General features: G+C 60.9%; 49 protein-coding genes and 1 pseudogene (1 of these 50 running past the window's edge). 22 read left to right on the top strand and 28 right to left on the bottom strand.

Annotated elements, in window-relative coordinates; all coding sequences use genetic code 11:
• The 3 genes from JTJ32_RS12760 to JTJ32_RS12750 form a co-directional block, all read left to right on the top strand.
• Positions 1-1523, top strand: the final stretch of a protein-coding gene (locus JTJ32_RS12760) for a sensor domain-containing protein (protein WP_210042258.1). It extends 2314 nt beyond the left edge of the window; the window shows 1523 of its 3837 coding nt (coding positions 2315-3837); its start codon lies beyond the left edge, outside the window; its stop codon occupies positions 1521-1523.
• 116 nt (positions 1524-1639) lie between these two features.
• On the top strand, positions 1640-2893 hold the full coding sequence (gene glyA, locus JTJ32_RS12755) for a serine hydroxymethyltransferase (protein WP_099226420.1): 1254 nt from the start codon (positions 1640-1642) through the stop codon (positions 2891-2893).
• A gap of 111 nt (positions 2894-3004) precedes the next feature.
• Complete coding sequence (locus JTJ32_RS12750; protein WP_210042256.1) at positions 3005-3574, top strand: YdcF family protein; 570 nt, start codon at positions 3005-3007, stop codon at positions 3572-3574.
• 27 nt (positions 3575-3601) lie between these two features.
• Here JTJ32_RS12750 and yjiA read toward each other — a convergent pair whose 3' ends face one another.
• From yjiA to JTJ32_RS12735, 3 genes are all read right to left on the bottom strand, one after another.
• The gene (gene yjiA, locus JTJ32_RS12745) at positions 3602-4579 is read right to left on the bottom strand and encodes a GTPase (RefSeq protein ID WP_210042254.1); all 978 of its coding nucleotides are present in this window, start codon (positions 4577-4579) and stop codon (positions 3602-3604) included.
• A gap of 95 nt (positions 4580-4674) precedes the next feature.
• Positions 4675-4872, bottom strand: a complete 198-nt coding sequence (locus JTJ32_RS12740) for a YbdD/YjiX family protein (RefSeq protein ID WP_004884022.1) — start codon at positions 4870-4872, stop codon at positions 4675-4677.
• Between the two features lie 27 nt (positions 4873-4899).
• Entirely contained in the window at positions 4900-6975 is a 2076-nt protein-coding gene (locus JTJ32_RS12735; protein ID WP_099226423.1) for a carbon starvation CstA family protein, read from the bottom strand.
• A gap of 282 nt (positions 6976-7257) precedes the next feature.
• Between JTJ32_RS12735 and JTJ32_RS12730 the strand changes: the two genes are divergently transcribed.
• Positions 7258-7626, top strand: coding sequence for a PilZ domain-containing protein (locus JTJ32_RS12730; protein ID WP_184321361.1), 369 nt, complete (start codon positions 7258-7260; stop codon positions 7624-7626).
• Positions 7627-7632: 6 nt separating this feature from the next.
• Here the strand turns inward: JTJ32_RS12730 and radA are convergent, their stop codons facing one another.
• Positions 7633-9000 (bottom strand): DNA repair protein RadA, encoded by a 1368-nt coding sequence (radA, locus tag JTJ32_RS12725; protein WP_073168752.1) that lies wholly within the window; start codon positions 8998-9000, stop codon positions 7633-7635.
• 191 nt (positions 9001-9191) lie between these two features.
• Between radA and mscL the strand changes: the two genes are divergently transcribed.
• Positions 9192-9638, top strand: a complete 447-nt coding sequence (gene mscL / locus JTJ32_RS12720; RefSeq protein ID WP_184321364.1) for a large-conductance mechanosensitive channel protein MscL — start codon at positions 9192-9194, stop codon at positions 9636-9638.
• 217 nt (positions 9639-9855) lie between these two features.
• On the opposite strand, the gene JTJ32_RS12715 is transcribed toward mscL, so the two are convergent.
• Positions 9856-10632 carry a ferredoxin--NADP reductase gene (locus tag JTJ32_RS12715; RefSeq protein WP_099226426.1) on the bottom strand — a complete coding sequence of 259 codons (777 nt, stop codon included), beginning with the start codon at positions 10630-10632 and terminating at the stop codon, positions 9856-9858.
• A gap of 341 nt (positions 10633-10973) precedes the next feature.
• Between JTJ32_RS12715 and JTJ32_RS12710 the strand changes: the two genes are divergently transcribed.
• Positions 10974-11207, top strand: coding sequence for a helix-turn-helix domain-containing protein (locus JTJ32_RS12710; RefSeq protein ID WP_099226496.1), 234 nt, complete (start codon positions 10974-10976; stop codon positions 11205-11207).
• A gap of 131 nt (positions 11208-11338) precedes the next feature.
• On the top strand, positions 11339-12463 hold the full coding sequence (locus JTJ32_RS12705) for a methyltransferase (protein ID WP_099226427.1): 1125 nt from the start codon (positions 11339-11341) through the stop codon (positions 12461-12463).
• Positions 12464-12557: 94 nt separating this feature from the next.
• Here JTJ32_RS12705 and JTJ32_RS12700 read toward each other — a convergent pair whose 3' ends face one another.
• From JTJ32_RS12700 to JTJ32_RS12675, 6 genes are all read right to left on the bottom strand, one after another.
• Entirely contained in the window at positions 12558-12725 is a 168-nt protein-coding gene (locus JTJ32_RS12700; RefSeq protein ID WP_073168748.1) for a DUF2474 domain-containing protein, read from the bottom strand.
• A 21-nt stretch (positions 12726-12746) separates the two neighbouring features.
• Entirely contained in the window at positions 12747-13754 is a 1008-nt protein-coding gene (cydB, locus tag JTJ32_RS12695) for a cytochrome d ubiquinol oxidase subunit II (protein WP_099226428.1), read from the bottom strand.
• Positions 13755-13757: 3 nt separating this feature from the next.
• Entirely contained in the window at positions 13758-15197 is a 1440-nt protein-coding gene (locus tag JTJ32_RS12690) for a cytochrome ubiquinol oxidase subunit I (RefSeq protein WP_099226429.1), read from the bottom strand.
• 381 nt (positions 15198-15578) lie between these two features.
• The gene (locus tag JTJ32_RS12685; RefSeq protein ID WP_210042252.1) at positions 15579-17780 is read right to left on the bottom strand and encodes a xanthine dehydrogenase family protein molybdopterin-binding subunit; all 2202 of its coding nucleotides are present in this window, start codon (positions 17778-17780) and stop codon (positions 15579-15581) included.
• On the bottom strand, positions 17777-18766 hold the full coding sequence (locus tag JTJ32_RS12680; RefSeq protein WP_184321377.1) for an FAD binding domain-containing protein: 990 nt from the start codon (positions 18764-18766) through the stop codon (positions 17777-17779). Before JTJ32_RS12680 ends, JTJ32_RS12685 begins: the two co-directional genes overlap by 4 nt.
• Positions 18763-19305: a (2Fe-2S)-binding protein gene (locus JTJ32_RS12675; protein ID WP_099226432.1), complete on the bottom strand. Its 543-nt coding sequence runs from the start codon at positions 19303-19305 to the stop codon at positions 18763-18765. The genes JTJ32_RS12680 and JTJ32_RS12675 overlap by 4 nt, the downstream gene beginning before the upstream one ends.
• Before the next feature lie 276 nt (positions 19306-19581).
• Between JTJ32_RS12675 and JTJ32_RS12670 the strand changes: the two genes are divergently transcribed.
• The 5 genes from JTJ32_RS12670 to JTJ32_RS12650 all read left to right on the top strand — a co-directional run bounded on the left by JTJ32_RS12670 (position 19582) and on the right by JTJ32_RS12650 (position 25653).
• On the top strand, positions 19582-20877 hold the full coding sequence (locus tag JTJ32_RS12670) for an NCS2 family permease (RefSeq protein ID WP_099226433.1): 1296 nt from the start codon (positions 19582-19584) through the stop codon (positions 20875-20877).
• On the top strand, positions 20874-21959 hold the full coding sequence (trmA, locus tag JTJ32_RS12665; protein ID WP_210042250.1) for a tRNA (uridine(54)-C5)-methyltransferase TrmA: 1086 nt from the start codon (positions 20874-20876) through the stop codon (positions 21957-21959). Before JTJ32_RS12670 ends, trmA begins: the two co-directional genes overlap by 4 nt.
• Positions 21960-22292: 333 nt before the next feature.
• Positions 22293-23579: an MFS transporter gene (locus tag JTJ32_RS12660; protein ID WP_210042247.1), complete on the top strand. Its 1287-nt coding sequence runs from the start codon at positions 22293-22295 to the stop codon at positions 23577-23579.
• Between the two features lie 192 nt (positions 23580-23771).
• Positions 23772-24659: a KPN_02809 family neutral zinc metallopeptidase gene (gene ypfJ, locus JTJ32_RS12655; RefSeq protein WP_184321385.1), complete on the top strand. Its 888-nt coding sequence runs from the start codon at positions 23772-23774 to the stop codon at positions 24657-24659.
• Positions 24660-24663: 4 nt separating this feature from the next.
• On the top strand, positions 24664-25653 hold the full coding sequence (locus JTJ32_RS12650) for an alpha/beta hydrolase (RefSeq protein ID WP_210042245.1): 990 nt from the start codon (positions 24664-24666) through the stop codon (positions 25651-25653).
• 179 nt (positions 25654-25832) lie between these two features.
• Here the strand turns inward: JTJ32_RS12650 and JTJ32_RS12645 are convergent, their stop codons facing one another.
• The 3 genes from JTJ32_RS12645 to JTJ32_RS12635 form a co-directional block, all read right to left on the bottom strand.
• Complete coding sequence (locus JTJ32_RS12645) at positions 25833-26423, bottom strand: HAD family hydrolase (protein ID WP_180274226.1); 591 nt, start codon at positions 26421-26423, stop codon at positions 25833-25835.
• Positions 26420-27289: an acyl-CoA thioesterase II gene (gene tesB / locus JTJ32_RS12640; protein WP_099226438.1), complete on the bottom strand. Its 870-nt coding sequence runs from the start codon at positions 27287-27289 to the stop codon at positions 26420-26422. Before tesB ends, JTJ32_RS12645 begins: the two co-directional genes overlap by 4 nt.
• A gap of 123 nt (positions 27290-27412) precedes the next feature.
• Positions 27413-27982 (bottom strand): GNAT family N-acetyltransferase, encoded by a 570-nt coding sequence (locus JTJ32_RS12635; RefSeq protein ID WP_099226439.1) that lies wholly within the window; start codon positions 27980-27982, stop codon positions 27413-27415.
• 118 nt (positions 27983-28100) lie between these two features.
• Between JTJ32_RS12635 and JTJ32_RS12630 the strand changes: the two genes are divergently transcribed.
• Positions 28101-29018 (top strand): histone deacetylase family protein, encoded by a 918-nt coding sequence (locus JTJ32_RS12630; protein ID WP_210042243.1) that lies wholly within the window; start codon positions 28101-28103, stop codon positions 29016-29018.
• A 63-nt stretch (positions 29019-29081) separates the two neighbouring features.
• Positions 29082-30323, top strand: a complete 1242-nt coding sequence (locus JTJ32_RS12625) for a TIGR03862 family flavoprotein (protein ID WP_210042495.1) — start codon at positions 29082-29084, stop codon at positions 30321-30323.
• Positions 30324-30371: 48 nt separating this feature from the next.
• Here the strand turns inward: JTJ32_RS12625 and JTJ32_RS12620 are convergent, their stop codons facing one another.
• Together JTJ32_RS12620 and JTJ32_RS12615 are read right to left on the bottom strand one after the other, a co-directional pair.
• Positions 30372-31268, bottom strand: coding sequence for a LysR substrate-binding domain-containing protein (locus JTJ32_RS12620; protein WP_210042242.1), 897 nt, complete (start codon positions 31266-31268; stop codon positions 30372-30374).
• A gap of 41 nt (positions 31269-31309) precedes the next feature.
• A complete protein-coding gene (locus JTJ32_RS12615; RefSeq protein WP_210042240.1) occupies positions 31310-31891 on the bottom strand; it encodes an NADPH:quinone oxidoreductase MdaB in 582 nt (193 codons plus the stop codon).
• A gap of 190 nt (positions 31892-32081) precedes the next feature.
• On the opposite strand from JTJ32_RS12615, the gene JTJ32_RS12610 reads away from it, so the two are divergent.
• Positions 32082-32417, top strand: a complete 336-nt coding sequence (locus tag JTJ32_RS12610) for a putative quinol monooxygenase (protein ID WP_099226443.1) — start codon at positions 32082-32084, stop codon at positions 32415-32417.
• On the opposite strand, the gene JTJ32_RS12605 is transcribed toward JTJ32_RS12610, so the two are convergent.
• On the bottom strand, positions 32371-33135 hold the full coding sequence (locus tag JTJ32_RS12605) for a sulfite exporter TauE/SafE family protein (protein ID WP_210042238.1): 765 nt from the start codon (positions 33133-33135) through the stop codon (positions 32371-32373). The two genes, JTJ32_RS12610 and JTJ32_RS12605, sit on opposite strands and share 47 nt — an antisense overlap.
• 99 nt (positions 33136-33234) lie before the next feature.
• On the opposite strand from JTJ32_RS12605, the gene JTJ32_RS12600 reads away from it, so the two are divergent.
• Positions 33235-34122, top strand: a complete 888-nt coding sequence (locus JTJ32_RS12600; RefSeq protein WP_210042237.1) for a LysR substrate-binding domain-containing protein — start codon at positions 33235-33237, stop codon at positions 34120-34122.
• A 40-nt stretch (positions 34123-34162) separates the two neighbouring features.
• Here the strand turns inward: JTJ32_RS12600 and mnmH are convergent, their stop codons facing one another.
• Positions 34163-35269: a tRNA 2-selenouridine(34) synthase MnmH gene (mnmH, locus tag JTJ32_RS12595; protein WP_210042236.1), complete on the bottom strand. Its 1107-nt coding sequence runs from the start codon at positions 35267-35269 to the stop codon at positions 34163-34165.
• Complete coding sequence (gene selD / locus JTJ32_RS12590; RefSeq protein ID WP_184321412.1) at positions 35269-36303, bottom strand: selenide, water dikinase SelD; 1035 nt, start codon at positions 36301-36303, stop codon at positions 35269-35271. Before selD ends, mnmH begins: the two co-directional genes overlap by 1 nt.
• A gap of 235 nt (positions 36304-36538) precedes the next feature.
• On the opposite strand from selD, the gene JTJ32_RS12585 reads away from it, so the two are divergent.
• From JTJ32_RS12585 to phnE, 4 genes are read left to right on the top strand one after another with little or no spacing between them, the layout of a single operon-like run.
• Positions 36539-37390 carry a putative selenate ABC transporter substrate-binding protein gene (locus JTJ32_RS12585; RefSeq protein ID WP_043305147.1) on the top strand — a complete coding sequence of 284 codons (852 nt, stop codon included), beginning with the start codon at positions 36539-36541 and terminating at the stop codon, positions 37388-37390.
• On the top strand, positions 37387-38187 hold the full coding sequence (locus tag JTJ32_RS12580) for a phosphonate ABC transporter ATP-binding protein (protein ID WP_210042235.1): 801 nt from the start codon (positions 37387-37389) through the stop codon (positions 38185-38187). Before JTJ32_RS12585 ends, JTJ32_RS12580 begins: the two co-directional genes overlap by 4 nt.
• Positions 38181-39008: a PhnE/PtxC family ABC transporter permease gene (locus JTJ32_RS12575; protein ID WP_210042234.1), complete on the top strand. Its 828-nt coding sequence runs from the start codon at positions 38181-38183 to the stop codon at positions 39006-39008. The genes JTJ32_RS12580 and JTJ32_RS12575 overlap by 7 nt, the downstream gene beginning before the upstream one ends.
• Positions 39005-39772 (top strand): phosphonate ABC transporter, permease protein PhnE, encoded by a 768-nt coding sequence (gene phnE / locus JTJ32_RS12570; protein ID WP_210042233.1) that lies wholly within the window; start codon positions 39005-39007, stop codon positions 39770-39772. Before JTJ32_RS12575 ends, phnE begins: the two co-directional genes overlap by 4 nt.
• A 99-nt stretch (positions 39773-39871) precedes the next feature.
• Here phnE and ggt read toward each other — a convergent pair whose 3' ends face one another.
• Entirely contained in the window at positions 39872-41599 is a 1728-nt protein-coding gene (ggt, locus tag JTJ32_RS12565; protein ID WP_210042232.1) for a gamma-glutamyltransferase, read from the bottom strand.
• Between the two features lie 260 nt (positions 41600-41859).
• On the opposite strand from ggt, the pseudogene JTJ32_RS12560 reads away from it, so the two are divergent.
• A pseudogene (locus JTJ32_RS12560) lies at positions 41860-41997 on the top strand (response regulator); the annotation flags it as partial.
• A gap of 100 nt (positions 41998-42097) precedes the next feature.
• Here the strand turns inward: JTJ32_RS12560 and mmsB are convergent.
• Both mmsB and JTJ32_RS12550 read right to left on the bottom strand, forming a co-directional pair.
• Entirely contained in the window at positions 42098-42985 is an 888-nt protein-coding gene (gene mmsB, locus JTJ32_RS12555; RefSeq protein WP_210042231.1) for a 3-hydroxyisobutyrate dehydrogenase, read from the bottom strand.
• A 30-nt stretch (positions 42986-43015) separates the two neighbouring features.
• Entirely contained in the window at positions 43016-44542 is a 1527-nt protein-coding gene (locus JTJ32_RS12550) for a CoA-acylating methylmalonate-semialdehyde dehydrogenase (protein WP_184321435.1), read from the bottom strand.
• Between the two features lie 159 nt (positions 44543-44701).
• Between JTJ32_RS12550 and JTJ32_RS12545 the strand changes: the two genes are divergently transcribed.
• Positions 44702-45697 (top strand): LysR family transcriptional regulator, encoded by a 996-nt coding sequence (locus JTJ32_RS12545; RefSeq protein WP_210042229.1) that lies wholly within the window; start codon positions 44702-44704, stop codon positions 45695-45697.
• A gap of 34 nt (positions 45698-45731) precedes the next feature.
• Here the strand turns inward: JTJ32_RS12545 and JTJ32_RS12540 are convergent, their stop codons facing one another.
• The 6 genes from JTJ32_RS12540 to recC form a co-directional block, all read right to left on the bottom strand.
• Positions 45732-46079 carry a VOC family protein gene (locus JTJ32_RS12540; protein WP_328823972.1) on the bottom strand — a complete coding sequence of 116 codons (348 nt, stop codon included), beginning with the start codon at positions 46077-46079 and terminating at the stop codon, positions 45732-45734.
• A gap of 40 nt (positions 46080-46119) precedes the next feature.
• A complete protein-coding gene (locus tag JTJ32_RS12535; RefSeq protein ID WP_210042227.1) occupies positions 46120-47133 on the bottom strand; it encodes an isopenicillin N synthase family dioxygenase in 1014 nt (337 codons plus the stop codon).
• A 226-nt stretch (positions 47134-47359) separates the two neighbouring features.
• Entirely contained in the window at positions 47360-47998 is a 639-nt protein-coding gene (locus JTJ32_RS12530; protein WP_210042225.1) for a cysteine hydrolase family protein, read from the bottom strand.
• Between the two features lie 152 nt (positions 47999-48150).
• Complete coding sequence (gene recD, locus JTJ32_RS12525; protein ID WP_210042224.1) at positions 48151-50244, bottom strand: exodeoxyribonuclease V subunit alpha; 2094 nt, start codon at positions 50242-50244, stop codon at positions 48151-48153.
• Positions 50241-53933, bottom strand: a complete 3693-nt coding sequence (gene recB, locus JTJ32_RS12520) for an exodeoxyribonuclease V subunit beta (protein WP_210042223.1) — start codon at positions 53931-53933, stop codon at positions 50241-50243. Before recB ends, recD begins: the two co-directional genes overlap by 4 nt.
• Positions 53930-57406, bottom strand: coding sequence for an exodeoxyribonuclease V subunit gamma (recC, locus tag JTJ32_RS12515; protein WP_210042222.1), 3477 nt, complete (start codon positions 57404-57406; stop codon positions 53930-53932). The genes recB and recC overlap by 4 nt, the downstream gene beginning before the upstream one ends.
• Between the last annotated feature and the right edge of the window lie 265 nt (positions 57407-57671).

Below are 57671 nucleotides of genomic sequence, written 5' to 3'. Positions count from 1 at the left end.
AGGAAGCGCACCTGCGCTACGTCCTCAGGCAGCTCAACCATAGCGGTACCTGGGAAGGCGAGGTCAGGCTCAAGCGGCGCAACGGCGAGCATTATCCGGCATGGGTCGGCATCACTGCGGTGGTGGACGATGAAGGCGATCTGGCAAGCTACGTGTGCTTCTTCAGCGATATCAGCGAACGCAAGGCCAGCGAAGAACGCATCCATCGCCTGGCCTACTACGATGCCCTGACGCACCTGCCCAACCGCACGCTGTTCCAGGACCGTCTGCATTCGGCCCTCCAGCAGGCCGAGCGGCAACAGGCATGGGTCGTGCTGATGTTCCTTGATCTGGACCGTTTCAAACCGATCAACGATTCCCTGGGCCATGCAGCAGGTGACCGCATGCTCAAGGAAATGGCCACGCGCCTGCTGGCTTGCGTCACAGACGACGACACGGTGGCGCGCATGGGCGGTGATGAATTCACTCTGCTGCTGCAGCCGGGCCCGACGCGGGAAAGCGCGTTGAACCGTGCCATTCACGTTGCCGAGAAAATTCTCAACAGCCTGGTGACGCCTTTCGTGCTGGAAGGCCGCGAGTTCTTCGTGACCGCCAGTATCGGCATCGCCTTGAGTCCGCAGGATGGCGATGAGCTGAGCCAGTTGATGAAGAACGCCGACACGGCGATGTACCACGCCAAGGAGCGCGGCAAGAACAACTTCCAGTTCTATCAGGCGGACATGAACGCCACGGCGCTGGAACGTCTGGAGCTGGAAAGCGACCTGCGTCACGCCCTGGAGCAACAGGAATTCACGTTGTATTACCAACCGCAATTCAGCGGCGATGGCAAACGCCTGACCGGGGCCGAGGCCCTGTTGCGCTGGCGTCATCCACGCCGTGGCCTGGTGCCGCCCAACGACTTCATTCCGGTGCTCGAAGAGCTCGGTCTGGTGGTCGAAGTCGGCGACTGGGTGCTGACCGAAGCCTGCAGCCAGCTGAAGAAATGGCATCAGGCAAAGGTCCGCGTGCCGAAAGTGTCCGTGAACATCTCGGCCCGGCAGTTCTCGGATGGCCAGCTCGGCAAGCGTATCGCCAGCATTCTGCACACCATCGGTTTGCCTCCGGCGTGCCTGGAACTGGAACTGACCGAGAGCATCCTGATGCGCGAGGTCAACGAAGCCATGCAGATACTCGACGGCCTGAAAAATCTGGGGCTGAGCATTGCCGTGGATGACTTCGGCACGGGGTACTCGTCGCTGAACTACCTCAAGCAGTTCCCGATCGATGTCCTGAAGATCGACCGCACCTTCGTCGACGGTCTGCCCTCAGGCGAACAGGACGCTCAGATCGCCCGGGCAATCATCGCCATGGCCCACAGCCTTAACCTGGCGGTGATCGCCGAGGGCGTGGAAACCCAGGAGCAGCTGGACTTCCTGCGTGAACACGGCTGCGACGAGGTGCAAGGCTACCTCTTCGGCCGCCCGATGCCCGCCAGCCAGTTCGAGGCGCAGTTCAGCAATGATGCGTTGTTCATGCTGGATTGATGGGCGTGTCGCTGATGCGCCCCATTCATCCGGCACATGACTGCCTTTCATATGCCAGATAAAACCCGATGGGTTAGAATGCCCCCCTTTTCCGCCATGCCCCCTTGAGGACTGCCATGTTCAGCCGTGATTTGACTCTCGCGAAGTACGACGCCGATCTGTTTGCCGCCATGGAGCAAGAAGCTCTGCGTCAGGAAGAACACATCGAGCTGATTGCCTCGGAAAACTACACCAGTCCGGCCGTCATGGAAGCTCAGGGCTCGGTCCTGACCAACAAGTACGCTGAAGGCTACCCAGGCAAGCGTTACTACGGCGGCTGCGAATACGTCGACGTTATCGAACAACTGGCCATCGACCGTGCCAAGGAACTGTTCGGCGCCGATTACGCCAACGTTCAGCCACACGCCGGTTCGCAAGCCAACTCCGCTGTCTACCTGGCGCTGCTGCAGGGCGGCGACACCATTCTGGGCATGAGCCTGGCCCACGGTGGTCACCTGACCCACGGCGCCAGCGTTTCGTCCTCCGGCAAGCTGTACAACGCTGTGCAGTACGGCATCGACGCCAACGGCATGATCGACTACGACGAAGTCGAGCGTCTGGCCGTTGAGCACAAGCCGAAAATGATCGTGGCCGGTTTCTCTGCCTATTCGCAGATTCTGGATTTCCCGCGCTTCCGCGCCATCGCCGACAAGGTCGGTGCGTACCTGTTCGTCGACATGGCCCACGTGGCCGGTCTGGTCGCCGCTGGCGTCTACCCGAACCCGGTGCCGTTCGCTGACGTCGTGACCACCACCACCCACAAGACCCTGCGCGGTCCACGTGGCGGCCTGATCCTGGCTCGCGCCAACGCCGACATCGAGAAGAAGCTGAACTCGGCCGTATTCCCGGGCGCGCAAGGCGGCCCGCTGGAGCACGTCATCGCAGCAAAGGCCGTGTGCTTCAAGGAAGCGCTGCAGCCTGAGTTCAAGGCTTACCAGCAGCAAGTGGTCAAGAACGCCAAGGCCATGGCCGGTGTGTTCATCGAGCGCGGTTTCGATGTGGTTTCCGGCGGTACTGAAAACCACCTGTTCCTGCTGTCGCTGATCAAGCAGGACATCTCCGGTAAAGATGCCGACGCCGCCCTGGGCCGCGCCTTCATCACCGTCAACAAGAACTCCGTACCGAACGACCCACGCTCCCCGTTCGTCACCTCAGGCCTGCGTTTCGGCACCCCGGCTGTGACCACGCGCGGCTTCAAGGAAGCAGAGTGCAAGGAACTGGCTGGCTGGATCTGCGACATCCTGGCGGACCTGAACAACGAAGCCGTGATCGACGCCGTTCGCGAGAAGGTCAAGGCCATCTGCGCAAAACTGCCAGTCTATGGCGCTTGATCCGTATCGCCTGAAGCAGTAACTCAAAGCCCCGGACTCGCAAGAGCCGGGGCTTTTTTGTGACACCGCTGCAGAGAGCAGAGAGCCCTCCGACCGATCGGGAGACGATCCATGAAGCTGTTGCGCACCCTTGCGATAAGCCTGCCGATGCTGTTCATGCTGGTTGCGGGCGCTATCGTGACAGAGGGCTTGTCCGACACCGCCAAAACCAGCGACGTTGCCATTGTACTCGGCTCTCAAGTGCTTCCGGACGGGGTGCCGTCAGAGCGCCTGAAAGCCAGGCTCGACAGGGCTGAAGCGCTTTATCGGCAGGGACTGGTCAGCCACATCATCGTCAGTGGCGGCACGGGCAAGGAAGGCTTCAGCGAAGCGGCCGTCATGGCGGACTATCTTGTTGAACATGGCAGGATTGCGCGTGACGCGATTCTACTGGACGAGCAGGGCAACACCACACGAGACACCGCCATCAACAGCGCCGGGATCATGAACAGCCAAGGCTTCACCAGCGCAGTCGTGGTCACCCAGTACTTTCACATCACCCGCAGCCAGTACGCCCTGAAGCAGGCCGGTGTGACCCAGGTCACGACTGCACACGCGCGTTATTTCGAGTGGCGCGACCTGTACTCCATCGCCCGGGAAGTGGTGGCGCTGCCTGCCTACTGGTGGACGGCCAGGACCTGATCGGACCAGGCAGCCCGCAGCGCCATCTCACCCAACCATCGCCTCGAACCCGGCCCGAATCTTCTCTTCCGGCAACTCGTCGGCGATGAACACGATCACGCTCTCGCGCGATTCGCCTTCGGCCCATTCAGTGTCCCAATCGAAGCCATACAGTTTGAGTACGCCCTGAAACACCATGCGCCGGTCTTCGCCCGCGATGTTGAGCACGCCCTTGTAACGCAGCAGTTGCTTGCCGTGGTCTTCCAGCAGCTCGTTCATGAACTCGCTGAGGCGATCCAGATCGAGTGGTTTGTCGCTGCGCAGCACAAGACTGGTGATGCGGTCGCCAGAGTTGCCAACCGGCGCCAGCGGACGCAGAACCATGCCACCGCCCAGATCGGCATTGAGGTTGAAGCCCCGCACGTCGAGCAGTTCGGCCAGATCGATCTTGCCGTGCTCGACGATACGGATCGGCGCACGGCGGTTGATACGGGTCAGGCGTGCACTCAGGGCCTCGAAGGCCGCGTCATCCACCAGATCACGCTTGCTCACCAACAGACGGTCGGCGAAGCCGATCTGCGCCTGAGCGATGGTCTGGGTCAGGTGCGTATCGGCATGAGCGGCATCGACCAGGGTGATGATGCCGTCAAGGATGTAGCGCTCGCGCAGTTCTTCGTCGATGAAAAAAGTCTGGGCAACCGGTGCGGGATCGGCCAGACCGGTGCACTCGATCACCAACCGGTCGAAAGCGATTTCGCCACTGTCCAGCCGCTCGAGCAGCAGGTACAACGCTTTGGTGAGGTCGGTGTGGATGGTGCAGCAGACGCAGCCGTTGGACAGAGTCATGACTTGTACAGGATCGGTGCCCAGCAACTGGCTGTCGATGCCGGCATCGCTGAACTCGTTCTCGATCACCGCGATTTTCAGGCCGTGTTCGGCCTTGAGCAGGTGGCGCAGCAGCGTGGTCTTGCCTGCGCCCAGAAAGCCGGTCAGGACGGTAACAGGGATAGGTTGCAACTCGCTCATAAGGCTCCAGACAGGTGCAATTGGGCTGAAATGAAAACGCGCCACAGGTAGCAGCCTGTGGCGCGTCGGGTCAAACGATAACGCAGATCAGAGGATCAGCAGCACTTCGGGCCGCCCTTGCCGCCGTAACGCGCCTCTTGCCGCTCCCGAAAGAACTGCTCGTAGGTCATCATCGGCTTGTCCGGGTGTGTGGTCTGCATGTGCTCGACGTAGGTGTCGTAGTCCGGCATGCCCACCATCAGGCGCGCGGCCTGACCGAGGTATTTCCCGAGGCGACTCAGGTCATTGAACATGGGCATATCCTCTGTGGGTGAACATCATCACACCTGCGACGCTGGCGGCATGGCCTGGAACGGAGATTCCTTGTCGGTGCGCTCCTTCTTGCCCCAGGCCGCGATACCGACTTTCAGGGCATAGAACAGGATGCTGAACACGACGAACAGGAACAGTATGGTCAGGCCCGCGTTGGTGTACGCGTTGAAGATCACATGCTGCATCTGGTCCATGGTCTTGGCCGGGGCCAGAATCTGTCCGGCGTCCGCCGCTGCGCTGTACTTCTTGGCCAGCGCCAGGAAGCCGACCGCCGGGTTGGAGTCGAACAGTTTGATCAGGCCAGCCGTCACGGTGCAGATCAACAGCCAGGTGGCAGGCAGCATGGTCACCCAGACATAGCGCTGACGCTTCATTTTGATCAGCACAACGCTTGCGAGCATCAGGGCGATACCGGCCAGCATCTGGTTGGAGATACCGAACAGCGGCCACAGGGTGTTGATGCCGCCCAGCGGATCGATAACGCCCTGATACAGCAAGTAACCCCACAGCGCCACGCAACCACCGGTACCGATGGCGTTGGCGGTCCAGGACTCGGTGCGTTTCAGAGCTGGAACGAAGCTGCCCAGCAGGTCCTGCAGCATGAAACGACCGGCACGGGTACCGGCATCCACTGCGGTCAGGATGAACAGCGCCTCAAACAGGATCGCGAAGTGATACCAGAACGCCATGGTGTTTTCACCCGGCAGCACCTGGTGCAGGATCTGCGCGATACCGACCGCCAGGGTCGGCGCACCACCGGCACGGGCCAGAACAGTGTTCTCGCCGATATCCTTGGCCACCGCCGTCAGTTGCTCAGGTGTGATCGTGAAGCCCCAACTGGTCACGGTCTGTGCGACTGTGACCACGTCGCTGCCGACCACGGCAGCGGGGCTGTTCATGGCGAAGTACACGCCTGGCTCGATCACCGAAGCGGCAACCATCGCCATGATGGCCACGAAGGATTCCATCAGCATGCCGCCGTAACCGATGTAACGGGCATTCTTCTCGTTATCCAGCAGCTTGGGCGTGGTGCCCGACGAAATCAGCGCGTGGAAGCCGGACACCGCACCGCAGGCGATGGTGATGAACAGGAACGGGAACAGTGCGCCTTTCCAGACCGGGCCTGTGCCGTTGGTGAACTGGGTCAGAGCCGGCATTTTCAGCTCGGGCGCGAGGATCAGAATGCCGATAGCCAGCGCCACGATGGTGCCGATTTTCAGGAAGGTCGACAGGTAGTCACGCGGGGCCAGCAGCAGCCAGACCGGCAGCATGGCCGCCACGAAACCGTAACCCACCAGCATCCAGGTGATCTGCACGCCGGTGAAGGTAAACGCAGGACCCCAGGTCGGGTCGGCTGCAACCGCGCCGCCGATCCAGATCGAGGCCAGCAGCAGAATCACGCCGATGATGGAGATTTCACCAATGCGGCCCGGGCGGATGTAGCGCATGTAGACGCCCATGAACATAGCGATAGGGATGGTCGCCATAACGGTAAACATGCCCCACGGGCTCTCGGCCAGGGCCTTGACCACGATCAGCGCAAGCACCGCGAGGATGATGATCATGATCAGGAAGCAGCCGAACAAGGCGATGGTGCCGGGAATGCGGCCCATTTCCTCTCGAACCATGTCGCCCAGCGAGCGACCGTTACGGCGCGTGGAGAGGAACAGAATCATGAAGTCCTGCACCGCACCAGCCAGCACCACACCGGCAATCAGCCACAGCGTACCGGGCAGATACCCCATCTGCGCCGCCAGCACCGGACCGACCAGCGGACCTGCGCCCGCGATGGCCGCAAAGTGGTGACCGAAAAGAATGTGTTTGTTGGTCGGCACATAGTCCAGACCGTCGTTGTTGACCACGGCAGGCGTTGCGCGCAGCGGGTCGAGTTGCATGACGTGATTGGCGATGAAAAGACTGTAGTAACGATAAGCAACCAGATAGATGGCAACCGCTGCAACCACTATCCACAAGGCGTTGATCGCCTCACCGCGGCGCAAGGCCACGACCCCCAGAGCACATGCTCCAACAATTGCGACGATGAGCCAGGGAACATGGCGCATCAGACTATTATTATTTTTCATTTTTTTATTCCAGCAGAGTTGACTAGAAGGCAAGCAATGCGAGTTTAGCGCTGTCACAGCGAAAGGCCACCCCCCACGATGGTCTAGACCGGAATTTGATCAATTAAGGCAGATACCCGGCATAGAGCGCCGCAGGCGGGCTTGTCAGGAGGTAGGCAAGAAATCTGCGGTCGCCATCTGTCCGGTAACCTCTTTCCGGTCTATCGTGCATGAACAGTCTTATTGAACAGCCAAACGTCTTGCCTCTGGCCCATGCAATACCGCAACAAGAGAGCTCTTTCGATGACCGACTCACACGCAGATCGCCGACGCTTCAAACGCATTGCTTTCGATGCGAAGACAGACCTGACGCAAGGCGACAAACGCTGGAAAGTGCAGTTGGTCGACCTGTCGCTCAAAGGCCTGCTGGTCGAACGGCCCGAGCCCTGGACGGGCGACCCGGCACAGGACTTTCTGGTGGATATCCACCTGAGCCCGGACGTCTACGTGAAGATGGATGTGCATCTGACCCACGACAACAACCGGCAGCTGGGCTTCGTCTGCCGGCACATCGGTCTGCAGTCGATCAGCCACTTGAAGCGGCTGATCGAACTGAACCTGGGCGATGAGGAAGAACTGGATCGCGAACTGGCGGCGCTGATCGAGCTCTAGCGCGCGTTACTCGAACAACGCGTCGAGTGCCTGTTCCAGACGGGTCACGGCAATGATCTGAAAGCCTGGAGGTGCTTCTTTCGGCGCGTTGGCCTTGGGCACAATGGCCCGTTTGAAGCCGTGCTTGAAGGCTTCCTTGAGACGCTCCTGCCCGCTCGGCACCGGCCTGACCTCACCTGACAGTCCCACTTCACCGAAAACCAGCAGGTCATGCGGCAGCGGCCGGTTGCGCAGACTGGACATGACCGCTGCCATCAAGGCCAGGTCGGACGCAGTTTCCAGCACCTTCACACCGCCGACCACGTTGAGAAACACGTCTTGGTCGTGGGTAGGAATGCCGCCATGGCGGTGCAGGACCGCCAGCAGCATCGCCAGCCGGTTCTGGTCCAGACCCAGCGTCACGCGACGCGGGTTGGACATGTGGCTGTCGTCCACCAGGGCCTGGACTTCCACCAGCATGGGGCGAGTGCCTTCCCACGTAGCCATGACCACACTGCCCGGCACTTCTTCCTGCGCGCGGGTGAGGAAGATCGCCGACGGGTTGGAGACCTCTTTCAGGCCCTTGTCGGTCATGCCGAAAACGCCCAGTTCGTTCACTGCGCCAAAGCGATTCTTCACGGCCCGCAGCAGACGCAGGCGTCCATCGGACTCCCCTTCGAAGTACAGGACGGTATCGACCATGTGCTCCAGCACGCGCGGCCCTGCCAGCGCGCCTTCCTTGGTCACGTGGCCGACCAGAAAGATCGCCGTGCCGCTCTGCTTGGCATAGCGCACCAGCAGCGCGGCGCTTTCGCGTACCTGAGCCACACCGCCGGGGGCCGATTGCAGTTGTTCGGTGAAGATGGTCTGGATGGAGTCGATCACCATCACCTTGGGCTGCTCGACGCGCGCCGTGGCGATGATGGACTCGATGCAGGTCTCGGTCATTACCCGCAGCTTGTCCTGCGGAAGGCCCAGACGGCGGGCACGCATGGCGACCTGCTGCTGGGATTCCTCGCCGGTGACGTACAGCGCGGGCATGCGCTGGGCGATGTTGCACAGGGTCTGCAGCAGAATGGTGGACTTGCCGATGCCAGGGTCGCCGCCGATCAGCACCACGGAGCCGTCCACCAGACCGCCGCCCAGCACGCGGTCCAGCTCGGCAGAGTTGGTCGAGAAACGCGGAATCTCTTCGACACTGACTTCGGCCAGCGTCTTGATCTGCGCCTGCGCGCCGGTCCAGCCCGCACGGCCACTGGGTGGCGCCGCAGCACCACTTTCAATCATCGTTTCGACAAGCGTGTTCCAGGCACCGCAATCGCTGCACTGGCCCGCCCATTTGGGAAACGTCGCGCCGCACTCGGTGCAACCGTACAAGCGTTTGGCCTTGGCCATGACAACCCCAGTCGTAAAAACACACATGATAACGCAGGTTGAAGTACCGATTGGGCGGTAGGCGCCCCATCGCGATCAAGACGGGTAAAACTTCCAGGGCTCAGCCCGGTCGATTGAACGTGCATCGGGCGGCACCTGCGTGAGTGGATTACACTCATTCGGGTCAATTTATCTGTAACAAGGAATTACTCATGAGCGTACTAAGCGAGTTCAAGGCCTTCGCGGTCAAAGGTAACGTGGTCGACATGGCCGTCGGTATCATCATTGGCGCGGCATTCGGCAAGATCGTTTCGTCGTTCGTCGGCGATGTCATCATGCCGCCGCTGGGTCTGTTGATCGGTGGCGTGGACTTCAGTGATCTGGCCGTTACCCTGCGAGCTGCCGACGGGGCCACTCCTGCCGTGCTGCTGGCCTATGGCAAGTTCATTCAGACCGTCATTGACTTCATCATCGTGGCATTCGCCATTTTCATGGGCGTGAAAGCCATCAACCGCCTGAAGCGTGAAGAAGCAAAGGCCCCGACCCTGCCGCCAACACCCAGCAAGGAAGAAATCCTGCTGGGCGAGATTCGCGACCTGCTCAAAGAGCAGAACAAGCCTGCAACGCCAATCACCGTGGACCCTGCCCGTCCGTTGTGAGCGTGACGCGTCTGCGATCAGCGACAAACCGGGTTGATGGTCCTCACGTTCCAGTATGGGTAACGCCTCTGGGGACGCTCCGCGTTCGCTTCTGACGTGACGCAGCGCGTGTCACGTGAGGCATGCCCACGCGGAGCGATGGGCACGATCAGTGTCAGGGCAGGCGTGTGTGCAAGGTCGAGCGCCCTGCACGGGGTAGATGGGTCGGACTTTTTCCCTACCAATACGTCTCCACCGCCACCTGCCCCGGCTTGCGTGACAGGCTGAGGCGCATGTCGCGCTGTTTGAGTACCGCGCGGGTGTCGTCGATCATCTGTGGGTTGCCACACAGCATGACTCGCGAATGTTCCGGCGTCATGGCAACGCCTGCCGCACGCTCCAGCTCGCCATTTTCAATCAGTTGCGTGATCCGTTCATTCAAGGCGCCGGGGGATCGCTCGCGAGTGACGACAGGCAGAAACTGGAATTTATCGGCGTACTCGGCCAGGTACTCACGCTGCATCAGTTCGCCAATCAGCTGCTGATAAGCCAGCTCCTTCGACTCACGCACGCTGTACACCAGAATCACACGCTCGAATTTCTCCCACACCTCGAAGTCCTGCAGGATCGACAGAAACGGTGCGACGCCAGTGCCTGTGGACAACAGCCACAGATCACGACCATCGATGAAGCGGTCCAGAGTCAGGTAACCGAAAGCCTGCTTTTCGACCATCAGGCTGTCACCTTCACGCAGGCGGCTCAGCTCGCTGGTGAACTCGCCGTCAGGCACGACGATGGAAAAGAACTCCAGGAACTCGTCATGGGGCGAAGACACCATCGAATAGGCTCGCCACACGGTGGTGCCATCTGCCTTGGTCACGCCCAGACGCGCGAACTGTCCTGCACGGAAGCGAAAGCCGGGATCGCGCGTGGTCCGCAACGTAAACAGACTGGGGGTCAACGGTGTGACACGCTGAAGCGTCTGCCGGGTGAACTTGTCTTCGCTGACGGTCATGGTGTGCCTCGGGCTCCCGAATGTGAACATTGGCCGTCAGTGTCCCGCAAAGTGCGCCAGATAAACACCGGCTGTTTGTAGTGGCTTGTCCATGACAGCGCCTGAAACGTTTAGAGCATTTGGTTCTTGCCTGCCCGCGCATGTTGCCGGCCTGTGCCTAACCGGCGTAACACAAACCGCGCTACGACGGGTGTTCCAGCCGTAATACGCGTTTTTGAGCACATAAAAGCCATCACCCCATCCGTCCGGATATTTTTCCGTCCGCAAAACTGCCTTGCCATTTTTCCTAGACTGGATAAAAGCACAGCGAAATCTCGCCATCAAAGGGTATGGGGGCGATTATGAAGAACATGGAAATCAACTCATCAAATCCATCGAATCCCAATGGTCTGACGGAACGAGAGATAGAAGTCCTCAAGTGGTCTGCCAAAGGCAAGACAGCAGGTGATATAGCCCTGATTCTATGCTTGAAGGAACGCACCATCCATTTTCACGTGGCCAGCGCAGTCCAGAAGCTGGGGGTGTGTAACAAGACTGCGGCCGTTGTTCAGGCAGCCTTGCTCGGCATGTTCTGAAAAAGCGGGCGAGCGGCACCAAATGGGCAGGTGTCAAAACGCAAAAAGTACGTAAAATCACCGCTCCCAGCGAGCCCGTCGATAGACGGACTTACGTGATACACGCACGCCTGCACAGAGTTTTCCTGCCAATGCCCTTGCTCATCAGCCCTTTCGCTCAGCTTGATCTTATTCGCCAGCCCGAACAGCAAGATGAGCCGCTTCAGGCATTCGATGCCGCTGATGAGTACCTGCTCAACCACGTAGCGGAAATCGGGCTGACTCTGCAGAGCCGGGTCTTGGTGCTCAATGACAGTTTTGGCGCGCTGGCGGCCAGCCTTGCCCCTCATGCCGCCGTTGTAAGCAGCACCGACTCGTTTCTCGCCGCCCAGGGCCTCGAGAAAAACCTGACCCGCAACGGTATGGCCTACGACAGTGTGCCGCTGATTCCTGCCAGCGAGCCATTGACCGGTCCTTTCGACTGGGTGCTGATCCGGGTCCCCAAAACGCTGGCGCTGCTCGAAGAGCAACTCATTCGTCTGCAAGGCCAGCTGGCACCCGGCGCACGTGTGATAGCGGCAGCAATGATCAAGCACCTGCCGCGCTCGGCCGGTGATCTGCTTGAAGAGTACGTCGGGCCGGTTCAAGCCTCGCTCGCTGTCAAGAAAGCCCGCCTGCTGTTTGCCACGCCACAGATCAGGGAACTCAGGACGTCGCCCTACCCCACGCGCTACGCACTCGACGAGCCAGCCATCGAACTGCTCAACCATGCCAACGTGTTCTGTCGGGAAGGTCTGGATATCGGCACGCGCGCCTTCCTGCCCTATCTGCCGAAAAACCTCGGTTCAGCGCGCGTTGCCGATCTGGGCTGCGGCAACGGCGTGCTGGCGATTGCCAGCGCACTGGAAAACCCGCAGGCGCATTACACCCTGGTCGACGAGTCATACATGGCCGTGCAGTCCGCTGCTGAAAACTGGCAGGCCAGTCTGGGCGACCGGGAGGTGGTTATCCGTGCCGCCGACGGGCTGGCGGGACAGGAGCCTGACTCGCTGGACGTGGTGCTGTGCAACCCGCCCTTCCACCAGCAACAGGTAGTGGGTGACTTTCTGGCCTGGCGGATGTTCCAGCAGGCCCGCGCCGCGCTTGTCACGGGCGGCGCGCTGTACATCGTCGGCAATCGCCATTTGGGCTATCACACCAAGCTGTCGCGGCTGTTCCGAGGCGTCGAGCAGGTCGCGGCAACGCCCAAGTTCGTGATACTGAAAGCCCGCAAGTAATCACCCTCGTTTTCGCAGCAAAAAAAACCCTCCGAAACCGGAGGGTTTGTAAAACGTGTCCGTGGACACGGTGTGGGAATGCTTTCAGTGACGATCAGTGCGTCGTCAGGCCCGCTGCGTTCATGAACATCCGCATCAGGCTGGCAACGATAAACAGTGCAAACACACTGCCCGCCCAGATGCCGACCAGCCAGGCCAGTCGTTGCCAGAGCGGCTTGCTCAGCGCCGGATCCGGGTCGTGCATCGAGTTCTTGCCAGACATGATCAATCTCCTCTGTTCGGACTAGTGATAACCGTCTTCTGCGGTGACTTTGCCGCGGAACACGTAGTAGCTCCAGAAGGTGTATCCGAGGATGAACGGGATGATGAACAGCGTACCGACCAGCATGAAGCCCTGGCTTTGCGGCGGCGCAGCGGCTTCCCAGATCGAAACGGACGGCGGGATGATGTTCGGCCACAGGCTGATGCCCAACCCGCTGTAACCCAGGAAGATCAGCAGCAGGGTCAGCAGGAACGGCGTGTAATGCGCGTTGCGTGCCACGGCCTTGAACAACCCGTACATGGTCACCAACACCAGAATCGGCACCGGCATGAACCAGACAAGGTTCGGCATGCTGAACCAGCGGTGTGCGATGTCAGCATGGGCCAGTGGCGTCCACAGGCTGACCACACCCATTACCACCAGCACAGCCACCGCCAGAGGACGCGCCAGATCATGCATCGCTTTCTGCAGAGGCCCTTCGGTTTTCATGATCAGCCAAGTGCAGCCCAGCAGTGCGTAAGCCACGATCAGCGCCAGGCCGCAGAACATCGGAAACGGCGCCAGCCAGTCGAGTGAGCCGCCTGCAAACTGGCGGTTCACCACCGGTATGCCCTCGATGAATGCACCCAGCGCCACGCCCTGAAAGAACGTTGCTGCCAACGAGCCGCCGATGAACGCCTTGTCCCACAGGTGACGTTTCTCGTCGGTCGCCTTGAAGCGGAACTCGAACGCAACGCCACGGAAGATCAGGCCCATCAGCATGAACATCAACGGCAGGTACAGCGCCGACAGCACCACCGAGTAAGCCAGCGGGAACGCGCCGAACAACGCGGCGCCGCCCAATACCAGCCAGGTTTCGTTGCCGTCCCAGACCGGTGCGACGGTGTTCATCATCACGTCGCGGTCGGAACTGTCCTTCATGAACGGGAAGAGAATCCCGATACCCAGGTCGAAGCCGTCCATCACAACGTACATCATGATGCCGAAGATGATGATGACGGCCCAGATCAGCGGAAGATCGATACCCATGGCTTAATTCCCCTTGCCGAGCGCGTCAACGTTGTCGCCATCTTCTGCGCTTTCAACGGCAGCAGAGAGCGGACGGGCCGGTGTACGTTTCTGACCGGGGCCACCGTGCGGCACATGCTCGACGTAAGCCTTCGGACCTTTGCGTACCAGACGCATCATGTAGCCCAGGCCCGCGCCGAACAGCACGAAGTAGACGACCACGAACAGCACCAGAGTAATGCTCATCTGAGCGACGCTGTGCCCTGACGAGGCATCGGCGGTGCGCATCAGACCGTAGACGACCCACGGCTGGCGGCCGATCTCGGTGGTGAACCAGCCCGCCAGGATCGCAACCAGACCGGAAGGCCCCATCCACAACGCCAGGTACAGGAACGGACGAGACTGATAGAGCGTGCCGCGCTTGCGCAGCCACAGGCTCCACAGACCGGTCAGGATCATCAGCATGCCCAGCGCAACCATGACCCGGAACGACCAGAACACGATGGTCGAATTCGGACGGTCTTCAGGTTTGAATTCCTTCAACGCCGGAACCTGCTTGTCCAGGCTGTGGGTCAGGATAAGGCTGCCCAGATAAGGAATTTCCACCGCGTATTTGGTGCGCTCTTCCTTCATGTCCGGAATACCGAACAGGATCAGCGGGGTCGGTTCATCACCAACGTTTTCCCAGTGGCCTTCAATCGCGGCAATCTTGGCGGGCTGATGCTTGAGCGTATTCAGACCGTGGAAGTCACCTACGACAGCCTGAATCGGCGCAACGATCAGTGCCATCCACATGGCCATCGAGAGCATCTTGCGCACCGCTGGCGTGTCGCGGCCACGCAACAGGTGCCAGGCAGCCGAGGAGCCGACAAAGAACGCCGTCGCGACAAAGGCAGCAATCGCCATGTGCGTCAGGCGGTACGGGAACGACGGGTTGAAGACCACCGCGAACCAGTCGGTCGGGATCACGCGGCCGTCGATGATTTCGAAGCCTTGCGGGGTCTGCATCCAGCTGTTGGACGACAGAATCCAGAACGTGGAAATCAGCGTGCCGATGGCGACCATGATCGTGGAGAAGAAGTGCAGGTTGCGCCCGACACGGTTCCAGCCGAACAGCATCACGCCGAGGAAGCCGGCCTCGAGGAAGAACGCCGTCAACACTTCATACGTCAGCAGCGGTCCCGTGACAGCGCCTGCAAAGTCAGAGAAGCGGCTCCAGTTGGTGCCGAATTGATAGGCCATGACCAGTCCGGAAACCACACCCATGCCGAAGTTGACAGCAAAGATCTTGGACCAGAAGTGGTACAGGTCGCGATACACATCTTCGCGGGTCTTCAGCCACAGGCCTTCGAGCACAGCCAGATAACTTGCCAGACCGATGGTGATGGCAGGAAACAGGATGTGGAACGAAATCGTGAATGCGAACTGAATTCGGGCGAGATCGATAGCCTCCAAACCGAACATAAGTGTTCCTCTCTCAGGTGAAACCGGCTGTTGGCAGAAAGCCAACAGTGACTGCCCCCACGTTTATGGAGTGCTTGTCTTTCTATTTGTTCTGATGACGTACGCAGGGATTGGCGGGTTGGCTCACATCAGCGGTCATTGCGCAATGACACAGGTCAACCGACACGTAAAGAGTAGTCCCATTCAGCCACTTGAGCCGTGTGGTCTTTTGTCGCGTGGCGCGATGACTCACCTGGGCGGGGTCTTGAGGACGCCAATCGTGCGCATGCTCTGCTCGGGCATGCAGCCCGTGGCACTCTGCGCCACATCAACGGCGGACGCAGAGCATTGTCATGCAGGAGCGGGTCGATCGTCTCCTGCATGCCGTTTGCCGGGAACGGACTACAACAGCTTGTCCAGCGTGATCGGAAACTCGCGGACCCGTTTTCCGGTAGCATGGTAGATGGCATTGGCAATCGCAGCAGGAACACCCACGATGCCGATTTCACCGACGCCCTTGGAACCCAGCGCATTGACGATCTCGTCATGTTCTTCGACGAACAGCACGTCAATGTCGCCGATATCCGCGTTTACCGGAATGTGGTACTCGGCGAGGCTATGATTCATCGGACGTCCCAGACCGTGATCGACCATAGCCTCTTCCTGCAACGCCATGCCCATGCCCCAGACCACACCGCCAAGGATCTGGCTGCGCGCCATCTTGGGATTGACCACGCGTCCGGCCGCAATGGCGCTGACCACACGATTGACCTTGATGGTGCCCAGATCCTCGTCCACCAGCACTTCGACGAACACCGCCGAATGGGTGGCCGCCGCATAGGCTTCACGTTTTTTGTCCGGCTCGGCATCGACCTGAACTTCGATCACGCCACTGGCTTGAGCCGCCGCCAGTTCAGCCATCGAGACGACCTGATCACCCAGATACAGGCTGCCCGACTCAAACCGCACCTCATCCGGCGTAGCCGAGGCGTATTGCGGGTACATGCCCTTGGCGACTTCCAGCAACTGACGCTGCAAGGCCTGACATGCTTGCTGCACCGCTGTACCGACCGACGACACCGTAAACGAGCCACCTTGCAGCGGCGCGGTTGGCAACGAAGAATCGCCCAACAGGAACGTCACGTCTTCCACCGCCAGTCCCAGTGTTTCGGCGGCAATCTGGGTCATGACCGTGTAAGTGCCGGTGCCGATGTCAGTGGTGGCACTGCTGACCACCAGCTTGCCATCCGAACCGAGACGCGCCTTGGCGCTGGCTTTCATCTGCATCGCCTCCCAGACGCCCCCCGCCATGCCCCAGCCCACCAGTTGGCGGCCTTCGCGCATGCTGCGAGGTTCGGGGTTACGACGGTCCCAGCCAAATCGTTCGGCACCCTGTGCATAACATTCACGCAGCTCCTTGCTGGAGTACGGTTTGTCTTCGTTACCGTTGCGCTCGGCAAAATTGGTCAGACGCAGGCGTACAGGATCGATGGCGAGCGCACACGCCAGTTCATCCATCGCGCATTCCAGCCCGATCATGCCCAACGCGGCACCCGGCGCACGCATGTCCAGCGGCGTGAACACGTCCAGCGGCACCAGCTTGTAGGTCAACTGCACGTTGTCGCACTGATAGAGCATGCCGCTCCATTCCACGACGTGCTCGGTGAAGTCTTCGAAGCGCGAGGTCTGGCCGATGGCTTCGTGTCCGACGGCCAGCAAACGCCCATTGGCCGCCGCGCCAAGGCGCAAACGCTGCACAGTGCGCGGGCGGTAGCCGAACGTGAACATCTGCTGACGTGTCAGGGTTACTCGCACCGAACGCTTCAGGTGCAAGGCGGCCATCACGGCCAGTGGCAATTGATACTGCGGACGCAGGCCCGAGCCGAATGCACCACCGACAAAGGCGGCCAACACGCGAATCCGGTCTTTTTCCAGGCCGAAGACCTTGTGCAGGTAATCCTGACAGTTCTGCGTGCCCTGGGTCTTGTCGTGAATCTGCAAGCTGCCGTCGGCCTGATACAGAACGGTCGACGCATGCGGCTCCATCGGGTTGTGGTACTCGCTGGGCGTGTTGTAGGTCACATCGACACTCAATGCCGAGCTGGCCAGTTCCGCCTCGAAGTTGCCACGCGGTTTGGGCAGGCTGGACGACACGTCGTGAGCCTGTGCCAATTCGGCCTGCAGGTCAGTCTGGTGTGCCTGCTGTTCGTAGGTGATCCGAATCAGCGAGCCTGCGTGCCGGGCCATTTCCAGCGACTCGGCCACCACCAGCGCAAGCGGCTGGCCGCTGTACAGCACGTTGTCGTTATAAAGAGGCCGAAACGGAGAACCGTCTGCAGAGTCGGCGTCCTCGTAGTTCTTGTCGTAGCTGGCCAGCGACGGACGGTTGGTATGGTCCAGAATCGCAACCACGCCCGGCACTTGAAGGGCCTCGGAGGTATCGATGTTCAGCACACGGCCATTGGCGATGGTGCTGGAAACGACACTGCCAAACAGCAGTCCGTCCTCAGGGTATTCTCCGGCGTAACGTGCGCCGCCGGTGACTTTCAGTTTGCCGTCGACTCGGTCTACGGGCTTGCCCATCGGGGAGAAGGGAACATTCATTGGGCAGTACCTCCCAGTGCTGCGTCGCTCAGAGCGCGGATGATCGCGCGGCGCGCCAGCTTGACCTTGAACGCGTTGTGCTCGAGCGGCTGCGCGTCAGCCAGCATGGCGTCTGCGGCCGCAGCAAAGGACTCGCGAGTGGCGGGCTTGCCGATCAGCAAACGCTCGACTTGCTTATCACGCCACGGTTTGTGGGCCACACCGCCAAGCGCCAGACGTGCATCGGTTACCACATCGCCATCCAGCTCCAGTGCCGCCGCGACCGACACCAGCGCAAACGCATAGGACGCACGGTCACGAACCTTCAGGTAGGCGCTGTGACCCATGAAGCGTGGCGCGGGCAGTTCAATGGCAGTAATCAGTTCATCGTCGGCCAACTGATTGTCACGTTGTGGCGCATCGCCCGGCAGACGATGGAAATCTGCGAACTCAATGGTGCGGCGACCGGCACGGCCTTCTACATGCACCACCGCTTCCAGCGCAGCCATGGCCACACACATGTCAGATGGATGCGTCGCAACGCAGTCATCGCTGGCGCCGAAGATCGCGTGAATGCGATTGAGGCCGTCTTTTGCAGGACAACCACTGCCCGGCTCACGCTTGTTGCACGGCACGCTGGCGTCATAGAAGTAGTAACAGCGGGTACGCTGCAACAGATTGCCACCGGTACTGGCCATGTTGCGCAGTTGCGGCGATGCGCCAGCCAGCAGTGCCTGGCTCAACAGCGGATACCGCTGCTCGACCAGAGGATGCCAGGCCAGGTCGGCATTACTGACCAGCGCGCCGATCATCAAGCCGCCCGAGGCGGTTTCAGTGACGTCCTTGAGCGGCAGGTCGTTGATGTCGATCAGGTGCTCGGGGCGAGCGACGTTTTCCTTCATCAGGTCGAGCAGGTTGGTGCCGCCCGCGATGAATCGCGTGGCAGGACCGCTCAGGTCGATGGCGGAACGGATGTCGGCAGGCCTGCTGTAGGTGAATGGATTCATGCGCTCACCTTTTGCTCTTGAGCCTGAGCCTGGGTGGCGTCGTGAAACTGCGGCAAGGCCTCCTCCACCGCAGCAAGGATGTTGCTGTAGGCGCCGCAGCGGCACAGGTTACCGCTCATCAGTTCCTGGATCTCGGCGCGGTTGGTGGCACGCCCTTCATTGGCAAGGCCGACCGCCGAGCAGATCTGCCCCGGCGTGCAGTAGCCGCACTGGAAAGCATCATGCTTGATGAATGCCTGCTGCATCGGATGCAGCGTGTCGCCATCCGCCAAGCCTTCGATGGTGGTCAGTTCGGCGCCATCGCACATGATCGCCAGCGTCAGGCAGGCATTGATCCGCTTACCGTCGCGCAGTACGGTGCAAGCACCGCACTGACCGTGGTCGCAGCCTTTCTTGGTGCCGACCAGATCAAGCCGGTCGCGCAACAGGTCAAGCAAGGTGGTCCAGGGCTGTACATCGAGTTGACGCAGTTGCCCATTGAGGGTCAGCGAGATCGCATGACCTGCGACATCCTTGGGAATCGGGTTCGGAGCATTCATGGAAACCTCACGGTAGGTATTCGTACAGCGCACTTTTTATGCGTCTTAGGGGGTACGACTTCGCATGATTTGCAACGTTCAGGGTTTCTCGACAGCGATAGACAGGCGTGCAGATCATCTAAAAGCCGTCATCCACGCGCACCCATCGTGTTTGGCTGCTGGTATGATGCGCGGCTTTTTCCGACCCGCATCAATTTGCGGGCTGCCCAGGCGGCCTGTGCTTTGCTGTTGGAGTTGAATCATTCACGACGCAGGCCGCGTCACGGGGAGCCAGACATGCTGGAAAGGCTGTTTCAACTCAAGGCACATAACACCAACGTGAGGACTGAAATCCTCGCGGGCGTCACGACGTTCCTGGCGATGGCTTACATCCTGTTCGTCAACCCGAGCATCCTCGGACAGACTGGCATGGACAAGGGTGCGCTGTTCGTGGCGACCTGCCTGGCCGCCGCCATCGGTTCGGCCGTGATGGGTCTGATCGCCAATTACCCGATTGCCCTGGCACCGGGCATGGGCCTGAACGCCTTCTTCACCTACACCGTGGTTCTGCACATGGGCCATACGTGGCAGGTGGCGCTGGGTGCGGTGTTCCTGTCTGCGGTGATGTTCTTTCTGTTGTCGATCTTCCGTATCCGCGAATGGATCATCAACAGCATTCCCCTGCCCCTGCGCTCGGCCATTGCGGCCGGTATCGGCCTGTTTCTGGCGCTGATTGCCTTGCAAAACGCCGGTATCGTGGCGAGCCACCCGGTCACCATGCTCAGCATGGGCGATCTCAAGCAGCCCGCACCGATTCTGGCGACGCTGGGCTTCTTTCTGATCGTTGCACTGGACCAGCTCAAGGTCAAAGGCGCAGTGCTGATCGGCATCCTGGCGGTCACCATTGCTTCGATTGCGCTCGGCTTCAGTCAATTCGGCGGGATCATGTCGATGCCGCCCTCGCTGGCGCCGACCTTCCTGCAACTGGACATCATGGGCGCACTGGACGTCGGTCTGGTCAGCATCATCTTCGCCTTCCTGTTCGTGGATATCTTCGACAACTCCGGCACCCTGATCGGCGTGGCCAAGCGCGCCGGGCTGATGGGCAAAGACGGCCACATGCCGAAAATGGGCCGTGCCCTGATCGCCGATAGCACGGCGGCAATGGCCGGTTCCTTGCTCGGCACCTCGACCACCACCAGCTACATCGAATCCGCGGCTGGCGTGAGCGCCGGTGGCCGTACCGGCCTGACGGCCATTGTGGTGGCCATCCTGTTCCTGCTGGCGTTGTTCTTCGCGCCACTGGCCAGCAGCGTGCCGATCTATGCGACAGCGCCTGCCCTGCTGTTCGTCGCGGTGCTGATGGCCTCAGGCATGGCTGAAATCGACTGGGACGACATTACCGTCGCCGCGCCTGTAGTGATTACAACGCTGGCGATGCCGTTCACCTATTCCATCGCCAACGGCATCGCCTTTGGTTTCATTTCCTGGACGGCGATCAAACTGCTATCGGGCCGCGGGCGCGAGCTGAATGCCGCGCTGGTGATCCTGTCGATCCTGTTCGTGATCAAGCTGGGCTGGTTCAACGCATGAGTGTTCCTTTCGACCCCGCAGGCTACGAAAGTCAGCTTGCAGAAAAGACCGTACGCCTTCGCGAATTGCTGGCACCCTTCGATGCGCCAGAACCTCAGGTATTCGACTCGCCACGCGAGCATTACCGCCTGCGGGCCGAGTTCCGCCTGTGGCGCGAGGACCAGAAGCGTTACTACGCGATGTTCGCGCCGGGTGACAACAGGACGCCGATCCTGCTCGACGGCCTGCCGATTGCCAGCGAGCGTATCAATGCGCTGATGCCGGTACTGCGCGAGCGATGGGAAGCCAGCCCGAATCTGAACCACAAGCTGTTCCAGGTGGACTTTCTGACCACCCTGGCAGGCGATGCGATGATCACTTTGTGTTATCACCGCCCGCTGGATGACACCTGGCAGGCCGAAGCCGAGCAGCTGGCAGCCGAGCTCGACGTCAGCCTGATCGGGCGCTCAAAGGGCCAGCGTCTGGTCATCGGGCGTGACTATGTGACCGAACAGCTCGACGTTGCCGGACGCACGTTCAGTTATCGCCAGCCGGAAGGCGCGTTCACGCAGCCCAATGGCGCGGTAAACCAGAAGATGCTCAATTGGGCGTATGACGCGCTGGGCGAGCGCAATGACGATCTGCTGGAGCTGTATTGCGGCAACGGCAACTTCACCCTGCCGCTGGCCACCCGGGTGCGCAAGGTGCTGGCCACCGAAATCAGCAAGACCTCGGTCAATGCTGCGCTGAGCAATCTGGAAGACAACGCGGTCGACAACGTCACGCTGGTGCGTCTGTCTGCCGAAGAGTTGACCCAAGCGCTGAACGAGGTTCGTCCATTCCGTCGCCTGCAGGGTGTGGACCTCAAGCGCTACGAATTCGGCAGTGTGTTTGTCGATCCGCCGCGTGCAGGCATGGACGCAGACACCTGCGAGCTGACCCGCCGCTTCGAGCGCATTCTGTACATCTCGTGCAACCCGGAAACCCTGGCGGCCAACATCGCCCAGTTGCACGACACCCACCGGGTCAAGCGCTGCGCACTGTTTGACCAGTTCCCGTACACCCACCACATGGAGTCGGGAGTGTTACTAGTCAGGCGCTGAGACTGGAGACCGGTGCCCATAAGTCTCGCAGCAGGAACCGGATTGCGGGAGGCGGCTTGCCGGCGATGAGGCCGGTCCAGTCACTGATGCGGCGCTTGAAAAATCGCTTCGCCGGCAAGCCGCCTTCTACAGGTTATGCGTTGAGTCAGCGACTCGGGTTTTAGTCCCGCCTGGCGGCTATTCCGGACTCACGTGTGACGCTGAGCGCCGGGCGTGGAAACGCTCGATATGCACATCCGGGCCGGACAAACCGTCAACTTTTTCATTAGCTTCCTATCTATAAGCTGAGGTATAACCCGTAACGCGAACACACTGCTTCGATGGAAGTCTGTCTTGAGCTCTGAATCCCCCGCCGCTTCAACATCCGTCAAACTGTCCAGCCAACCCGGCTTCATCAGTTTCATTCTGTCGCGCCTGATGGCGGTCTTCGCCATGCAGATTCAGGCAGTGGTGGTCGCCTGGCAGGTCTATGACATGACCCGCGAGCCGATGGCGCTGGCCTATGTCGGCCTGGCCCAGTTCATCCCCATGCTGCTGTTGCTGATGCCTGCGGGGGATCTGATCGATCGCTACAACCGCAAGGTCATCCTGATGATCAGTTGGGGCGTTCAAGCAGTCTGCGGCCTGATTCTGCTGGTCTTCTCGGCCATGAATCTACAGGACTTGCGGCTGATCTACGGCGCGCTGATGCTTTACGGCTGCGCCCGCGCGTTCACCGGTCCCGCCCTGCAAAGCCTGTTGCCGCAGATCGTACCGCGCGAACAGCTCGCCTCGGCGATTGCCACCAACAGCGTGATCATGCGCTGCTCGACGGTCGGCGGTCCGCTGATTGGCGGCTACCTGTACTGGCTGGGCGGTGCAGAGCTGACCTATTCGGTGTGCGTGGCAGCGTTCATTGCCGGGATCCTGCTGCTGGTCAGGGTCGCGACGCCTTACGCAGGCAAACTGGTGGACCTGAGCGACAGCGCCTGGGGTCGATTCACGGCCGGAATCGCCTTCATCCGCTCACGCCCGATCATTCTGGGCACCATATCCCTGGACCTGTTCGCCGTGTTGCTGGGCGGCGTGGTGGCGCTGCTGCCGATCTATGCCCACGAAGTGCTTAACCTCGGCCCGCAAGGGCTCGGCATGCTTCGCGCGTCGATGAGTCTGGGTGAGCTGGCGACCGGGGTGTACCTGAGCATGCGTCCACTGGATCGCAATGTCGGCATGACCATGTTCATGGCAGTCGGGTTGTTCGGGGTGGCGAATCTGGTGTTTGCCTTGTCCACCTTATTCTGGCTGTCGTGCCTGGCGCTTTTGATCGCGGGGGCTGCGGACATGGTCAGCGTCTACATCCGCTCGGCACTGGTACAGTTCTCGACACCGGACAACATGCGCGGCCGTGTCAACGCGGTGAACATGCTGTTTATCGGCTCCTCCAACGAGCTTGGCGAATTCCGCGCAGGCACCAGCGCCTCGCTGATCGGTGCGATTCCAGCCGCGATCATGGGCGGTGTCTGCACGCTGGGCGTGGTCGGCGCATGGATGACCAGCTTCAAAACGCTGCGGCAGGTGGACCGCTTTGCCGACGCTACCCCCGCAGAAGTGTCAGAGAGCACGCTCGCAAAAGCACATTGAGCACCAGAGCCGCGCCGCCCGGATTCAGAAAACCGGTCTCGCGGCGCCGCTTCTTAGAACCAATCGGTCTCCCCTACCCTCTATACCTCGCATCATGCATTGCGCCGCCCGTGTTTCACTTGGCAGGGGACCGGTTGGCGCGTTTTGGTTTCACCAGCGACACTCATTGCACGACAAGAAGAGGGATCCGACATGCTCTGGAAAAAAGGCCGACGCAGCGACAACGTGGTCGATGCACGTGGTGAAAGTAGCGGCGGCGGTGGTGGCATGCGCATTGGAGGCAAGGGACTGAGCCTGGGCGGTATCGTGATCGTCGTCGCCATCGGATTACTGACCGGTCAGGACCCGATGCAGATTCTCGGACAACTCACCGGCCAGATGACCGAGCAAAGCGCCCCGACCAGTTCGCAGACACGTCAGGCACCACCGGCCAATGATCAACAGGCCGAGTTCGTGCGCAGCATTCTGGGCGACACCGAAGACACCTGGCGCGCAGTCTTCGCCCAGAACGGTCGTCAGTACAAGGACCCGACACTGGTGCTGTTCAGCGGCCAGGTGAACTCAGCCTGCGGTTTCGCAACCTCCGCGACGGGTCCGTTCTACTGCCCAGCCGACCAGCAGGTCTATCTGGATCTGGACTTCTTCCGCGAGATGTCGCAACGCTTCTCGGCTGCCGGCGACTTCGCTCAGGCGTACGTGATCGCCCACGAAGTCGGCCACCACGTACAGACCCAGCTGGGTATTTCCGCCAAGGTCGATGCCGCTCGCAAGTCTGGGCAGCGCATGGAAGGCAGCACCGGTTTATTGGTCCGTCAGGAGCTTCAGGCTGACTGTTTCGCAGGTGTTTGGGCCTATAACGCACAAAATCGTTTGAACTGGCTTGAGCCGGGTGATATTGAAGAAGCGTTGAACGCAGCCAACGCCATCGGCGATGATCGTCTTCAGCAGCAAAGCAGTGGTCGAGTCGTACCGGACTCCTTTACCCACGGCACTTCGGCCCAGCGAGTACGCTGGTTCAAGACCGGCTTTGCGCAAGGCCAAATCACCCAATGCGATACTTTCGCCGCCAAGAGTCTCTAAGCACATGATTAAACCGCTTCTGGTCCTGTTGTTAAGCACTGCCTTCGTGAGCCTCGGGGCTCATGCCGAGGATCAAGCGGTTAAATCGATCAGCCCGGACCGTCTGGCCATCAACGGCGCCGAGGCAACACTGGGGCTCAGCCAGGAATGGGTTCATCCAAAACCGAAAATCGAGCGTGTGGTGATCGTGCTGCACGGTCGCCTGCGCAATGCACAGACTTACTTGCGCAGCATCGAGCGTGCCGCCAACCAGTCGAAGGAGCGCAGCAAGACGCTGCTGATTGCGCCGCAGTTTCTGGATGAAAAAGACGTCGTCGCTCATCACCTGTCCGACAACATCCTGCGCTGGCGCCAGAACAGCTGGATGGAAGGCGCGACCGCCAGCGATCCCAAGCCCATCAGCTCGTTTCTGGTGCTGGACCACATCCTCAAGCGCCTGAGTGACAGCAAACTGTTTCCCAACCTCAAGGAAATCGTGATCGCCGGCCATTCCGGCGGCGCGCAGGTGGTGCAGCGCTACGCGATGATCGGTGGCAAGGAAGATGCCCTGCTGACCCGCGAAGGCGTGAAGCTGCGCTACGTGATTGCCAACCCGTCGTCCTATGCCTACTTCGATGCCGAGCGGCCTGAGTCTGTGACGGCACAGGCTTGCCCGAACTTCAATGACTGGAAATACGGCCTCAACAAGATGCCGTTCTATTCAGGCAAGGAAAAACCGGCGGATATCGAAAAAGGTTACGTGAAGCGTGACGTCACTTACCTGCTTGGCGAACTGGACACCGATCGCAACCATCCGGCACTCGACAAGACATGCGCGGCTGAAGCCCAGGGCGCCTATCGCCTGATCCGCGGCCAGAACTACTTCAGCTACCTGCAGAAACGCCACCCGGAAGGCCTGAATCAGCGTCTGGTGGTCGTGCCCAAGGTCGGCCATAACGGCGACGGGATTTTTACGTCACCTGAAGGCCAGGCGGTGCTGTTCAAGCCGTTTTGATGGGTAGCACACCCGAAGTGAACTCAACTCAAACGGTGGGAGGCGGCTTGCCGGCGATGGCGTCAGTTCAGGCACTCAAGGGTCGCCCGAGAAACTGAATCGCCGGCAAGCCGCCGCCCACGGGTTCTGCATTCATTCAGATAAACGCATGTGCCTGGCGCGGACGATGAAGCCGCCTGTCAATTCAACATACCGCGCAATGCCACGCAGTCCACAGCGTACCAGTCCGCCAGCTCAGGCCATGGATTCTCCGGTAGGTTTACCAAAACAGTCTTCGCACCCGCTGCCCGGCCGCAATCCAGGTCGTGGCGATAATCGCCGATCATCACCATCCTCTTCGGCTCCACGTCCCACGCACTGGCCAGTTTCAACAGGCCGGCCGGATGGGGCTTGGGTGTCGCTTCGTCGCGTCCCAGTACGTCGTCTACCGCAAAGCAGTCGGCAAGGCCGATGGCTTGCAGCGTGATGTGCGCCAGCTCGCGCGCGTTGCGCGTCAGGATGCCCAGGCGATAACCACGAGCCGCCAGCTCACGGACCAGTTCGACAGCACCGTCGGCGGGCAGCGAACCCAAGGCCAGCTCACGCTCGTGCTCCAGCAGCCAGGCGTGCTTGGCGGCGGACTCGGCCGCAGGCAATGCCGCGAGGTGGCCGAGAATATCGGCGTCCTGCGGGATGCCCAGTTCGCGCTTGATGGCCGGGAAATCGTGTACGGGGACGGTCAGCGTGCCGTCCATGTCGAACACCCAGTGGCGAATGTCATGCAGCGTCATGCCCAATCCTTTCGATGGCGGATCAGCCCTTCCTGACTGACCGAAGCAACCAGTTGCCCGGCGCGGTTGAAGATGCTGCCGCGCGAGAAACCGCGGGAGTTGCCTGCCCACGGGCTGTCCATGGCATACAGCAGCCAGTCGTCAGCACGCAGGTCGTTGTGGAACCACAATGAGTGATCGAGGCTGGCCACTTGCATGTCGCGCTGCCAGACAGTCTTGGCGTGCGGTTTGAGCGAGGTCGTCAGCAAGTTGAAGTCCGAGGCGTAGGCCAGCATGTACTTGTGCAGCGCAGGCGCGTCATTGAGAGTGCCATCGGCCCTGAACCACACATACTTCACCGGCTCACCGGGTTGCGGGTTGTAGGGGTCTTCAGCAGTCACCGGACGAAACTCGATGGGTTTGGGGCGCAGAAACTTGTCATGCACCGCTTCGGGGATCAGGTGTGCACGCTGTTGCATCAGTTCAAGTTCGGAAGGCAGGTTTTCCGGCCCGACGATCTGCGGCATCGCCGCCTGATGCTCGAAGCCTTCTTCGTCGTACTGGAACGATGCGCTGCAAGTGAAGATCGGCTTGCCCTTCTGGATCGCCGTGACGCGACGGGTGCTGAAACTGCCGCCGTCACGCACACGGTCCACTTGGTAGACCACCGGCAGCCCGGCATCGCCAGGTCGCAAAAAATAGCCGTGCAGTGAGTGAACGTGGCGGTCCTCCTCGACCGTCTGGCTGGCGGCAGACAGCGATTGCCCCAGCACCTGACCGCCGAACAGCTGGCGAAAGCCCAGATCCTGGCTACGACCGCGAAACAGGTTTTCTTCAATAGGTTCCAGCGTCAGCAGCTCAACCAGATCATCCAGCACTTGGCTCATGTTCATTCCTCGCACAAAACGTACCCGCACTCGCCCGGCAGCGACGGTCGGTGTGTTCGCGGCAGGCCCGCAAGGCCTGCGCTATTAAAGTGAAATGATACAGAAATAAGGCGGCGGGCTCAGTCAGGGTTTCAGGGTATTGAGCCACTGTTCGCGATTGATGCGATAAAGCACGTGCGGCTTGAGCGGGTGCCCGTCCTGCATGTTCGGATGCTCGAAATCGTCGGAAGGATCGCGCAGCATGCCGATCGCCTGCATCACCTTTTGCGAGGGCTCATTGCTCACGGCCGTAAACGACACGATTTCATCCAGTTTCAAGCGCTCGAAGCCGCAACCGAGCGCGGTCCAGGCCGCTTCGCTGGCGAAGCCCAGTCCCCAGTGCTCGCGTGCCAGCCTCCAGCCGATCTCGACGGCGGGCGTGAAGTGCGCGTCGAACCCCACCACGCCCAGCCCGGTAAAACCGATGAATGCACCGCTATCCTTGCGTTCAAGTGCCCACAGACCGAAACCCAGCTCGGCAAAATGCCCGCGCATCCGCCCGATCATGGCGGCGCTTTCGAGACGACTGAGGGGCTCGGGAAAATATCGCATGACCTGCGGGTCGGCGCACATGGCGGCAAACGCAGGCAAATCGTCGTCGCGCCACTGCCGCATCAGCAATCGGGCGCTGTCCAGCTTGAGTATCGGTTCCATCGATCTCCCCCGTAACCGTCATCTTCGGGCGCAAGTGTAATCTGTTGAAGTTGCAGCCAACTGTGCGACAAGGCGCATAACTGGCACTATCGGGCTTCGACCTTTGACCGGACGCAAAATGTCCCTGCCGCTGATCTATCACGACGACTACAGCCCGGAGTTTCCGGCTGACCATCGGTTTCCCATGGACAAGTTCCGTCTGCTGCGCGATCACTTGATCGACAGCGGCCTGACCCGCGACGTTCAATTATTACGCCCAGAGCTGTGTCCGGCCGATATTCTGGCCCTGGCACACGATCCCTCTTACATCAGCCGTTATCTGAGCGGCGACCTGTCACGCGAGGATCAGCGCCGTCTCGGCCTGCCGTGGAGCGAGGCACTGGCGCGCCGCACCATCCGGGCCGTGGGTGGCTCGCTGCTCACTGCCGACCAGGCGCTTGAGCACGGTCTGGCCTGCCATCTGGCGGGAGGCACCCACCATGCGCACTATGACTATCCGGCGGGTTTCTGCATCTTCAACGACCTGGCGGTGATCAGCCAGTACCTGCTGCAGAGCGGGCGTGTGGACAAGGTGCTGATCTTTGACTGCGACGTGCACCAGGGCGACGGCACAGCGCGCATTCTGGCCGACACAGAAGACGCCATCACCGTCTCGCTGCACTGCGAAAAGAACTTCCCGGCCCGCAAGGCACGGAGCGACTGGGATATCCCGCTGCCGATGGGCATGGGCGACAGCGATTACCTGAAAGTCGTCGATGACCTGCTCAACTACCTGCTGCCCATCTACAAGCCGGATCTGGTGCTGTACGACGCAGGCGTGGACGTCCACAAGGACGACGCGCTGGGTTATCTGCAACTCACCGATCAGGGTCTGGCAGATCGCGACGAGGCGGTACTGCGTCATTGCCTGGGTCGCGATATCCCCGTCATGGGCGTGATCGGTGGCGGTTACAGCAAGGACCGCCAGGCGCTGGCCCGGCGGCACGGCATCCTGCATCACAGCGCGCAACGGGTCTGGCAGGATCTGGGCCTGTGACAGGCCGGGCAGCAAATCTCGGGTAGAATGCCGCACTTTCCCGCCATCGATATTCAGCTGATCATGACCGACCTCACTGCCTCCGAACCTCAATCCGTTGCCATTATCGGAGGTGGACCTGCTGGCCTGATGGCGGCCGAAGTGCTGAGCCAGGCCGGGTTTCGGGTCGATCTGTATGACGGCATGCCGTCGGTCGGGCGCAAGTTTCTGCTGGCCGGGGTCGGCGGCATGAATATCACTCACTCCGAGCCCTACTCTGATTTTCTGTCACGCTATTTCGAACGTTCGCCGATGATCGCGCCGCTTCTTCGCCAGTTCGACGCGGACGCCTTGTGCGCGTGGATTCACGATCTGGGTGTCGACACCTTTATCGGCAGCTCGGGCAGAGTATTCCCCACGGACATGAAGGCCGCGCCCTTGCTGCGCGTCTGGCTGAAACGCCTGCGGGACGCTGGCGTGATCATCCACACCCGGCATCGCTGGCTGGGCTGGAACGCCGATGGCCACCTGCGCATCGCCCATCCCGAAGGTGAGTTGACGCTCCAACCGGCTGCCACGCTGTTGGCACTCGGAGGTGCCAGTTGGGCGAGACTGGGCTCCGATGGCGCCTGGGTGCCCTGGCTTGAAGAGCAGCAGGTGGATGTCGCGCCTTTGCAGGCCGCCAATTGCGGCTTTGAGGTCTCGGCCTGGAGCGAGTTGCTGCGCAGCAAGTTTGCCGGTGCCCCGCTGAAGAACATCGCCATGGGTTTGCAGGGGCAACCGCTGCGTCTGGGCGAGTGCGTGCTGACCGAAACGGGCGTGGAAGGCAGTCTGGTGTACGCGCTGTCGGCGCAGATTCGGCAACAGATCAACCTCAGCGGCTCGGCGAGCGTGAAGATTGATTTGCTGCCCGGAAAGTCCCAGGGCGATGTACACAAGGCCCTGAGCAAACCTCGCGGCTCGCGCTCGATGTCCAGGCACCTGCACAGTCAGTTGGGCCTCGACGGTGCCAAGGCCTCGTTGCTGCGAGAACTGGCGCCACGCGAAGCCTTCGATGATCCGACGCTGCTGAGTCAGGCAATCAAGGCCCTGCCCCTGCGACTGATCAGGCCACGGCCTATCGACGAAGCCATCAGCACCGCAGGTGGCGTGACCTTTGAATCCATGGACGAGCGCTTGATGCTCAGGCAACTGCCCGGCGTGTTCTGCGCCGGCGAAATGATCGACTGGGAAGCACCGACCGGCGGCTATCTCCTGACGGCCTGCTTCGCCAGCGGGCGGGCTGCCGGGCTGGGCATGGTGGAGTGGTTGCGCGGCAGGCGCTGATCGGTTTGCGCCACTGCGGAACGCGGACGTTCGTTGTTCCAAACACACTCATTGTGCGTAGTCTTTCAATTTCTCCTGCATGAAATCCAGAAAACACTGGATCCTCAGCGCCAACTGCGAGTTGCGGTAGTACACCGCGTTGATCGGCTGACGATAGCCGCTGTTGGCGTCTTGCAGAATGCCGAGCAGCCTTCCGTCTCGCAGGTCTTCGTGGGTCATGAAGTCGGACAGACAGGCAATCCCGATCCCCTCCAGCGCCAGATGACGCAAGGTGTCGCCACTGGATGCCGCAACACCAGGTTTGATCGGGTAGCGATCACCCCCGGCATGGCGCAGCGGCCAGTGATTGAGCACCTCCACCTGATTGAATCCCAGCAACGTGTGCCGGCAGAGCTCTTCGACTGTTTGTGGCGTGCCGTGGCGTTCCAGGTACGCAGGGCTGGCGACGATGTTCAGCAGGCAACTGCCCAGTGCGCGGGCATGCAGGGTCGAATCGGGCAGTGCGCCAATGCGGATTGCAATGTCGGTGTTCTGCTCCAGCAGGTCGATGAACCAGTCATCGCTGTTCAGTTCGAGCTGGATATACGGATAACGCTGCCTGAACTCCGCCACATGCGGCACCACCGAATGCAGCATGAACGGCGACGCTGCGTTGACGCGCAGACGTCCGGCCGGTGTCTGCCGTGAAGACATCAGGTGCTCTTCCAGACTTTCCATCTGCTCGAGGATCAAGCGTGCTCGAGTCAGGAAGAACTTGCCCTCCTCGGTCAGGTCCATGCGCCGCGTGGTGCGGTTGATCAGCGTGGTCTCAAGCTTGGCCTCAAGCCGCGACAAGGTACGGCTGATCCCCGACGGCGTCTGCCCCATCTTCTCGGCTGCGGCGGAAATGGAGCCGCTTTCGATCACCGAGACGAACACCTGCAACTCATCGGACCTGGCTTTCACTGTTGTTCCCCGCTCAAGAGTCCGGGGATATTAACCGCAGTTCAAGCAAATACCTTGGCCAGATGCGCTTCATAGCGTTTCACATCAGCTTCGATGTTCGGCACTTTCATCACATCCACTGCAAGGAACGTCGGCAGGCCGGTCATGCCAAGGAACTGGTTGGCCTTATGAAACGGGAAGTACACAGCATCGACGCCTTTGGCTTCAAAGAAGTCGCAAGCGTCGTCGAAGGCTTGTTGCGGCGCGTTCCAGGTGGCTGAAATCATGTATTGCTTGCCATGCAGCAAGCCGCCGCTGCCGTATTTCTGCGAGGCATCGGAACGTGTGCGACCGTCGTTGGCGTACAGACTGCCGTGCCCTTCGGTGAACACTTCGTCGATATACTTTTTGACCGTCCACGGCGCGCCCATCCACCAGCCTGGCATTTGCCAGACGATGACATCGGCCCACAGAAACTTCTGCACTTCCTCAGCCACGTCATAACCACCGTCGATGAAGGTTTCCTTCACGTCGTAACCGGCGCGGTCCATGAATGCCACGCCAGCGTCGTGCAGGGTCGCGTTATAGCGGCCGTCCGAGTGAGCAAACTGTTTACCACCGTTGAGAAACAATATTTTTTTCATGCCAGACCTCTGGATGCTCGGCCCTGCCCTATGTATTGGCGGAACCCGTCATTAATCGATGGGGAGAAGAATAAAGACGAAGTGGCTTATGAATAAGCAGAGGAAAGGCAAATCACTTTTGCTCAGAAGTCACGAATGATGACGCTATTGTTGACTTAGAATGCGAGCACTTCAGCAGAGGAATGCCTCAATGCCCACACCTTACGGCTTCATCCTTCACGCCCACACCCGCCCGGAAAAGTCAGCCGAGTTCGAAGCGCTGTTCAGTTCTTACGTTGCACAGAGCCGCAGCGAGCCGGGCTGCATCGAATACCACATGCTGCGCGATCATCAGGATCCGACGCTGTTCATCTTCTTCGAGGTCTGGGCGTCGAAAGAGGACCTGGACGTTCATTCCGCGCAGCCGCACATGACCGCGTTGTACGAGAAGCGTTTTGAGTATCTGGTCAGCGACTTCCAGATTCGCCGCATCGACATGCTCAGCCCTTCATCAGCAAGTGCAGCCCCAGCAGCGCCATCCCGATAAAGAAGGTGCGCTTGAACACGGCGGCGCTGATCCGCTCTCGCAGCCATTGACCGATCAGCATACCCAGCAGGGCCGGGATCAGCGCCAACAATGAAGCACCGAGTTCACTGCTGCCGAGTGCGTTGTTCGAGGACAGACCGATGGCCAGCGCCAGCGTCGAGACCGTGAACGACAGCCCCAGAGCCTGCACCAGCTGATGACGTTCCAGGCCCAGTGCCTGTAGATACGGCACGGCAGGAATCACGAAAACACCCGTCGCCGAGGTGATGACGCCGGTGAGCAGGCCGCACAGTGGACCCAGCCAGCGCTCGGTCGTCGCAGCCACCTTGAGCATCGGCAGGAACAACCCGCTCAGCGCATACAGCAGCAGCGCCCCGCCCAATGCCTGCGTCATGGAATGATCGCCGTTCATGCCCAGCCAGAATGAACCGGCCAAGGTGCCTGCGAACACCATCGCCAGCATCGGCCAGAGACGCCGAATCAACCCGCCGAAGTGCCCGCCCGTCGCAAGTTGCCAGAAGTTGGTCACGATGGACGGAATGATCAGCAAGGCGGCAGCCTGCGCCGGGAGCATAGCCAGCCCCAGCAAGCCCATGGACACAGTCGGCAGGCCGAGGCCAATCACACCTTTGACGGTGCCTGCCAGCAGAAAGGTGCCGAAGACCAGAGCGATCAGGCCGGCACCCAGCGTTTGATACGTATCGAAGAGTGTATTCATGACGCGATTCTGGGTCTTCAGGAGCCTGTTGAAAATCTGGCTTATACTCAGCCAGCCTCTGGCATGGACAGAGGCTGATCAGCCAAGGATTGTCTTTACATGCACTTCGACCTCACCGACCTGCGTCTTTTTCAGCACGTGATCGAGACCGGCAGCATCACTGCCGCCGCAACGCGCAGTCATCTGTCACTGCCATCGGCTAGCGCGCGCGTTCGGGCGATGGAAGCGTCATTGCAGGCGCCATTGCTTGAACGAGGCCGACGTGGCGTGACGCCGACGCCTGCGGGCAAGGCGCTGGCGCAGCATGCACGGGTGATCCTGCAACAGGTCGAGCGAATGCAGTTCGATCTGGCGGACTACGCGAAGGGTTTCAAAGGCCAGGTGCGGCTGCTGTGCAACACCTCAACGCTGAGCGAGCACCTGCCGGAACGATTGGCGGATTTTCTGGTGGCGTATCCCAACATTGATGTCGACATTCAGGAACAGACCAGCCTGCGCATCCTGCACGCGCTGCGTCATGGGACGGCGGATGTCGGGATCATTTCCGACGCCGTAGACGCCAGCGATCTGCAAACCCTGCCCTTCCGGGATGATCCGCTGACACTGGTCATGCCGCCTGACCATCCGTTGGGCGAGCTGACCCGTGTCAGCTTTGCACAGGCACTGGATGAGGAGTTTGTCGGCCTGTCGGTCAACAGCGCGTTGGGCATTCATATTGAAGAACAGGCGTTGCACATGGGCAAGCGCATGCGCATCCGGGTGCGTGCCGAAGGGTTTGATGGCGTCTTGCGCATGGTCGCCCACGGCGCCGGACTGGGTATCGTGCCGCAGGCCGCAGTGGACCGTGCGACCCGTCCACTGCGCTTTGCCGCAGTGCGATTGAGCGATCTCTGGGCCGACCGCAAACTGCTGCTCTGCGCCGCTGATTTCAATGCCCTGCCCGGTTACGCCAGGGCGCTGCTGGATGCGTTGGAGCAGCGACACTGATTGATCCGAGTCACATCACCCGCAGATGCGCGGGGAACGATCACGGCCGCGCTTTTGCCTTGCGCTCGCGCAGGTATGCAACCACTTCGCTCTGGGTCCCGGCGAACTCGATACGTGAGGACTTGTGCTCGCGTTGGTAGGCGTACATGGGGTCGTAGTACTCACCGAGCAGACCTTCGATCCAGCCACGATGCAGATCGACCTTGCCGCTGCGTCGCTGTTCGTCCAGCGCGTCCTGCATGATGGCTTGCAGTCGCTGCAAACGCTCGCCGCCAAGGCGCTTGTGGATGTTTTTCAGGCTTTGCAGCAAGCGCTCGGCAAACAGGTCGAAACCGGTGTCTGCGCCATGCAGGCTGATGAACTCGGCGCACAGGTCGGTCACGTAATCGCGAAGAATACGCTCGACCCGGTTTTCGAAACTGTCCTCCAGCCAGACCATCGAGCAGTCCTGCATGGTCTGGTGCAATTCCAGCGGCACGTTGCAGCTGCCCACCAGACGGCTTTCGTCTTCCAGCACGAACTGCTCGATACCGGCGGCGCGCTTTTTGAGCAGGTCGATGGCCAGACGGTTCTCGAAATCGATCTGCGCCGGCTGGCCGGTCGCCCGTTTGCCGAAGCTGGAACCACGGTGGTTGGCGATGCCTTCCAGATCAAGGCTGTTGGCGAGTTGAGGCAGGACCTCGGTCTTGCCGGTGCCGGTCATGCCGCCGAGCACCACGAAATCGCACTCGGTCACCGCGTCGTGCAGGGTGTCGAGCAGGAAGGTCCGCATCGCCTTGTAGCCGCCGATGATGCGCGGATAATCGACACCCGCCTCCTGCAGCCAGCGCTGCACGGTCTGCGAGCGCAGCCCGCCACGAAAGCAATACAGGTAGCCATTCGGGTTGGCTTTGGCGAACGCCAGCCACGCCTCGACGCGCTCATCCTTGACCGGCCCGCAGACCAGTTGATGGCCCAGCTTGATCGCCGCTTCCTGCCCATGTTGCTTGTAGCAGGTGCCGACCTTTTGCCGTTCGATGTCAGTCATCAGCGGCAGGTTGATCACGCCGGGAAACGCGCCCTTGGAAAACTCCACCGGCGCCCGGGCATCCATCATTGGCACATCGTTGAGAAACAGAGCGCGGTAATCACTGCTGTTGTCGGCCATCAGAACACCTCGACGGCGTGGGTCTGTCGCTCAAGCAGGGTGCCGACAGGCTTCAGTTGCAGGCCCGACTCGGCAGCCGCTGCCAGAAACTCCGCTTCGCCTTGCGGGGTGACCGCCACCAGCAAACCACCGCTAGTCTGCGGATCGCATAACAGGTCGCGCTGCGCGTCACTGAGCGATGCGATCTTGTCGCCGTAGCTTTCGAAGTTGCGCAACGTACCGCCCGGCACGCAGCCTTCGGCGATGTAATGCTCGACACCGGGCAAACGCGGCACGGCGGCGTAATCCAGACGCGCCGTCAGCCCTGCGCCATCGGCCATTTCAACCAGATGGCCCAACAGACCGAAACCGGTGACGTCAGTCATCGCCATCACGCCGGCCAGTTTGCCGAAGCGGCTGCCGGGCTTGTTCAGGGTACACATCCAGTCACGCGCCAGACCGACGTCCTGCTCGCGCAGTTTCGCCTTCTTCTCGGCGGTGGTGAGAATGCCGATGCCCAAGGGTTTGGTCAGGTACAGCCTGCAGCCCGCCAGCGCCGTATCGTTGCGCTTCATATGTTTCTTCTGCACGACGCCGGTCACGGCCAGGCCGAAAATAGGCTCGGGTGCATCGATGGAGTGTCCGCCCGCCAACGGAATACCCGCGGCATCGCAGACCGCACGGCCGCCGCGAATCACCTCGCGGGCCACTTCAGGCGGCAGCACATTGACCGGCCAGCCGAGGATGGCGATGGCCATCAGCGGATCACCGCCCATCGCATAGATGTCGCTGATTGCGTTGGTTGCGGCGATGCGGCCGAAATCGAAGGGATCGTCGACGATGGGCATGAAAAAGTCGGTGGTCGACACCACGCCGCGTTCATCGTCCAGCGCATAGACAGCGGCATCGTCACGCGAGGCGTTGCCGACCCACAGGTTCGGGTCCAGGTTCTGCGCGCCGCTGCCGGCCAGGATCACGTCCAGCACCTTGGGGGAAATCTTGCAGCCACACCCAGCTCCGTGACTGTACTGGGTCAGGCGGATTGGCTCACTCATCGCGACACTCTCGGTAACGGGGAAACAGGCTGCGGAGTCTAGGGTCTGTTGCGGTTTCAGCGCAAACGCCGTCGCCGTTCGGTCATGCCTTCAGCACCATGCGCCTGCCGAACTGGCCTTTCTCGCCGCGCCTCTTATAATCGCGCGCTCCAGTACCGAATCCATCGAAGCGTGCCTGCCTGGCCAGAGTCGCTTTGCCTTGTCGTTTTTTCCGCTATTGAACCGGAGAACTTTCATGCTCAAGCGTACCCTGGCGCTCGCCGCCGGCCTCGCCCTGTCCTTTACCGCACTGACCAGCCACGCGGCCGATGTGCTGCGCGTGTCGGCCATTCCCGACGAAGCACCGACCGAACTGCTACGCAAGTTCAAGCCGCTGGGTGCCTATCTGGAGCAGCGACTGGGCATGAAGGTCGAGTTCGTTCCGGTTGCCGACTACCCGGCGGTGGTCGAAGCGCTGGCCACCGACCGTCTGGACATGGCCTGGCTGGGCGGCTTCACCTTCGTGCAGGTCAACCTCAAGACCGGCAATGCCGTGCCCTTGGTACAGCGTGAGCAGGACGCGCAGTTCACCAGCAAATTCATCACCTCCGATCCGAACGTGAAAAGCCTGGCGGACCTGAAAGGCAAGACCTTCGCGTTTGGCTCCGTGTCGTCCACGTCCGGCAGCCTGATGCCGCGCTACTTCATGCTCAAGGAAGACATCAAGCCGGAAACCTTCTTCAGCCGCGTTGCCTATTCGGGCGCGCATGACGCCACTGCGGCCTGGGTTCAGGCGGGCAAGGTCGATGCTGGCGTGCTGAATGCCAGCGTGTGGGACAAGCTGGTCGCCAACGGCAAGGTCGACACCAGCAAGGTGCGCGTCTTCGCCACCACGCCGACCTACTTCGATTACAACTGGACCGTGCGCGGCACGCTGGACAAGGGCCTGGCGGCGAAAATCAAGCAGGCGTTCCTGGACCTGGACCCGGCCAACCCGGAGCAGAAAGCGATTCTTGATCTGCAGGCAGCCAGCCGCTTCATCGAGACCAGACCGGAAAACTACAAGGGCATCGAAGAGGCTGCCCGCGCTGCCGACCTGCTGAAATGACGCTGCGCCTGTCCGGGACAGACCTGCGCCACAGTAACGGTACGCTCGCGCTGAGGGGCCTGGAACTGAGCATCGCGCAGGGCGAGCGGGTGGCGGTCATCGGTCCGTCCGGGGCGGGCAAGACCACGCTGCTCAACCTGCTGGCCGGCGCTCTGCGGCCCAGCGCGGGGCAACTGGAAATACTGGGGAGCAGTCCCTGGCAGCTTTCCAGTCGGCAGCGTCAGCAATTGCGCCGTCGTATTGCGCTGATCCATCAGGCCCCGCCTCTGCCGCCGCGCCAGCGCGTGGTGACAGCGGTGCTGGCCGGCAAGCTCGGTGAGTGGGGGCTGTGCAAGTCGCTGCTCAACCTGTTGCACCCACTCGACGTGCCAGGCGCGCGCAACGTGCTCGCGCGTCTGGATCTGGCGGACAAGCTGTTCGTGCGCTGCCAGCAGTTGTCCGGCGGGCAACTGCAACGGGTCGGTATCGCCCGTGCCCTGTATCAGGCCCCGGAAGTGATGCTGGCGGACGAGCCGGTGTCGGCGATGGACCCGCGCCTGGCGGACCACACGCTGGCGCTGCTGTGTCAGCACGCCATTGAACACGGCGTGACGCTGGTCGCCAGCCTGCATGCCGTTGAGCTGGCCCTGGCGCATTTTCCGCGCATCATCGGCGTGCGGGACGGGCAGATTCATTTCGACCTGAACGCCAGCGAAGTCAGCCGGGAACACCTCGATACGCTTTACGCCAACGAACAGCTGAGCACACTGGCCACCACCGAAACACCTGCCACTGCGCCCTGGACGCCACGATGCTGAGTCGTGATCGACGCGACCCGGCCGCCATACCGCGCCTGATGATGGCGTTGCTGGCGGTCGCGCTGCTGTGGCCGGGCATCCGTCTGGCTGAACTCGATCCCACCGTTTTGCTGCAACCGGAAAACGCCCGGACCATGGGCGGTTTCGTGGCCGGTTTCTGGCCCCCTGCCCATGACCCTGAATTTCTCTCACTGTTGATCGACGCGACGTTGCAGACCCTGGCGATTGCCACGGCAGGCATGGCGTTGGCGCTGGTTTTGGCCATACCGGCAAGCCTGCTGGCGAGTTCGGCGTTGTCCCTGTCGGCCGCCTCACGTGCAGGACGGCCCGGCTGGCTCGGTCAATGCCTGCGCTGGCCGGTGCGCGGCCTGCTGATCTTCCTGCGCAGCGTGCCGGAAATCGTCTGGGCGCTGCTGTTCGTGCGCGCCGTCGGGCTGGGACCGACGGCGGGTGTGCTGGCTATCGCCATTACCTACGCGGGCATGCTGGGCAAGGTTTACGCCGAAATTTTCGAGTCCGTTGATCAACGCCCGGCCCATGCCCTGATGCAGGCGGGCAGCGGACGATTTGCCGCGCTGGCGTACGGCATCCTGCCCAATGCTGCGGCAGAACTGACCTCGTACACGGTGTATCGCTGGGAATGCGCAGTCCGCGCGTCGGTGGTGATGGGCTTCGTCGGCGCGGGTGGTCTGGGTCAACAGATCGACCTGTCGATGCGCATGTTCGCCGGTGCCGAAGTGGCGAGCATGCTGCTGACCTTTCTGGTACTGGTGCTGTTGGCCGATCAGTTGAGCCGCCTGCTGCGCGGGAGATTCACATGAGACGGGCTGGCAACTGGCTGTTATTGATCGCGATCATTGCGGCGGTGGTTGGCTCGTTCGTTTATCTGGGCATGGACCTGTTCAGCCTGAGCAGCCCTGAAAGCCTGACGCAGATGGGCCGTTATGCCCTGCGATTCATGAGTCCGGACCTGAGCGCCGGTCACTTGCAGGCCATCGGCAAGGGCGCGCTGGAAACCCTGGCGATGTCGGCACTCGGCACGCTGCTGTCGGTGATCGGCGGATTATTGCTGGCCCTGCCCGCCGCAGGTCGCCTGGGCTGGCCGATGCGCAGTCTGAGCCGTTTGCTGCTCAATGCGTTGCGGGCCATTCCAGAGCTGGTGTGGGCCGTGCTGATGGTGCTGGCCGCAGGGCTTGGCCCCAACGCCGGTACGCTGGCACTCGCGTTACACACCACGGGCGTGCTGGGTCGCTTGTTCGCCGAAGCGCTGGAAAACACTGCACCGGAACCCGCCGCTGCGATTCGTCTGCAGGGTGGCAGCGCATGGCAGGCGTTCTGCTACGGCACGCTGCCCAACCTCTGGCCGCAACTGCTGGCGTACACCCTGTATCGCTGGGAGAACAACATACGCATGGCAAGCATTCTGGGTTTCGTCGGCGCGGGCGGTCTGGGACAGATGCTCTATGTCAGCCTCAGCCTGTTCCAGGAAGCACAGGCCAGTACCGTCATCCTTGCGATGCTGGTGCTGGTATTTGCCGTGGATGCGCTGAGCGGCTGGAGCCGTCAACGGTGGGTGCGTAACTGATTACCAGAGATACGCCTCCCACAGTGCGGTGTGTGCGGCGAGTAAGCCGTGTGTCAGACATACAGACACAACCCCTTGCTCGCCGCGAACCCTCCGGACTCAATACCCCAACGACAACCCGGTATTGCGACGCGGGTCATTCGCGCCGTAGAAGCGGTTGTTGCCGACCGGCTTGCCGTCCAGCGACGGCGCACCCACCAGAATCGCTGCCACATGGTTCATGGGCTGCGGACCTGCAAACTTGTGGCCCCAGCTTTCGAGGATCTTCAACGTATCCGGGCTGACCGCGAAGGTGTCCAGGTTGGTCGTATCCGGCTGCCATTGCTGGTGGAAACGTGGCGCATCGACCGCTTCCTGGATGTTCATGCCGTAGTCGATGACGTTGAGCATGGTCAGCAGGGTCGCGGTGATGATGCGGCTGCCGCCTGGCGTACCGACGACCATCACGGTCTTGCCATCCTTGGTAACGATGGTCGGGCTCATTGATGACAGCGGCGTCTTGCCCGGCGCGATGGCATTGGCTTCGCCCTGCACCAGACCGTACATGTTGGGCACGCCGGGCTTGACGGTGAAGTCGTCCATCTCGTCGTTGAGGATGACGCCGGTCTTGCTGGCCATGACGCCTGCACCGAACCAGTTGTTCAGCGTGTAGGTCACCGAGACCGCGTTGCCCCACTTGTCGACAATCGAGTAGTGCGTGGTGTTGCTGCCTTCATGTGGCGCAACACCCGGCTTGATCCTGTTCGAATCACCGGCCTTTTGCGGATCGATTGCAGCACGCAGTTTGTCGGCGTAGGCAGGATCGAGCAAGTGCTCGATAGGATTCTTGACGAAATCCGGGTCGCCCAGATAGCTGTTGCGGTCCACATACGCGTGGCGCATGGCTTCGATCTGATAGTGCGTGCCCTGCGCCGAACGGAAGCCCAGCTCTTTCATCGGGTAGCCCTGCAGGATATTCAGGATCTGGCAGATGACCACGCCGCCGGAGCTCGGTGGTGGTGCCGACACCACGTGATAACCGCGGTAGTCGCATTCGATGGGCGCCAGTTCACGGGTCTTGTAATGATCGAGGTCAGCCTGGGTGATGATGCCCTTGCCCGCCTGACTGGAGTCGACCAGCGCCTTGGCGACCCAACCTTTGTAGAAACCGTCACTGCCCTTCTCGGACACTTCACGCAAGGTCTTGGCCAGGTCTTTCTGCACCAGTTTCTGGCCGACCTGCAGCGGCTCGCCCTTGTTGAGGAAGATCGAACCGGAATCGGCCATGTCCGCCTTGAACACGTCGGTCGCGGTGTGCAGCATGTCGATATCGCCCTGACGCAGGGTGAACCCGTCTTCAGCCAGTTTGATCGCCGGGGCAATCACATCTTCGCGCTTGCGTGTGCCGTATTTGCTCAGCGCCAGCTCCATGCCTGAAACGGTACCGGGCACGCCGACGGCCAGATGGCCTTTGGCGCTCAGGTCCGGTATGACATTGCCTTCCTTGTCCAGGTACATGTTGGCGGTAGCGGCCAGCGGAGCCTTTTCGCGGAAGTCGATAAAGGTCTTGCGGCCATCGGCCAACTGGACGGTCATGAAACCGCCGCCGCCCAGGTTACCGGCTGCGGGATAAACCACCGCCAACGCGTAACCGACTGCAACCGCGGCATCGACGGCGTTGCCGCCGTCCTTGAGTACATCGACGCCAACGTGGGTGGCCAAGTGCTGGGCCGTCACGACCATGCCGTTCTCTGCGGCGACCGGCGCCTGGGAAGCGGCAAAAGTGGGGGAATACGCAACAATCAGTGCCGTCGCAATCAGCGATCTGGCGAGGGGTTCGAACTTCATGAGCAGTCTCTTCTTCCTGAATCCGGGACGTTTGATACCCACTGCCCGCGTGAAGGGCAGTGGCGCTGCACTACCTCCCCAAGGTGTACCTGCATCCTTGCGGTGGTCGAACCTGACCAAAGTAGCGGGTCCTGAAGCGTTTACCTAGCGCAAAAGACCAAACACACGTCATCCAGCACCCGGAGCGTGAATGGGATAAGATCGCGCCACCAATGAGCATCATCCACAGCCTCTCCAGCCCGTGCCGCAGGACCATCATGATGTGCGCGTCAACTTCATCTCGCCCGACCCCACGCGTTCTGGTGGTGGATGATCATCGCAAGATCCGCGACCCGCTTGCGGTGTACCTGCGACGTCATCTGTTCGAGGTGCGCACGGCCGAAGACGCGGCGGGCATGAGCTTTGCCGCCCGCACCGGCACGCTGGTACGACGCGACGGCTCAACGGTCAGACTCGGTGCCGTGAAAGCCGAAGGTTGGACAATATGTGACAAGAATCTCAGCTCTTCCTGCGATACCCCTCGACGATCGCCGAAAAATCTTTCCCACCTTCGCCACGCAAGCTCATGGCCTGATACAGCTGATGCGCGACAGCCCCCAGAATCACCGGCTGCTGCACCGACCTTGCCGCCTCGGTTGCCAGCCCCAGGTCCTTGAGCATCAGTTCGGCTCCGAACCCACCGGTGTACCCTCGCGATGCAGGAGCGGTTTCGACCACGCCCGGCCACGGGTTGTAGGCTTCAGAACTCCAGCAGCGACCGGTCGAGGTGTTGATGATATTGGCCAGGACCTGCGTATCGATGCCCAGCGCATTGCCCAGCGCCATCGATTCCGACACGCCGATCATCGAGATCGCCAACAGCATGTTGTTGCAGATCTTGGCGATCTGACCGGTGCCGACTTCGCCACAGTGCACGATGTTACGGCCCATCTGTTCCAGCACAGGTTTGAGCGTTGCGAAATGTTCAGGTGAACCGCCCACCATGAACGTCAGGGTGCCCGCCTGCGCGCCGCCAGTGCCGCCCGAGACCGGCGCGTCACCCAGCACCACGCCTTGCTGCGCAGCCACAGCGGCAATGTCACGGATGGTCTGTGGATCGATGGTGCTGCAATCAACCGCAGGCGTACCGGGAGCGATGCCTTTCAGCACGCCGTCATCATTCAGGTACACACTGCGCACATGAGCTGCTGCGGGCAGCATGGTGATGACCAGTGAGCTGCCCTGCGCTGCCTGCCTGGGCGAATCGCTGATCTGCGCGCCCAGTTCGGCGAACTCGGCCAGTACAGTCGTGTTCAGATCAAACACGTGTAACGAGTGCCCGGCCTTGATCAGATTGCGAGCCATGGGCGCGCCCATGTTGCCCAGGCCGATGAATGCAATGTTCATTGTTATTCTCCTTCGCGGAACTGCTTGGGCTCAGCGCAGATTGATCGTGGTATTCACGCCGTCATTCACGCTGTCATCATCGAACCAGCGACTGGTAACGGTCTTGGTCTGAGTGTAGAACTGCACCACCTGTTTGCCGTACGGCCCCAGATCGCCCAGCTTGGAACCCCGCGAACCGGTGAAGCTGAAAAACGGCACCGGGACCGGAATCGGGATATTGATACCCACCTGGCCGACGTCGATTTCACTCTGAAATTTGCGCGCCGCCGCACCGCTCTGGGTGAACAGCCCGGTGCCGTTGCCGAAGGGGTTGGCGTTCACCAGCGCGATGGCCTCGTCCAGCGTATTCACCTCGATCACCACCAGCACTGGGCCGAAGATTTCCTGGGTGTAGATCTGCATGTCGGTGGTGACGCCCGAAAACAGTGTCGGCCCGACGAAATTGCCACCCTCATAGCCCGGCACTGAAATGTCCCGGCCGTCCAACTCCAGCGTCGCGCCTTCACGTACGCCACTTTCAATCAGGTCGACGATGCGCTGTCGGGCGCGTCGTGAAATAACAGGACCGATGTCGGTACCCGGCTCATGACCGGCATTGACCTTGAGCTTCTGCGCCAGCGCCTTGAGGTCCGGCAGCCACTGCCTGGATGCGCCGACCAGCACCACCACCGAGGTCGCCATGCAGCGCTGCCCGGCCGCACCAAAACCTGCGCCCACCAGTGCGTTAAGGGTTTGCTCGCGGTTGGCGTCAGGCAGCACCACCGCGTGGTTCTTTGCACCCATCATCGCCTGTACGCGCTTGCCGTGCTGCCCCGCCAGGTCATACACATGGGTGCCAACGGCCGTCGAGCCGACGAAGGAAATGGCTTTGATGTCCTGATGCGTGCAGATCGCGTCAACGACCTCTTTGCCGCCGTGCACCACATTGAGCACACCGGCCGGAATGCCCGCCTCGACCGCCAGTTCGACGAGCAGCATGGTCGACAGCGGGTCCTGTTCAGAAGGCTTGAGCACAAAGGTGTTGCCGCAGGCGATAGCCATAGGAAACATCCACAGCGGGATCATCGCGGGAAAGTTGAACGGCGTGATCCCGGCGCAGACGCCGATGGGCTGGCGCAGCGTGTAAGTGTCCACACCACTGGCTACGTTCTCGGCAAATTCGCCCATCTGTAACGTGCCGATTGAACAGGCATGCTCGACCACTTCCAGTCCACGGAAAATATCGCCCTCGGCATCGGCGAGCGTTTTGCCCTGCTCGGCACTGAGCACTGCCGCGATACGTTTGGAGTGTTCTCGAATCAGCGCCTGCAGCTTGAGCATGATGCGCATGCGCGCACCAATGGGTGTTTCCCGCCAGGTGCGATACGCCTTTTGCGCAGCAGCCACTGCCGCGTTCAATTCGTCCGGCGTGGCAAATGGCACTTGCGCGAGCACTTCCTGCGTCGCCGGGTTGACGATGTCCTGCCACTCGTTGCTTTGCGAGTCGACCCATTCGCCGTCGATCAGCAGTTTCACGCGAGCCACGGCCGTGTTGTTCTTGTTCAATGAGGCGTTCATTTCAACCGTTCTCCCTTCAGGCACACCGGACTCACCAGGCGCTCGAGGCGCGGCCGTCACGGTCTCCCTGACAGCGTTGTTGTTGGATGGTCAGAGGGCGTGCTTTGGAGTATAGATGTGCAAACTTCTAACAAGAACGCACATAAAAGCAGGCTGAACATGCAAAAAAACATCACATCCTTGGGGCTGTTGAACTGGGATGACCTGAAGTTTTTCCTTGAAGTGGCGCGCACCCGAAAAGTCAGCAGCGCCGCCAAGCGTCTGGCGGTGGACTACACCACCGTGTCGCGACGCATCACCTCGCTGGAAAACTCGCTCGGCACATTGCTGTTCGAAAAGTCCCGCAACAACGGCTTCATCATGACCGCCGAAGGTCAGCGCCTGCTGGGTTACGCCGAGTCCATCGAAAGCACGCTGCACCTGGCCTGCGAACAGGTCTCCGGCTCAAGCGTGGCGCTGTCCGGACACATCCGCATAGGCTGCACCGAAGGTTTCGGCAGCTTCTTCATCACGCCGCAACTGAGCCACTTCCTGGACGCCTACCCCAGCATCTCGGTCGACATCCTGCCGCTGCCACACTTCATCAGCCTGTCCAAACGCGAAGCCGACATCGTCATCGCCCTCGAACGCCCCGAACACGGGTCGTACGTGTGCTGCAAACTCTGCGACTACAGCCTGCGCCTGTACGCCACGCAGGACTATCTGGACAACCACCCGCCGATCCAGCGCAAGGAAGACCTGAGCCAACACCCGTTCATCAGCTACGTCGACGACCTGGCCTTCAGCTCCGAACTGCTCTACCTCGGCAACCTGCTCCCCAACGCCCAGGCGCAACTGCGCAGCACCAGCGTCATCGCCCAATACACCGCCGCCCTGCAGGGCCGCGCACTGGCAATCCTGCCGTGCTTTCTGGCATCGCAGGATCCGCGACTGGTGCCGGTGCTGAGAGATGAAGTGGAGATCATTCGGCAGTTCTGGATGTACTGCCGGGAGGACTTGAGGAAGTTGAAGCGGATTACGGTGTTGTGGGATTACGTGAGGGAGGTGACGGAGATGAACCGGGGGTTATTGTTGGGCGAGACAGCGACCCCGTGTTTCAAGGACTTAAGGCCGTTGGCCGCTCATGATGAGAAGGCGGCATATAGGCCGTGTTGAGCCAGCCGCCCTTTTGGCCCGAGACCGGAGCGTTTCAAAGCATAAAGTTGATCCTGAAAACATTCCGCTCAGGGTCCAGCAGCACGGCCTGATACCAGTTGTAATAGGTCAGGTATGGTGCCTTGATCAGCGTCGCGCCCTGCTCTACCGCGAGCGGCACAAGTCGATCCACTTCGGCTTGTTCCGAGACGTCGATGTTGAGCAGGAACTTGCACCCGCTGCTGCCCGCGAACTCGTTGAGGCCCAGCAACTCATAGGCGTCGAGCGCATTGAAACCGATGCTGGATTGGCCTGTGTCCAGCCCGCGAAAGATCGGCGATCTGATGGCTTCGATTTCGGGGAAGCCGAACAGCTCCGAGTAGAAGGTGCTCAGGCGAACGATGTCCTAGGCGAACACGTTGACGTAAGACAGTGAGTTCATGTCAGGCCACCTTGCTGCCGCCGAAGGTAGTCTGTTTGACGAACTTGGACAGCAAGTGATCGCCCGAAGTGACCGGCGCATGCCGAGGCGTGGCGCCATCCGGCAGGCAGCCTGGCAGACACTCGATCAAGGTGTCGTAGTTAGGCTGATGGAAGAACACCAGCGACTGACGCCGGTTGTCCTGCTCACTGGTCACCGGCGGGTTGACGACGCGATGCAACGTGGAAATCCACTGGTCGTTGGTCCACTGCATCATCAGGTCGCCGATGTTGACGACAAAACCATTCTCGACATACGGCACATCGACCCACTCGCCTTGCTGATTGCGCACTTGCAGACCGCCCAGCGCGTTGTCGGGACGCACGATGGTCAGGCTGCCATAGTCGGTATGCGCACTGGCCCGTAACTGCCCTGCCTCGACTTCGGTTTTGATGTCCGGATAGCTGAGGCTGCGAAACATGCTGATATGCCGGTCAATCCTGTCGTCGAAAAAATGTTCGTCCAGTTCCAGCGCCAGGGCAAACAGGCGCATCAGCGACTGGGCCAGTTCGCTCATGGCGTCGAAGTAGGCTTGATACGCCTCTTTGAATCCAGGCAGCAATGCTTGCGAAGGCCAGACATTGGGGGCGAAGTGCGAACCCGCTTCGGCGTTGTGGTAGTAATCGTCATCCGGCACGTTGCTCGGCCCGATGGAGAAGGACTCTTTGAGGTCCCCCGGCGCACTTTCCTCCAGCGAATACGACAGGCTCTCTTCGGCTATCGCGCTGTAACCACGCACCATCTCCGGGCTGGGTCGGTCAACCTTGCGCTTTTCAGCCAAGGGTAAATCAAAGAACTGCCGGGTCAGACGCGACACCCTGTCTATAAGCTCCTTGGGAATCCGGTGCTCGGTGATCACCAGAAAACCGATGTCCTTGCACGCCTGATTGACTGCCTGCGCCACGGCTGCCTTGCCGTCCGGTTCTCCTGAAAAATACGGGGCCAGGTTAACGATGGGCACATATTGCAGAGTCATACGGCTGATTCCTCTCGCTGACAGGATTCGGAAAAGGCTGGCCTCCAAGGGTGAAGGTCATCGAGGCGTGAGCAGAAACCATGCCACTGGAGAAATTCATAACGCAGACAAAACGTTAGCTTTCCGTGCCATCGGACCGGATCAAATGGTCTGAAACGGAGTGCATGGTTTGAAGGCGCAGTGACGGAAAACGGGCCACAACTGCGCACACGCTCGTCCACTGTTTCTAGGCAGTTTCAATACGCTGAATGACGTCGGCAGTCGTGGTGACTTCACCGAACTCATAAGCAATCGTCGTCATCGATATGCGCTGAACGTCCTCGGCGGATACAGCACCGAATCCGACATCCGGGTAGTCCATTGCCGCATTGGCATCGCTCAGGGCGATGACCTTGTACTCGCGGTGCACGCCGTCCCTGATCGTGGTTTCGCAACACACGTTGGTGACCGTGCCGCAGACGATGATGGTATCGACATCCCGCGCACGCAACACGGTGTCCAGGTCCGTGTTATGGAAACCGCTGTAGAACAGCTTGTCGATAATCACGTCACCTGGCTCAGGCGCGAGCGCTTCGATAACCTCGACGTCCGGGTCATGCCGCGCGAGGATCTGGTCCACGTTGGGGTATAAATCGCGCATGCGCCCGGTATCCGAACCATCACCGCGCACAATGTGACGCAGATAAACCACCATCACCCCACCCGCGCGTGCGGCGTTCAGCAGCCCTTGAATGGGCCGGACAATGTCAGCGGTATTTTTTACGTACAACGCACCTGCGGGCTCACAGAAGACTTTTTGCATATCCACGACGATGACCGCAGTTCTGCGCAGGTTGATCGACCACTGGACGAGGGGCTTGCTCATGGGATTCATCTCGGTTGAGCCTGACAGGCTGGAGAGACTTGCCAAGCAATAACCGTGCTGTCGGCATATGCCGTGACGAACGATATATCGGGGTGACCGCCCATCTCGCAGCCCCCCAAAAAAAGTATCGACGCTGCGCGGTGAGCAGACCTTCAAAGCCCCAACATCAACCCACTCAATCGTTTCACCTTGCGCCGCAGTGCTTCTTCGAACACGCCCTGCCGGGGCTCGATCAGGCTGAACCAATGTTTGGCACGGGTGATGCCGGTGTAGATCAGTTCCTTGGTCAGCACCGGGTTCAGGGCTTCGGGGAGGATCAGCGCGGTGTGAGCGAATTCAGAGCCTTGGGATTTGTGGACGGTCATGGCGTAGACGGTTTCGACTTCGTTGAGTCGGCTGGGCAGGACGAAGCGCACGCCGCCGCTGCCATCGTTACGTGGGAACGCCACGCGCAGGACCTGCGTGTGTTCGCCTTCCCGTTCCGGCAGACGCAGGGTGATGCCGATGTCGCCGTTCATCAGACCCAGGCCGTAGTCGTTGTGGGTCATGAGTACAGGGCGGCCCTCGTACCACTGTTGCTCGCTTTCGATCAGATTGGCAGCGAACAGCGCGTGGGTGATGCGCTGGTTCAAGCCCTCCACGCCCCAAGGACCTTTGCGGACGGCGCAGAGCAGTTGAAACGAATCGAATGCCTCCAGCACGGAGCGTGCCCACACAGTCCAGCATTGGTCATCGAGGGTCGAGCCTGGTGCAGGGCGTTCGTCGGCCAACACGTTCAAATAATGCCGATAGCCTTGCGGTCCCTGCTCACCTTTGCCGAGGCCGTCGAGTACAAGACGTTCGAACTTGAGGTCTTGCTCGCCTTTGAGCGCCAGTGCGAAAAGGTCACTGTGACTGCCTGCCGCCAGCAGCGCACGCGCCTGTTGGTCCTGTTGCTGGTTGACCAGTCGCGCCAGTTGTCCGATACCGCTGCCCTGCCCGAAACGGCGCGAGTGACGCAACATCACCACTTGTTGCGCCAATGGATGCTGTTGCGCATCGCCCTGACGCAGACCGCCCTTGTCCAGTTGCTCGCCGCTGACGGCTTCCAGCCAGGCTTGGGTTTCGGGGCTGTAAAAGCCTTCTTCAGCGTCGCGACACAGGTCGCCGAGTACCGCACCTGCTTCGACGGAGGCTAACTGATCCTTGTCGCCCAGCAGGACCATTCGTGCATGGGTTGGCAATGCGTCCAGCAGATTGGCCATCATTTCCAGATCGATCATCGATGCTTCGTCGACCACCAGCACGTCCAGCGGCAGCGGGTTGCCTGCGTGATGACGAAAGTGCCGCGTGCCGGGACGACTGCCCAGCAAGCGGTGAACCGTGGTGACCTCGGCAGGAATCCTCTGCCGCACCTCGGCGCTGACATCCAGACTCTGCACCTGCTGGCTGATGGACTCGGTCAATCGCGCCGCCGCCTTGCCGGTCGGCGCTGCCAGACGGATGCGTAAAGGCTGGCCGCTCTGCACGGCAGGCGCTTGCAGCAACGCCAGCAAGCGCACCACGGTGGTGGTCTTGCCGGTGCCGGGTCCGCCAGTGATGATGCTGAAAGCTCGACGCGTAGCCAGCGCGCAGGCCAGTTTCTGCCAGTCGATGATGGCGTCCGGCGCAGGGTTGGCCGCGCCGAACAAGGCCTCGAGACGCCGCGCCAGCTCTGTCGGCGGCGCTTCGTCCTGCGCCAGCCGCTGACGCAACGCCGCCGCGATGCGCCGCTCGTAGGTCCAATAGCGGCGCAGGTAAAGGCGTCGATCCGACAGCACCAAGGGCTTCTGCAGCGCCTCGACGCTGGAGTCTTCTGCACGCGCCACCAGAATGCTGTCCGCCAGTGCCTGACACCATGCAGCACCGTCCAGTGCTGCCAGCAGCTGCGAAGGCAACAGCATCGGCCCGCTTTGCAAATCGCCTTCCGGCGGCAAAGAAAGGGCGAAATCGGGCTCTTTCAATGTTTCGTACAGGTCGAGACACACATGGCCGTGTCCCAATTGATGGCTGGTCAGCGCGGCGGCGACCAGCACCAGCGGATCGGCCTGCGGATCGAGGTCACTGAGAAATGCCACGAAAGCGCGGTCCAGTGCGCGCAACCAGCCTCGCTCGACCCAGCGTTCCAGAAGGATCAGCAAATCCTGAACGCGGTGCAGCGGGCTCAGGTCTGTGAGGCTGACGTCATTCAGCGCGGTGGGCAACAGCTCTTCGAACGAGCGAGTCATGCGAAGGCTCCTGACAATGCCTGCGGTACGGGTTTGCCCTGAAAGAGCAGGTCCAGGCTTTCGATCAGCTCACGCGGCGGCCGGGTGAAATACGCGCCTTGAGTGGACGCATGGGCGCCGCGCAGGAACAGGTACAGCGCGCCGCCCATATGCTGGTCATAGTCGTAATCGGCCAGCCGCGCCTTGAGCTGTCGGTGCAAGGCCAGCAGATAGAGCACGTATTGCAGGTCATAGCGGTTGTCGAGAATCGAGGCCTCCATCGCCAGCTCCGTGTAGGCGGTCTCATCCGGACCCAGCCAGTTGGACTTGTAGTCGGCAACGTAATAACGCCCCTGGTGTTCGAACGTCAGGTCGATGAAGCCTTTGAACATGCCGTTGAGCGAGACGGTTTCGGTGGCAGCGCGTGGCGCGTTGTCGTGGGTAAAACGACGCACGAGGGCGTCCATCTGCCTGACGTCGACCTGATTGCTGGCGAACCAGAATTCCATCTCGACGCGATATTGATTGGGTTGATCCAGCTCGCCCAGCGCAACCAGCGCAGTATCCGGTGACAGACGCAGCGGCATGTTCAGCACATGCTGCAGCCAGTAGCACAGGGTGTTGATCCAGCCTTCCCAGCCGCGGCGGTTGCAGCGTCTGGCGACCGCATCCTCGAGACGCTCGGGGTTACTGGCAGCCTGCGCAAAGCCATCGTTGCCCGCCCATTCCAGCAGACCGTGCAGAAAGGTGCCGGGGTTCGGACCCCGCGGGAAGCGATGGATATCGCCGCCACTGGCTGGCACGTCGCGAGGCGCTTGCGGGTCAAGGCGTTCGTCATCGAACAGTTTCTGCGCCTGCGGGCTGTCCGGAGACTGGTCGGCACCGGCGGTGATCGTGTCGCCGATGCGCAGCGCACTGTACGAGGCGATCCACCAGTTTTCGGCAGCACGCCGTTTGGGGACCAGCGGCTTGAGCAGCGAGGCTTCGTTACGCGGCGCGCTGAAAGTTTCGCCGGTCGGTTCGGGCACAGGCTGCAGCGCAATGGCCTCGCAGCCCGCATGCAGATCACGCAGCCAGACGTTCAGATCAGCCGACTCACTAAGCACCGCGCCTCCACCCAGCAGGTAACCCAGCGCCGAACGGTGCAGCATCGAGCTGTTGGCGTTGCCGCGCTTGAGGTCTGCGACGCCCAGCCAGCAGGCGTGTTCCGAGCGGGTCAGGGCGACGTAGAGCAGTCGCAGATCTTCGGCCAGACGCTCGTCGTCCGACTGCTGAATCAACGCTTCGGTGGGCTGCAGACTGATCTGCGCATGACCGTCGGCATCGTGAAACTGCAACGGCAGGCGACTGCCGTCCACAGGCTTCGAAGAGCAGATGAACGGCAGGAACACCAGCGGATATTGCAACCCTTTGGACTTGTGAATGGTCACGACCTTGACCAGTTGCTCGTCGCTTTCCAGGCGCAGGATCTGCTCTTCGCCCGCCTGGCCGGACAGCGCCAGATGATCACCGAGGTGACGAATCAGGGCCTGTTCGCCATCGAGTTCGGCAGCAGCCTGTTGCAGCAGTTCGGACAGGTGCAACAGATTGGTCAGCACACGCTCGCCATCGGTGCGGGTCATGAGTGTCTGTGGCAAGGCGAAGTCATGCAGCAGACGACGCAGCATCGGCAGCACGCCCTGAGTGCGCCAGATGGCGCGATAGCCACGGAACTGCATGACGCGACGTTCCCAGGCCAGTTCGTCCTGATTCAGGCGCTCCAGCTCGGCCAGCGGCAGGTCGAGGGTGATACAGGCCAGTGCGGCCCGCAGCGTGCGCTCCGAATCGGGTTCGGCACAGGCCTTGAGCCACGACAGCAGGTCGTGCGCTTCCTGCGCGGCGAACACGGAGTCCTTGTCCGACAGATAGACGCTGCGCACGCCGCGCGCCGAAAGCTCGTTGCGCACAGCCTGGGCTTCCTTGCCGTCACGCACCAGAATGGCGATGTCGGCGGGACGCAGGCCACGCAGCGCCTTATCTGGCGCGGCAAACCCGGCGAGACCTTGCTGACCTGCATTGAGCAGTCGCACGATCTCACTCGCGCAACTGGCCGCCAGTTGTTGACGATAAGCAACGCCGGATACCGGTTGATCGCTTTCCAGACGCCAGACCGTCAATGCCGCGAGCGCTGCGCCATCAACCTGTAGCGTCTCCTTGCGCCCTTGAGCCAGCGCTTTGGAAAATGGCACGGGATTGTGTTCGCCTTCCCGGAACAGAAACGCGCCGCGCCCTTCCGGACGCAACTCGGCGCGTTCGAACACATGGTTGACCGACGCGACCATCGCATGGCTGGAGCGGTAGTTGGTGTCCAGCGTGTGCCAGCGACCCGAGGTGGCCTGACGGGCGCGCAGGTAGGTGTAGATGTCTGCACCTCGGAACGCGTAGATCGCCTGTTTGGGGTCGCCGATCAGAAACAGGCCGGTCTGTTCATCGTTGTCTTCAAGGCGATAGATGCTCTCGAAGATGCGGTATTGCACAGGATCAGTGTCCTGAAATTCGTCGATCAATGCGACGGGAAACTGTTCGCGAATCAGGGTCGCCAGTCGCTCACCGCCGGCGCCGTGCAAGGCGCTGTCGAGCCGCAGCAACATGTCGTCGAAGCCCATTTCCGCACGGCGACGCTTCTCTTCTTCAAAACGCGCGCTGACCCACTGCGCAGCATGTTGCAACACTGCGGCATCGGGCTTCGGCAAACCATCAAGCGCGGCCTTGAGCGCTTGCATTGCGTCGAAGGCCGGGTGCGAAGGCGGGTCGCTTTTCCATGCTTCGGCAATGCCTTCGGGTGTCAGTCGGGTGAAACCGGTGCCCAGGTCCAGTGCCTCAACCGTTTCGTCGGCTGCCCAAGCGGCAAGCTTCTCGAACCAGGGTCTGAAGTAGCGCTCCTGCATCTTGCGGCCGTCGACAATCTTGCGGGCCACGCCGTCCATGCAGATCGCTTGCAGTTCAGCGGTCCAGACGGTCCAGGGTGCTTTCAGCGCGGCCAGTGCCTTACGACGCTCCAAAAGGGACGCGGCGATCAACTCGGCGGGCTCTTGAGTGCCGAGAGTGCGCTCACGCCCGAAAAGCCCCCGCACGCGGGGTAACAGGGCCGCTGGACCGCTCCAGTGTTCACGTACCCAGTTCAGCGCATCGCCGCTCATGGGATAACAGAATCGACGCCAGTAATCGCGCAGCACTTCGCCCAACAGATCGCTGTGATCGGTTTCCAGGGTCTGGGTGAACAGACTGCCACTGTCGAAGGCGTGCTCGCGCAACATGCGCTGGCACCAACTGTGGATCGTGGACACCGCGGCCTCGTCCATCCACTGCGCCGCGATGTCGAGCCGATTGGCACAGCTCGGCCAGAGTTCAGCGCTGAATTGCTCGCGTAACTCGGCAATCAGGTCATCGGGCGCGTCGATTTCATCACGAAAGAATCGCGCCGCCTCGGCGAGTCGGGTACGAATCCGGTCGCGCAATTCTTTGGTCGCGGCGTCGGTAAAGGTCACCACCAGTATTTGTGGCGGCAGCAATTCGCGGCCGAAGCCTGATGATTCATCACCGTGCCCCAACACCAGGCGCAAATACAGCGCCGAGATGGTGAAGGTCTTGCCGGTGCCGGCGCTGGCTTCGATCAGTTGACTGCCGCGCAACGGAAAGCGCAGCGCCAGTGGGAGCGTCACGTCGTTCATGCACCGGCCTCCGCGCTGGAGAGCGATTGCCAGGGCGCGTCGTAGATCGGCTTGTAGAGTGTATCGCACCAGCCGGCAAATTCTTCGCTGTCCATCAGGGCATCAAAATCCGGGTATTGGCGGGCCAGCGCCGTGCTTTCCCGACGCTCACCGTCGGTGGTCTGGCCGTCGCCTTCATAGGCTTTGCGAGCGGCGGCTTCGGCTTTGTCCAAAGGCTGTCCCAGCCAGGCGAATGCGGTTTTCACGGAAACCGGCAAAGGCTGCTGCATGCCGCGCAGCCAAGCCATCAACAGGTGGTTGAGGGTCGTGACCGCGGCGTCCTTTTCCAGTGGAGCCAGCATCAGGGTTTCATCACTGGCCACCAGCGCAGTACTCAGCGGCAATCCACAGGCGCAGGCGACCAGATGATTCACCCAGGGCCGGATCAGCCTGTGCCACTTGCGGGTCTTCTTCGAGCCAATGCTGTTGGGAATCGCGGTGATCAGCAGCAACTCGCCCTGGCCGTTGCGATGCAGACCGCCCAGCCAGCCATCGATGCTCACGCCGTTATGGCTGAAACTGATCGGCAGCGCGCTGCTCAGCGGCTCGGGCCAGAGCGTCAAAAGGCCCTGATAACGCCTGAGCACATCGGGCAGTGGTTCTATCAACTCCTGCTGCATACACGTACCGAAACCTGCCAGCGGAAGCAGGCCGCTGGCTTGCAGTTTGAGCGCCTGGGCCTGCAGCGCACTATCGATATTGTCCGGCTGGGCCATGGCGGCATTGAGCAGACTGTCGCTGAGACCATAACGCTCAAGCGCGTCGAGCACGAAGGGTTCTTCATCGGCCAACGGGGCTTCGGCAACTTCAAAGTAGATTTTCAGACGTTGGCTGAAAAAGTGCTTAACGGGGTTGCGCAGAAAGTCCTGCAATTGGGCGATGGTCAGCGGCTCATCCTGTTCGTGTGCTGGCAGTACAGCCTGAACGGGCACTACGGCATCGGTTTCATGCAGGAGTCGCCATTCGCGGGCGAAACTGAAATAGCCGGTGCCTTCATGAAAATAATGGGCGCTGAACGGCTGCAATGGATGCTCCAGCGTCAACGCTTTCAGCAGCCTTTCTCCCTCATCGAGCTTGCCGGTTGCATCTGCCTCACCGGCCAGCTTCCACCCGCTGGCCAGATGATCCCGCAACTGACCGATCAGCACCGATGCAGGCCGATCACTGTTGTCACGAATGCTGCGGCCGACCCAACTGATGTAAAGCTGGTCCCGGGCGGATAGCAGTGCTTCCAGCAGAAGATAGCGGTCGTCTTCACGTCGCGAACGATCGCCGGGGCGGTAGTCACTGCCCATCAGGTCGAAGTCCAGCGGCGGTTGGGCACGTGGGTAATCACCATCGTTCATGCCCAGCAGACAGACCACTTTGAAGGGAATTGCCCGCATGGGCATCAGCGTGCAGAAGTTGACCGAACCTGCCAGAAAGCGCTGGGACAGCCGACCCTGATCCAGTCCGGCCAGCCAGGCTTCACGAACGACCGTCAACGGCAGTTCATCAATGAGACCGACGGTTTCGCAGGTCTCCAGCCAGCTTTCGCGCAGGGTTTCGAGCTGGGCGAGCAGGTAATCGTCGTGCTCACTGTCGGCGGCGAAGAAGAGTTGCAGGACAGCTTGCAGACGAGCGCCCCATTGCGTCGGGGTGGCCGGTTTCGAAAGTTCGCCATGAGCGGCCTCCAACGCGTCAATCAGGGCCACCAGCGGGCCGATCAACGCGGCGTCCAGCCCACCGATTTCATCGTAGGGTTCGATCCCTTCGTAAGCAGCACCGGCACCGACGGCATAGCCGAGCAGCATGCGGCGCAGGCCGAAGTGCCAGCTGTTCTGCTCCAGTGCATCCGGCAAACCCAGCCCTGCACGTTGAGGTGCATTCAAGCCCCAACGGATGCCTGCGCCTTCGATCCAGCGATGCAGGGTCGGCAGATCGCGCTCCTGAATCCGGAAGCGTACGCGTAGCGCGGGGACGTCGAGCAGGTCGAGAATCTCGCTGACCGGGAAGCGGCTGTCGGGCAGTTTCAGCAGGTGCTCGACGGCGATCAGTAAAGGCTCGCGGCCACGCTGCCCCTGGTCAGCCAGCGTGAACGGGATGAAGCGGCGATCATCGCGTTCTATCTGGCCGAAAACGGCGCGGATGTGCGGCGCATAGCTGTCGATGTCCGGGACCATGACGATCACATCACGCGGACGCAATTCGGGATCACGACTGAAACGGGCCAGGAGCTGGTCATGCAGCACTTCGACTTCCCGTTGCGCGCTGTGGGCAACGTGAAAGCGGATGGAGCGGTCTTTCAGAGCGTCTACGGCTGGCCATAGCTCTCGCGTTTCATCCAGAGGACGCAGCTCAAGGATGTCGTCCTGCAGTTGATTCAGAATGTTCCTGGGTTCGCTTTCGCTGAACAGGTCGATGCGCTCGTCCTTGAACGAGGCACGATAGCTGCGCGGGTCGTCGTGACTGTCGAGCAGATTGATGTAGTCACGACCCTGCTTGCCCCATGCAGCGAGCAAGGGATGCGCGTGCTGGTGCAGAGCCTCGGGGTCGAGCACCAGTGGCATACCGGCCTTGCGTGCCTGACGCTTGTACTGATGGCGCAGCAAGTCTTTGTCGGCAACGATGTCGGCCCAGTGATGACGGCATGGATTATGGACGCAGAGCAAAACCTGACTGAATCGAGCCAATCCGGCGAGCGCTTCGAGCGCCTGTGCGGGCAGTGATGAAATGCCGAATACGATGACGCGCGCAGGCAGTCCGGCAGGCGCTTCAGTCAGCGTGCTGATGCGCTCGATGAAACGCTGATGCACGCCTGCACGACTCTGGGCCATACCTTCGGCACCGACATCGTGCAATAGCGCTCGCCATAGCTCTGCTTGCCAGCAGTTGGAAGCGGTCAGCGGCTTGGGCTCACCTCTTACGTTGCGCAGTTGATGACGCCCGGCTGCCCAGTCTTCCAGCCAGTCAGCGCGGTATACCTGATATTGGTCGAACAGATCCGACAGACGCTCCGACAATTGATAGCGCTTGCGCAGATCGGTGTCTGCCGTGAGGAAGCGTTGCAGCGGTTCGAAATGAGGCTGGTGGATGAGCTCCGGTAACAGACGCATGAGTCGCCAGGTCAGCGGGCCTTTGTCGAGCAGAGAGGTTTCGGGGATTTCGTCTCGACCCAGGACTGTCCGGTAGAGCTTCCACATGAAACTGCCGGGCAACTGAACGTCGATGGCGGCAGCGATACCGCATCCACCAAGGTCCTCATCCTGAGCATCTTCGGCCAGAGCCAGCTTCAGCCATTGGGCGATGCCATTGCTCTGCACCAACGCAATCTCGTTCTCCAGCGGGGCCAAGGGATAACGCCGCATCCAGGAAACAACCAGACTGCGCAGCTCATCCAGGCGGTTGCCGTGAACCACCATGAAGCCAGCGCTCAGCGAGGTTGTGACGGGCATGCTTGCTTCCTTGACGTTAACGAGTGAAACCTGAGGCCAAACCATAAGGGCAAGCGCCAGGGATTGCCACTCACAAGTTGAAGGCAGGGTATGCAACCTGATCGCCGGAAGCAGGTTGAACGCTGGATCACCGGCAAGAGTTAGAAGGCTTTTACAGACGCCACACAGACAAAACCCCTCACCGCGTGAGCGATGAGGGGTTCTGGAATTGAATCTTGACGATGACCTACTCTCACATGGGGAAACCCCACACTACCATCGGCGA

This window comes from Pseudomonas alliivorans, from assembly GCF_017826695.1.
Lineage (GTDB): Bacteria > Pseudomonadota > Gammaproteobacteria > Pseudomonadales > Pseudomonadaceae > Aquipseudomonas > Aquipseudomonas alliivorans.
Note: the sequence above shows the minus strand (reverse complement) of the source record. Positions and strands in the feature narration are given on the sequence as shown.

What these genes read in the sequence shown, in the direction of transcription:
- glyA (WP_099226420.1), top strand. Translation starts at nt 1,640, where the DNA reads ATGTTCAGCCGTGATTTGACTCTCGCGAAGTACGACGCCGATCTGTTT.
- JTJ32_RS12750 (WP_210042256.1), top strand. Translation starts at nt 3,005, where the DNA reads ATGAAGCTGTTGCGCACCCTTGCGATAAGCCTGCCGATGCTGTTCATG.
- yjiA (WP_210042254.1), bottom strand. Translation starts at nt 4,579, where the DNA reads ATGAGCGAGTTGCAACCTATCCCTGTTACCGTCCTGACCGGCTTTCTG.
- JTJ32_RS12740 (WP_004884022.1), bottom strand. Translation starts at nt 4,872, where the DNA reads ATGTTCAATGACCTGAGTCGCCTCGGGAAATACCTCGGTCAGGCCGCG.
- JTJ32_RS12735 (WP_099226423.1), bottom strand. Translation starts at nt 6,975, where the DNA reads ATGAAAAATAATAATAGTCTGATGCGCCATGTTCCCTGGCTCATCGTC.
- JTJ32_RS12730 (WP_184321361.1), top strand. Translation starts at nt 7,258, where the DNA reads ATGACCGACTCACACGCAGATCGCCGACGCTTCAAACGCATTGCTTTC.
- radA (WP_073168752.1), bottom strand. Translation starts at nt 9,000, where the DNA reads ATGGCCAAGGCCAAACGCTTGTACGGTTGCACCGAGTGCGGCGCGACG.
- mscL (WP_184321364.1), top strand. Translation starts at nt 9,192, where the DNA reads ATGAGCGTACTAAGCGAGTTCAAGGCCTTCGCGGTCAAAGGTAACGTG.
- JTJ32_RS12715 (WP_099226426.1), bottom strand. Translation starts at nt 10,632, where the DNA reads ATGACCGTCAGCGAAGACAAGTTCACCCGGCAGACGCTTCAGCGTGTC.
- JTJ32_RS12710 (WP_099226496.1), top strand. Translation starts at nt 10,974, where the DNA reads ATGAAGAACATGGAAATCAACTCATCAAATCCATCGAATCCCAATGGT.
- JTJ32_RS12705 (WP_099226427.1), top strand. Translation starts at nt 11,339, where the DNA reads ATGCCCTTGCTCATCAGCCCTTTCGCTCAGCTTGATCTTATTCGCCAG.
- JTJ32_RS12700 (WP_073168748.1), bottom strand. Translation starts at nt 12,725, where the DNA reads ATGTCTGGCAAGAACTCGATGCACGACCCGGATCCGGCGCTGAGCAAG.
- cydB (WP_099226428.1), bottom strand. Translation starts at nt 13,754, where the DNA reads ATGGGTATCGATCTTCCGCTGATCTGGGCCGTCATCATCATCTTCGGC.
- JTJ32_RS12690 (WP_099226429.1), bottom strand. Translation starts at nt 15,197, where the DNA reads ATGTTCGGTTTGGAGGCTATCGATCTCGCCCGAATTCAGTTCGCATTC.
- JTJ32_RS12685 (WP_210042252.1), bottom strand. Translation starts at nt 17,780, where the DNA reads ATGAATGTTCCCTTCTCCCCGATGGGCAAGCCCGTAGACCGAGTCGAC.
- JTJ32_RS12680 (WP_184321377.1), bottom strand. Translation starts at nt 18,766, where the DNA reads ATGAATCCATTCACCTACAGCAGGCCTGCCGACATCCGTTCCGCCATC.
- JTJ32_RS12675 (WP_099226432.1), bottom strand. Translation starts at nt 19,305, where the DNA reads ATGAATGCTCCGAACCCGATTCCCAAGGATGTCGCAGGTCATGCGATC.
- JTJ32_RS12670 (WP_099226433.1), top strand. Translation starts at nt 19,582, where the DNA reads ATGCTGGAAAGGCTGTTTCAACTCAAGGCACATAACACCAACGTGAGG.
- trmA (WP_210042250.1), top strand. Translation starts at nt 20,874, where the DNA reads ATGAGTGTTCCTTTCGACCCCGCAGGCTACGAAAGTCAGCTTGCAGAA.
- ypfJ (WP_184321385.1), top strand. Translation starts at nt 23,772, where the DNA reads ATGCTCTGGAAAAAAGGCCGACGCAGCGACAACGTGGTCGATGCACGT.
- JTJ32_RS12650 (WP_210042245.1), top strand. Translation starts at nt 24,664, where the DNA reads ATGATTAAACCGCTTCTGGTCCTGTTGTTAAGCACTGCCTTCGTGAGC.
- JTJ32_RS12645 (WP_180274226.1), bottom strand. Translation starts at nt 26,423, where the DNA reads ATGACGCTGCATGACATTCGCCACTGGGTGTTCGACATGGACGGCACG.
- tesB (WP_099226438.1), bottom strand. Translation starts at nt 27,289, where the DNA reads ATGAGCCAAGTGCTGGATGATCTGGTTGAGCTGCTGACGCTGGAACCT.
- JTJ32_RS12635 (WP_099226439.1), bottom strand. Translation starts at nt 27,982, where the DNA reads ATGGAACCGATACTCAAGCTGGACAGCGCCCGATTGCTGATGCGGCAG.
- JTJ32_RS12630 (WP_210042243.1), top strand. Translation starts at nt 28,101, where the DNA reads ATGTCCCTGCCGCTGATCTATCACGACGACTACAGCCCGGAGTTTCCG.
- JTJ32_RS12625 (WP_210042495.1), top strand. Translation starts at nt 29,082, where the DNA reads ATGACCGACCTCACTGCCTCCGAACCTCAATCCGTTGCCATTATCGGA.
- JTJ32_RS12615 (WP_210042240.1), bottom strand. Translation starts at nt 31,891, where the DNA reads ATGAAAAAAATATTGTTTCTCAACGGTGGTAAACAGTTTGCTCACTCG.
- JTJ32_RS12610 (WP_099226443.1), top strand. Translation starts at nt 32,082, where the DNA reads ATGCCCACACCTTACGGCTTCATCCTTCACGCCCACACCCGCCCGGAA.
- JTJ32_RS12605 (WP_210042238.1), bottom strand. Translation starts at nt 33,135, where the DNA reads ATGAATACACTCTTCGATACGTATCAAACGCTGGGTGCCGGCCTGATC.
- JTJ32_RS12600 (WP_210042237.1), top strand. Translation starts at nt 33,235, where the DNA reads ATGCACTTCGACCTCACCGACCTGCGTCTTTTTCAGCACGTGATCGAG.
- mnmH (WP_210042236.1), bottom strand. Translation starts at nt 35,269, where the DNA reads ATGGCCGACAACAGCAGTGATTACCGCGCTCTGTTTCTCAACGATGTG.
- selD (WP_184321412.1), bottom strand. Translation starts at nt 36,303, where the DNA reads ATGAGTGAGCCAATCCGCCTGACCCAGTACAGTCACGGAGCTGGGTGT.
- JTJ32_RS12585 (WP_043305147.1), top strand. Translation starts at nt 36,539, where the DNA reads ATGCTCAAGCGTACCCTGGCGCTCGCCGCCGGCCTCGCCCTGTCCTTT.
- JTJ32_RS12580 (WP_210042235.1), top strand. Translation starts at nt 37,387, where the DNA reads ATGACGCTGCGCCTGTCCGGGACAGACCTGCGCCACAGTAACGGTACG.
- JTJ32_RS12575 (WP_210042234.1), top strand. Translation starts at nt 38,181, where the DNA reads ATGCTGAGTCGTGATCGACGCGACCCGGCCGCCATACCGCGCCTGATG.
- phnE (WP_210042233.1), top strand. Translation starts at nt 39,005, where the DNA reads ATGAGACGGGCTGGCAACTGGCTGTTATTGATCGCGATCATTGCGGCG.
- ggt (WP_210042232.1), bottom strand. Translation starts at nt 41,599, where the DNA reads ATGAAGTTCGAACCCCTCGCCAGATCGCTGATTGCGACGGCACTGATT.
- mmsB (WP_210042231.1), bottom strand. Translation starts at nt 42,985, where the DNA reads ATGAACATTGCATTCATCGGCCTGGGCAACATGGGCGCGCCCATGGCT.
- JTJ32_RS12550 (WP_184321435.1), bottom strand. Translation starts at nt 44,542, where the DNA reads ATGAACGCCTCATTGAACAAGAACAACACGGCCGTGGCTCGCGTGAAA.
- JTJ32_RS12545 (WP_210042229.1), top strand. Translation starts at nt 44,702, where the DNA reads ATGCAAAAAAACATCACATCCTTGGGGCTGTTGAACTGGGATGACCTG.
- JTJ32_RS12535 (WP_210042227.1), bottom strand. Translation starts at nt 47,133, where the DNA reads ATGACTCTGCAATATGTGCCCATCGTTAACCTGGCCCCGTATTTTTCA.
- JTJ32_RS12530 (WP_210042225.1), bottom strand. Translation starts at nt 47,998, where the DNA reads ATGAGCAAGCCCCTCGTCCAGTGGTCGATCAACCTGCGCAGAACTGCG.
- recD (WP_210042224.1), bottom strand. Translation starts at nt 50,244, where the DNA reads ATGACTCGCTCGTTCGAAGAGCTGTTGCCCACCGCGCTGAATGACGTC.
- recB (WP_210042223.1), bottom strand. Translation starts at nt 53,933, where the DNA reads ATGAACGACGTGACGCTCCCACTGGCGCTGCGCTTTCCGTTGCGCGGC.
- recC (WP_210042222.1), bottom strand. Translation starts at nt 57,406, where the DNA reads ATGCCCGTCACAACCTCGCTGAGCGCTGGCTTCATGGTGGTTCACGGC.